The sequence below is a fragment of the Georgenia sp. Marseille-Q6866 genome, assembly GCF_965111665.1.
Map to the genome: position 1 here is coordinate 171,240 of NZ_CBCOOR010000003.1, position 56,037 is coordinate 227,276.

At 73.7% G+C, this 56,037-nt stretch carries 51 protein-coding genes, 1 tRNA gene and 3 pseudogenes (2 of these 55 running past the window's edge); 14 read left to right on the plus strand and 41 right to left on the minus strand.

What is annotated here, in order from left to right:
• From ACWPXV_RS04090 to ACWPXV_RS04140, 11 genes are all read right to left on the minus strand, one after another.
• Positions 1-19: the start of a F0F1 ATP synthase subunit epsilon gene (locus tag ACWPXV_RS04090; protein WP_454084026.1), read on the minus strand. The gene continues 272 nt to the left of window position 1, outside the view; the window shows 19 of its 291 coding nt (coding positions 1-19); its start codon is at positions 17-19; the stop codon falls past the left edge of the window.
• Between the two features lie 3 nt (positions 20-22).
• Complete coding sequence (gene atpD / locus ACWPXV_RS04095; protein WP_251303813.1) at positions 23-1,495, minus strand: F0F1 ATP synthase subunit beta; 1,473 nt, start codon at positions 1,493-1,495, stop codon at positions 23-25.
• Positions 1,496-1,540: 45 nt separating this feature from the next.
• A complete protein-coding gene (locus ACWPXV_RS04100) occupies positions 1,541-2,434 on the minus strand; it encodes a F0F1 ATP synthase subunit gamma (RefSeq protein ID WP_454084027.1) in 894 nt (297 codons plus the stop codon).
• A 2-nt stretch (positions 2,435-2,436) separates the two neighbouring features.
• On the minus strand, positions 2,437-4,071 hold the full coding sequence (atpA, locus tag ACWPXV_RS04105) for a F0F1 ATP synthase subunit alpha (RefSeq protein WP_454084028.1): 1,635 nt from the start codon (positions 4,069-4,071) through the stop codon (positions 2,437-2,439).
• 58 nt (positions 4,072-4,129) lie between these two features.
• Positions 4,130-4,945 carry a F0F1 ATP synthase subunit delta gene (locus ACWPXV_RS04110; protein WP_454084029.1) on the minus strand — a complete coding sequence of 272 codons (816 nt, stop codon included), beginning with the start codon at positions 4,943-4,945 and terminating at the stop codon, positions 4,130-4,132.
• Entirely contained in the window at positions 4,945-5,526 is a 582-nt protein-coding gene (locus ACWPXV_RS04115; protein WP_454084030.1) for a F0F1 ATP synthase subunit B, read from the minus strand. The genes ACWPXV_RS04110 and ACWPXV_RS04115 overlap by 1 nt, the downstream gene beginning before the upstream one ends.
• Positions 5,526-5,729: an ATP synthase F0 subunit C gene (gene atpE, locus ACWPXV_RS04120; protein WP_110851925.1), complete on the minus strand. Its 204-nt coding sequence runs from the start codon at positions 5,727-5,729 to the stop codon at positions 5,526-5,528. Before atpE ends, ACWPXV_RS04115 begins: the two co-directional genes overlap by 1 nt.
• A gap of 91 nt (positions 5,730-5,820) precedes the next feature.
• Positions 5,821-6,624 (minus strand): F0F1 ATP synthase subunit A, encoded by an 804-nt coding sequence (gene atpB / locus ACWPXV_RS04125; RefSeq protein ID WP_454084109.1) that lies wholly within the window; start codon positions 6,622-6,624, stop codon positions 5,821-5,823.
• Positions 6,625-6,974: 350 nt separating this feature from the next.
• The gene (locus tag ACWPXV_RS04130; RefSeq protein ID WP_454084031.1) at positions 6,975-7,409 is read right to left on the minus strand and encodes a hypothetical protein; all 435 of its coding nucleotides are present in this window, start codon (positions 7,407-7,409) and stop codon (positions 6,975-6,977) included.
• The gene (locus ACWPXV_RS04135; protein WP_454084032.1) at positions 7,406-8,518 is read right to left on the minus strand and encodes an MraY family glycosyltransferase; all 1,113 of its coding nucleotides are present in this window, start codon (positions 8,516-8,518) and stop codon (positions 7,406-7,408) included. The genes ACWPXV_RS04130 and ACWPXV_RS04135 overlap by 4 nt, the downstream gene beginning before the upstream one ends.
• Positions 8,515-9,207: an L-threonylcarbamoyladenylate synthase gene (locus tag ACWPXV_RS04140; RefSeq protein WP_454084033.1), complete on the minus strand. Its 693-nt coding sequence runs from the start codon at positions 9,205-9,207 to the stop codon at positions 8,515-8,517. Before ACWPXV_RS04140 ends, ACWPXV_RS04135 begins: the two co-directional genes overlap by 4 nt.
• Positions 9,208-9,258: 51 nt before the next feature.
• On the opposite strand from ACWPXV_RS04140, the gene ACWPXV_RS04145 reads away from it, so the two are divergent.
• Positions 9,259-9,621, plus strand: coding sequence for a VanZ family protein (locus ACWPXV_RS04145; protein WP_454084034.1), 363 nt, complete (start codon positions 9,259-9,261; stop codon positions 9,619-9,621).
• On the opposite strand, the gene prmC is transcribed toward ACWPXV_RS04145, so the two are convergent.
• From prmC to ACWPXV_RS04170, 5 genes and pseudogenes are all read right to left on the minus strand, one after another.
• Positions 9,581-10,435, minus strand: coding sequence for a peptide chain release factor N(5)-glutamine methyltransferase (gene prmC / locus ACWPXV_RS04150; protein WP_454084035.1), 855 nt, complete (start codon positions 10,433-10,435; stop codon positions 9,581-9,583). The genes ACWPXV_RS04145 and prmC overlap by 41 nt on opposite strands.
• Complete coding sequence (gene prfA / locus ACWPXV_RS04155) at positions 10,428-11,519, minus strand: peptide chain release factor 1 (protein ID WP_454084036.1); 1,092 nt, start codon at positions 11,517-11,519, stop codon at positions 10,428-10,430. Before prfA ends, prmC begins: the two co-directional genes overlap by 8 nt.
• A 145-nt stretch (positions 11,520-11,664) precedes the next feature.
• Positions 11,665-11,874, minus strand: coding sequence for a 50S ribosomal protein L31 (rpmE, locus tag ACWPXV_RS04160; RefSeq protein ID WP_251303824.1), 210 nt, complete (start codon positions 11,872-11,874; stop codon positions 11,665-11,667).
• Positions 11,875-12,006: 132 nt separating this feature from the next.
• Positions 12,007-13,686, minus strand: a complete 1,680-nt coding sequence (rho, locus tag ACWPXV_RS04165; protein WP_454084037.1) for a transcription termination factor Rho — start codon at positions 13,684-13,686, stop codon at positions 12,007-12,009.
• A gap of 211 nt (positions 13,687-13,897) precedes the next feature.
• Positions 13,898-14,278 (minus strand): annotated as a pseudogene (locus ACWPXV_RS04170) (hypothetical protein); the annotation flags it as partial.
• A gap of 42 nt (positions 14,279-14,320) precedes the next feature.
• Here ACWPXV_RS04170 and ACWPXV_RS04175 point away from each other — a divergent pair.
• Genes ACWPXV_RS04175 through ACWPXV_RS04190 form a run of 4 tightly spaced genes read left to right on the plus strand, consistent with a single transcriptional unit; the run spans position 14,321 to position 17,221 of the window.
• Positions 14,321-14,590, plus strand: coding sequence for a hypothetical protein (locus ACWPXV_RS04175; protein ID WP_454084038.1), 270 nt, complete (start codon positions 14,321-14,323; stop codon positions 14,588-14,590).
• Positions 14,587-14,895, plus strand: coding sequence for a hypothetical protein (locus ACWPXV_RS04180; protein WP_454084039.1), 309 nt, complete (start codon positions 14,587-14,589; stop codon positions 14,893-14,895). Before ACWPXV_RS04175 ends, ACWPXV_RS04180 begins: the two co-directional genes overlap by 4 nt.
• Entirely contained in the window at positions 14,892-16,616 is a 1,725-nt protein-coding gene (locus ACWPXV_RS04185) for a hypothetical protein (RefSeq protein ID WP_454084040.1), read from the plus strand. Before ACWPXV_RS04180 ends, ACWPXV_RS04185 begins: the two co-directional genes overlap by 4 nt.
• On the plus strand, positions 16,613-17,221 hold the full coding sequence (locus ACWPXV_RS04190; RefSeq protein WP_454084041.1) for a hypothetical protein: 609 nt from the start codon (positions 16,613-16,615) through the stop codon (positions 17,219-17,221). Before ACWPXV_RS04185 ends, ACWPXV_RS04190 begins: the two co-directional genes overlap by 4 nt.
• Positions 17,222-17,239: 18 nt before the next feature.
• On the opposite strand, the gene thrB is transcribed toward ACWPXV_RS04190, so the two are convergent.
• The 6 genes from thrB to ACWPXV_RS04220 form a co-directional block, all read right to left on the minus strand.
• Positions 17,240-18,136, minus strand: a complete 897-nt coding sequence (gene thrB / locus ACWPXV_RS04195; RefSeq protein WP_454084042.1) for a homoserine kinase — start codon at positions 18,134-18,136, stop codon at positions 17,240-17,242.
• 2 nt (positions 18,137-18,138) lie between these two features.
• The gene (gene thrC / locus ACWPXV_RS04200; RefSeq protein ID WP_454084043.1) at positions 18,139-19,215 is read right to left on the minus strand and encodes a threonine synthase; all 1,077 of its coding nucleotides are present in this window, start codon (positions 19,213-19,215) and stop codon (positions 18,139-18,141) included.
• The gene (locus ACWPXV_RS04205; RefSeq protein WP_454084044.1) at positions 19,215-20,516 is read right to left on the minus strand and encodes a homoserine dehydrogenase; all 1,302 of its coding nucleotides are present in this window, start codon (positions 20,514-20,516) and stop codon (positions 19,215-19,217) included. Before ACWPXV_RS04205 ends, thrC begins: the two co-directional genes overlap by 1 nt.
• A 172-nt stretch (positions 20,517-20,688) precedes the next feature.
• Entirely contained in the window at positions 20,689-22,059 is a 1,371-nt protein-coding gene (gene lysA / locus ACWPXV_RS04210; RefSeq protein ID WP_454084045.1) for a diaminopimelate decarboxylase, read from the minus strand.
• Positions 22,056-23,705, minus strand: coding sequence for an arginine--tRNA ligase (gene argS, locus ACWPXV_RS04215; protein ID WP_454084046.1), 1,650 nt, complete (start codon positions 23,703-23,705; stop codon positions 22,056-22,058). Before argS ends, lysA begins: the two co-directional genes overlap by 4 nt.
• A 42-nt stretch (positions 23,706-23,747) precedes the next feature.
• On the minus strand, positions 23,748-24,632 hold the full coding sequence (locus ACWPXV_RS04220) for a hypothetical protein (protein ID WP_454084047.1): 885 nt from the start codon (positions 24,630-24,632) through the stop codon (positions 23,748-23,750).
• Positions 24,633-24,794: 162 nt separating this feature from the next.
• On the opposite strand from ACWPXV_RS04220, the gene ACWPXV_RS04225 reads away from it, so the two are divergent.
• Positions 24,795-24,867, plus strand: a tRNA-Arg gene (locus ACWPXV_RS04225).
• Positions 24,868-24,896: 29 nt separating this feature from the next.
• Here ACWPXV_RS04225 and ACWPXV_RS04230 read toward each other — a convergent pair.
• The 6 genes from ACWPXV_RS04230 to ACWPXV_RS04255 all read right to left on the minus strand — a co-directional run bounded on the left by ACWPXV_RS04230 (position 24,897) and on the right by ACWPXV_RS04255 (position 31,443).
• Entirely contained in the window at positions 24,897-25,487 is a 591-nt protein-coding gene (locus tag ACWPXV_RS04230) for a TetR/AcrR family transcriptional regulator (protein ID WP_454084048.1), read from the minus strand.
• Between the two features lie 40 nt (positions 25,488-25,527).
• Positions 25,528-26,385, minus strand: a complete 858-nt coding sequence (locus ACWPXV_RS04235; protein WP_454084049.1) for a glycerophosphodiester phosphodiesterase — start codon at positions 26,383-26,385, stop codon at positions 25,528-25,530.
• Positions 26,370-27,713 carry a peptidoglycan DD-metalloendopeptidase family protein gene (locus tag ACWPXV_RS04240; RefSeq protein WP_454084050.1) on the minus strand — a complete coding sequence of 448 codons (1,344 nt, stop codon included), beginning with the start codon at positions 27,711-27,713 and terminating at the stop codon, positions 26,370-26,372. The genes ACWPXV_RS04235 and ACWPXV_RS04240 overlap by 16 nt, the downstream gene beginning before the upstream one ends.
• Positions 27,714-27,821: 108 nt before the next feature.
• Entirely contained in the window at positions 27,822-28,940 is a 1,119-nt protein-coding gene (locus ACWPXV_RS04245) for a M23 family metallopeptidase (protein ID WP_454084051.1), read from the minus strand.
• Between the two features lie 149 nt (positions 28,941-29,089).
• The gene (locus ACWPXV_RS04250) at positions 29,090-30,136 is read right to left on the minus strand and encodes a hemolysin family protein (protein WP_454084052.1); all 1,047 of its coding nucleotides are present in this window, start codon (positions 30,134-30,136) and stop codon (positions 29,090-29,092) included.
• A complete protein-coding gene (locus ACWPXV_RS04255; RefSeq protein ID WP_454084110.1) occupies positions 30,133-31,443 on the minus strand; it encodes a hemolysin family protein in 1,311 nt (436 codons plus the stop codon). Before ACWPXV_RS04255 ends, ACWPXV_RS04250 begins: the two co-directional genes overlap by 4 nt.
• Before the next feature lie 241 nt (positions 31,444-31,684).
• Between ACWPXV_RS04255 and ACWPXV_RS04260 the strand changes: the two genes are divergently transcribed.
• From ACWPXV_RS04260 to ACWPXV_RS04270, 3 genes and pseudogenes are all read left to right on the plus strand, one after another.
• A complete protein-coding gene (locus ACWPXV_RS04260; RefSeq protein ID WP_454084053.1) occupies positions 31,685-32,428 on the plus strand; it encodes a response regulator in 744 nt (247 codons plus the stop codon).
• A 38-nt stretch (positions 32,429-32,466) separates the two neighbouring features.
• Entirely contained in the window at positions 32,467-33,540 is a 1,074-nt protein-coding gene (locus tag ACWPXV_RS04265; RefSeq protein ID WP_454084054.1) for a sensor histidine kinase, read from the plus strand.
• 58 nt (positions 33,541-33,598) lie between these two features.
• A pseudogene (locus tag ACWPXV_RS04270) lies at positions 33,599-33,802 on the plus strand (hypothetical protein); the annotation flags it as partial.
• Positions 33,803-33,879: 77 nt separating this feature from the next.
• On the opposite strand, the gene ACWPXV_RS04275 reads toward ACWPXV_RS04270, so the two are convergent.
• Entirely contained in the window at positions 33,880-34,041 is a 162-nt protein-coding gene (locus ACWPXV_RS04275) for a hypothetical protein (protein WP_454084115.1), read from the minus strand.
• Positions 34,042-34,043: 2 nt separating this feature from the next.
• Here ACWPXV_RS04275 and ACWPXV_RS04280 point away from each other — a divergent pair.
• Both ACWPXV_RS04280 and ACWPXV_RS04285 read left to right on the plus strand, forming a co-directional pair.
• Positions 34,044-37,553: pseudogene (locus tag ACWPXV_RS04280) on the plus strand (multifunctional oxoglutarate decarboxylase/oxoglutarate dehydrogenase thiamine pyrophosphate-binding subunit/dihydrolipoyllysine-residue succinyltransferase subunit); the annotation flags it as partial.
• Between the two features lie 79 nt (positions 37,554-37,632).
• On the plus strand, positions 37,633-38,229 hold the full coding sequence (locus ACWPXV_RS04285; protein ID WP_454084055.1) for a GDSL-type esterase/lipase family protein: 597 nt from the start codon (positions 37,633-37,635) through the stop codon (positions 38,227-38,229).
• A 70-nt stretch (positions 38,230-38,299) separates the two neighbouring features.
• Here ACWPXV_RS04285 and ACWPXV_RS04290 read toward each other — a convergent pair whose 3' ends face one another.
• The 5 genes from ACWPXV_RS04290 to ACWPXV_RS04310 form a co-directional block, all read right to left on the minus strand.
• Positions 38,300-39,760 carry a peptidoglycan DD-metalloendopeptidase family protein gene (locus tag ACWPXV_RS04290; protein ID WP_454084056.1) on the minus strand — a complete coding sequence of 487 codons (1,461 nt, stop codon included), beginning with the start codon at positions 39,758-39,760 and terminating at the stop codon, positions 38,300-38,302.
• Position 39,761: 1 nt separating this feature from the next.
• The gene (gene ftsX, locus ACWPXV_RS04295; protein ID WP_454084057.1) at positions 39,762-40,676 is read right to left on the minus strand and encodes a permease-like cell division protein FtsX; all 915 of its coding nucleotides are present in this window, start codon (positions 40,674-40,676) and stop codon (positions 39,762-39,764) included.
• Between the two features lie 5 nt (positions 40,677-40,681).
• A complete protein-coding gene (ftsE, locus tag ACWPXV_RS04300; RefSeq protein WP_251838562.1) occupies positions 40,682-41,371 on the minus strand; it encodes a cell division ATP-binding protein FtsE in 690 nt (229 codons plus the stop codon).
• A gap of 142 nt (positions 41,372-41,513) precedes the next feature.
• Positions 41,514-42,149 (minus strand): response regulator, encoded by a 636-nt coding sequence (locus tag ACWPXV_RS04305; RefSeq protein WP_454084058.1) that lies wholly within the window; start codon positions 42,147-42,149, stop codon positions 41,514-41,516.
• Positions 42,146-43,342 carry a sensor histidine kinase gene (locus tag ACWPXV_RS04310; protein ID WP_454084059.1) on the minus strand — a complete coding sequence of 399 codons (1,197 nt, stop codon included), beginning with the start codon at positions 43,340-43,342 and terminating at the stop codon, positions 42,146-42,148. Before ACWPXV_RS04310 ends, ACWPXV_RS04305 begins: the two co-directional genes overlap by 4 nt.
• A gap of 179 nt (positions 43,343-43,521) precedes the next feature.
• Here ACWPXV_RS04310 and ACWPXV_RS04315 point away from each other — a divergent pair, with 179 nt between their 5' ends.
• Together ACWPXV_RS04315 and ACWPXV_RS04320 are read left to right on the plus strand one after the other, a co-directional pair.
• A complete protein-coding gene (locus ACWPXV_RS04315) occupies positions 43,522-44,589 on the plus strand; it encodes an ABC transporter permease (RefSeq protein ID WP_454084060.1) in 1,068 nt (355 codons plus the stop codon).
• Positions 44,586-45,278, plus strand: a complete 693-nt coding sequence (locus ACWPXV_RS04320) for an ABC transporter ATP-binding protein (protein ID WP_454084061.1) — start codon at positions 44,586-44,588, stop codon at positions 45,276-45,278. The genes ACWPXV_RS04315 and ACWPXV_RS04320 overlap by 4 nt, the downstream gene beginning before the upstream one ends.
• Before the next feature lie 19 nt (positions 45,279-45,297).
• Here the strand turns inward: ACWPXV_RS04320 and prfB are convergent, their stop codons facing one another.
• Together prfB and ACWPXV_RS04330 are read right to left on the minus strand one after the other, a co-directional pair.
• Positions 45,298-46,419: a peptide chain release factor 2 gene (gene prfB / locus ACWPXV_RS04325; protein WP_454084062.1), complete on the minus strand. Its 1,122-nt coding sequence runs from the start codon at positions 46,417-46,419 to the stop codon at positions 45,298-45,300.
• Between the two features lie 49 nt (positions 46,420-46,468).
• Complete coding sequence (locus ACWPXV_RS04330; RefSeq protein WP_454084063.1) at positions 46,469-47,068, minus strand: LysE/ArgO family amino acid transporter; 600 nt, start codon at positions 47,066-47,068, stop codon at positions 46,469-46,471.
• 70 nt (positions 47,069-47,138) lie between these two features.
• Between ACWPXV_RS04330 and ACWPXV_RS04335 the strand changes: the two genes are divergently transcribed.
• Entirely contained in the window at positions 47,139-48,017 is an 879-nt protein-coding gene (locus ACWPXV_RS04335) for a LysR family transcriptional regulator ArgP (protein WP_454084064.1), read from the plus strand.
• 13 nt (positions 48,018-48,030) lie between these two features.
• Here the strand turns inward: ACWPXV_RS04335 and ACWPXV_RS04340 are convergent, their stop codons facing one another.
• From ACWPXV_RS04340 to ACWPXV_RS04360, 5 genes are all read right to left on the minus strand, one after another.
• Positions 48,031-48,165: a hypothetical protein gene (locus ACWPXV_RS04340; RefSeq protein WP_286010672.1), complete on the minus strand. Its 135-nt coding sequence runs from the start codon at positions 48,163-48,165 to the stop codon at positions 48,031-48,033.
• The gene (locus tag ACWPXV_RS04345; protein WP_454084065.1) at positions 48,162-49,376 is read right to left on the minus strand and encodes a multidrug effflux MFS transporter; all 1,215 of its coding nucleotides are present in this window, start codon (positions 49,374-49,376) and stop codon (positions 48,162-48,164) included. The genes ACWPXV_RS04340 and ACWPXV_RS04345 overlap by 4 nt, the downstream gene beginning before the upstream one ends.
• 68 nt (positions 49,377-49,444) lie before the next feature.
• Positions 49,445-49,867, minus strand: a complete 423-nt coding sequence (locus ACWPXV_RS04350; protein ID WP_454084066.1) for an organic hydroperoxide resistance protein — start codon at positions 49,865-49,867, stop codon at positions 49,445-49,447.
• Between the two features lie 14 nt (positions 49,868-49,881).
• Complete coding sequence (locus tag ACWPXV_RS04355; RefSeq protein WP_454084067.1) at positions 49,882-53,145, minus strand: ATP-dependent helicase; 3,264 nt, start codon at positions 53,143-53,145, stop codon at positions 49,882-49,884.
• On the minus strand, positions 53,142-56,037 hold the 3' portion of the coding sequence (locus ACWPXV_RS04360) for an ATP-dependent helicase (protein WP_454084111.1). It continues 347 nt past the right edge of the window; the window shows 2,896 of its 3,243 coding nt (coding positions 348-3,243); the start codon falls outside the window, past its right edge; it ends in the stop codon at positions 53,142-53,144. Before ACWPXV_RS04360 ends, ACWPXV_RS04355 begins: the two co-directional genes overlap by 4 nt.

The following is a 56,037-nucleotide window of genomic DNA, read 5'->3' on the forward strand; positions in this document are numbered from 1 at the left end:
TCTGCACCGTGAGGGCCACGGGTCAGGACTCCTTCTGGATCTTCGACCAGTTGCGCTCGAGGTCCTCGATGCCACCGATGTTGAAGAAGGCCTGCTCGGGGACCTGGTCGTACTCGCCGTCGGCGATGCGACGGAAGGCCTCGACGGTCTCGGCGACCGGCACGGTCGAGCCCTCGACACCGGTGAACTTCACCGCGGTGTAGGTGTTCTGCGAGAGGAACTGCTCGATGCGGCGGGCCCGGTTGACGGTGACCTTGTCCTCCTCGGAGAGCTCGTCGACACCGAGGATCGCGATGATGTCCTGGAGCTCCTTGTTCTTCTGGAGGATGGACTTCACGCGGATGGCGACCTCGTAGTGCTCGCGGCCCACGAACTGCGCGTCCAGGATGCGGGAGGTCGAGGTGAGCGGATCCACGGCCGGGTAGAGACCACGCGAGGCGATGTCACGCGAGAGCTCGGTCGTGGCGTCCAGGTGGGCGAAGGTCGTCGCCGGGGCCGGGTCGGTGTAGTCATCGGCGGGGACGTAGATCGCCTGCAGCGAGGTGATCGAGTGACCGCGCGTGGAGGTGATGCGCTCCTGGAGGATGCCCATCTCGTCCGCGAGGTTCGGCTGGTAGCCCACCGCGGAGGGCATGCGGCCCAGCAGCGTGGAGACCTCGGAGCCGGCCTGCGTGAAGCGGAAGATGTTGTCGATGAAGAGCAGCACCTCCTGCTGCTGGACGTCGCGGAAGTACTCCGCCATCGTCAGCGCGGAGAGGGCCACCCGCAGACGCGTGCCCGGCGGCTCGTCCATCTGGCCGAAGACCAGCGCGGTCTTGTCGAAGACGCCGGCCTCCTCCATCTCCATGATGAGGTCGTTGCCCTCACGGGTGCGCTCACCGACGCCGGCGAACACCGACACACCACCGTGGTCCTGCGCCACGCGCTGGATCATCTCCTGGATGAGGACCGTCTTGCCGACGCCCGCACCACCGAAGAGACCGATCTTGCCACCCTGGACGTACGGGGTGAGGAGGTCGATGACCTTGATGCCCGTCTCGAACATCTGGGTCTTCGACTCGAGCTGGTCGAAGCTCGGGGGCTTGCGGTGGATGGGCCAGCGCTCGGTGACCTCGAGCGTCTCGCCCTCCTTGAGGTTGAGCGGCTGACCGGTCACGTCGAACACGTGGCCCTTGGTGATGTCGCCGACGGGCACGGTGATCGGGCTGCCGGTGTCGCGCACCTGCATGCCACGGACCAGGCCGTCGGTCGGCTTGAGGGCGACCGCACGGATGAGGTTGTCACCGAGGTGCTGGTTGACCTCGAAGGTCATCTCGAGCATGCCCTCGCCCTGACCGATGGTGGACTTGTCCACCGTCGCGACGAGCGCGTTGTAGATCGAGGGGATCTCGTCGGGGGCGAACTCGACGTCGATCGTCGGTCCGGTGACCCGGGCGATGCGGCCGACGCCGGGCGCGGCCTGCTCGGTGCTGGAGTCGGTCGTCGTGGCAGTCATGTCAGTTTCCTTCGATGCGGGCGGCAGTGGACTGGGTACGCACGTTCAGCTCGCTGCCAGTGCGTCGGCTCCCGAGACGATCTCGGTGAGCTCCTGAGTGATCTCGGCCTGTCGTGCGGAGTTCGCCAGCCGCGTGTACGTGGCGATGAGGTCCTCGGCGTTCTCGACGGCGGTGTGCATGGCCCGCTGCCGGCTCGCCAGCTCGGAGGCGGCCGCCTGCAGGAGGGCGTTGTAGATGCGGCTACGCACGTAGAGCGGCAGCAGCTGGTCGAGGACGGCGTCGGGGGACGGCTCGAACTCGTACAGCGGCAGCGGTTTGGCGCCGGCCTCGGCCACACCCTCGACGACCTCGAGCGGCAGCATCCGACGCACGAAGGGCTCCTGGCTGACCATGGAGACGAACTTCGTGAAGACGATGTGCAGCTCGCTCACGCCGCCGGCGTCCGCCGGGGCGAGGAAGGCCTCGAGGAGGGTCTCGGAGATGTCGCGGGCGAGCTGGGCGTCCGGCTTGTCCGACTGTCCCTCCCAGCTCTTGACGATCCGCTGGCCCCGGAAGGTGAAGTAGCCGATGCCGCGACGCCCGACGACGTAGAGGTCGATCTCCTTGCCCGCCTCCGTGAGCCGCTCGGTGAGCTGCTCGGCGGCGCGCAGGACGCTGGCGGTGTAGGAGCCGGCCATGCCGCGGTCGGCGGCCAGGACGAGCACCGCGACCCGGTTGGTGTCCGTGCGCTCACGCAGGATCGGGTGACCGACGTGCGCGTGCGCGGCGACCGCCGACGTCGCGCGGGTGAGCGCGACGGCGTACGGGCTCGCCTTGGTCGCCTGGTCGCGGGCGCGACCGATCCGCGAGGCGGCGATGAGCTCCATCGCGCGGAACATCTTCTTCAGCGTCTGCGTGGAGCGGATCCGCTGCTTGTAGACGCGCTGCTGGGCCCCCACGCTCAGCCCCGCTTCTCGGCGACGATCTGCTCCTGCTCGGTCTCGACCAGCGGGTCGGCCTCGGGGGCGGCCGGCTCGGAGGACAGCGTGCCGTCGCCGGCGAGGAAGCCCTTGCGGAACTCCTCGATGCCGGAGCGCATCGCGTCCTCGGTCTCCTTCTCGAGCTTGCCGGTCGTCGCGAGCGTCTGGAGGACGTCGGTCGAGCGGCGGAGGTGGTCGAGCATCTCCTTCTCGAAGCGGCGGACCTGGCTGGTCTCGACGTCGTCGAGGTAGCCGTTGGTGCCGGCCCAGATGGAGGCGATCTGGTCCTCGACCGGGTAGGGCGAGTACTGGGGCTGCTTGAGCAGCTCCATGAGCTTCTCGCCGCGGGTCAGCTGCTGACGCGTGGTCGGGTCGAGGTCCGAGGCGAACATCGCGAAGGCCGCCATGGAGCGGTACTGCGCGAGGGTGATCTTCAGCGTGCCGGAGACCTTCTTCATCGCCTTGACCTGCGCGTCACCACCGACGCGGGACACCGAGATGCCGACGTCGACGGCGGGGCGCTGGTCGGAGTTGAAGAGGTCCGACTGGAGGAAGATCTGGCCGTCGGTGATCGAGATGACGTTCGTCGGGATGTAGGCCGACACGTCGTTGGCCTTCGTCTCGATGATCGGCAGACCGGTCATCGAGCCCGCGCCCAGCTCGTCGGAGAGCTTCGCACAGCGCTCGAGCAGACGGGAGTGCAGGTAGAAGACGTCACCCGGGTAGGCCTCGCGGCCCGGCGGGCGGCGCAGGAGCAGCGACACGGCGCGGTAGGCCTCGGCCTGCTTTGACAGGTCGTCGAAGACGATGAGGACGTGCTTGCCCTGGTACATCCAGTGCTGGCCGATGGCCGAGCCGGTGTAGGGGGCGATGTACTTGAAGCCGGCCGGGTCGGACGCGGGGGCCGCGACGATCGTCGTGTACTCCAGCGCGCCGGCCGCCTCGAGGCGGCCACGCACGGAGGCGATGGTCGAGCCCTTCTGGCCGATGGCGACGTAGATGCAGCGGACCTGCTTGGTCGGGTCGCCGCTGTCCCAGTTCGCCTTCTGGTTGAGGATCGTGTCGACGGCGATGGCGGTCTTGCCGGTGCCACGGTCGCCGATGATGAGCTGACGCTGGCCGCGACCGATCGGGATCATCGAGTCGATGGCCTTCATGCCCGTCTGGAGCGGCTCGTGGACGCTCTTGCGGTGCATGACGCCGGGCGCCTGGAGCTCCAGGGCGCGCATGGCCTCGGCCTCGATCGGGCCGAGCCCGTCGATCGGCTTGCCGGTCGGGTCGACGACGCGGCCCAGGAAGTTGTCACCCACGGGGGTGGAGAGCACCTCGCCCGTGCGGTGCACGGCCTGGCCCTCCTCGATCCCGGTGAACTCACCGAGGACGATGACGCCGATCTCCCGGACGTCGAGGTTGAGGGCGAGGCCCAGGGTGCCGTCCTCGAAGCGGAGCAGCTCGTTCGCCATCGTGCCGGGCAGACCCTCGACACGCGCGATGCCGTCACCGGCGACGGTGACGCGCCCGACCTCCTCCCCCACGGCCTCGGTCGGCTGGTAGGAGTCGACGAAGCTGTCCAGCGCCGCCCTGATCTCCTCGGGCTTGATCGTCAGCTCGGCCATTGCGGTTCCTTCTCCTTGGCGACTGTGGTCGCGGTTCGTCAAGTGGTGCGGGGGTGGGTCAGCCGGCGAACCGGCGTCGGGCGTCCTGCAGGCGGGTGAGCGTGGTGCCGTCGATGACCTCGGAGCCCACCTGGATGCGCATCCCGCCCAGGACCTGCGGGTCGACGCCCACGTTGACCTGGACGGCGCTGCCGTAGGCGCGCTGGAGGATCTCGGCGAGCCGGGCCTCCTGCGCCTGGGTGAGCGGCGAGGCCGCCGTCACGTTCGCGACGACCCGGTCACGCCGGGCGGCGGCGAGCTCACCCACGCGCCGCAGCGCGCTGGCGAGCGAGCCGGCGCGCGGGGTGGTGACGAGACGCCGCACGATGAGGCGGGTCTCGGCACTGGCGCGCTCGGCGATGAGGGAGTCGATCAGGGCGGCTCGTCGCTCGGGAGCGAAGTCCCGGTTGGCGAGGGCCGCGCGCAGCTCCCGGTCGGAGGCGAGCAGCCGCTCGGTGCGGAAGAGCTCCTCCTCGACCTCGAGCAGCACGCCGCGCGACTGCGCGGCGGACAGCACCGAGGCGGTGGCGAGCTCCTCGACGGCAGCGCCGAGGTCCTCGTCCGCGGACCAGCGCGAGCGGACCATCCCGGCGAGCAGGTCGACCGCCTCGGGGGCGACCTTGCCGTCGAACAGGGCGCCGACGAGGCGCGCCTTGGCATCACCGGTCCGTGCCGGGTCCGTCAGCGCCCGCCGCAGCGAGCCGGAGGACGCCAGCGTGTCGGTCACCTCGAAGAGCTGGGTGCCGAGCTCACGCCCGCGCTCGCCCGCCTCGCGGAGGGCGACCTCCCACCGCTCGCTCGCCGCACGCAGTGCGGCCTGGCTGCTCGCTCGCATCACGCCTCCGTCGCCCCGCCGACCTTCTCCCCGCCGGGGACAAGCTCGGTCTGGGAGTCGAGCTCGTCGAGGAAGCGGTCGATGACACGCTGACGACGCTGCTCGTCGGCCAGGGACTCACCGACGATGCGCTCGGCGAGGGTGGTCGCCAGCGCACCGATGTCGGTGCGCAGGGACGCGGCGGCCTGCTGACGCTCCGCCTCGATCTGCCGGTGGGCGCTCTCGACGATCCGCTCGGCGTCCGTGCGGGCCTGGGCCCGGACGTCGGCCGCGATGACCTTCGCGTCCTCCTGCGCCTGCTCGCGGACACGGGCCGCCTCGACCCGCGCCTCGGTGAGCTCGCGCTCGATCTCCGAGCGCAGCTCCTCGGCCTCGGCCCGCGCGTTCTCGCCGGCCTTCAGACCACCCTCGATCTTCTCGGTGCGCTCGTCGAGGATGCGCGTGAAGACCGGGAGGATGAGCTTGACGAAGGCGAAGGCGATGATCGCGACGCAGACGAGCGACCAGATGATGTCGTAGTCCGCCGGGATCAGCGGGTTGGCATCCTCTCCCGCTGCCCGGACCAGGGCCGTTGCCATCATCAGAACACGAAGCCCGCGGCGAAGCCGATCAGGCCGAGCGCCTCGACGAGGGCCGCACCGATGAACATGTTGACGCGGAGGGGACCGGCAACCTCGGGCTGACGGGCCGTGGCCTCCTGGGTCTTGGCGACGAGAAGTCCCAGACCGATACCGGGGCCGATCGTGGCGAGGCCGTAACCGATGGTGGCGATGTCACCAGTGATTTCCACGGGGTGTTCCTTCCGTTGTTGTCCCAGGCCCATGCCCGGCACGTTGGGTGATGACCCGGCCCTCATGACCGGGTCGTCGATCAGGTCAGTGCGCTTCCTCGGAGAGCTGGATGTACACAGCGGTGAGGAGCGTGAAGATGAAGGCCTGGAGTGCCGCGATGAAGATCTCGAAGATCGTGAACGCGAAGCCGGCGGCCAGGGTGACCGACCCGAGGAGCTTGAGCCCGCCGGCCGCCTCGAAGAAGAGGAAGTGGGTGGCGCCGAAGCACAGCACGAGCAGCAGGTGGCCGACGAGCATGTTCGCGAGGAGTCGGATCGTCAGCGTGATCGGCCGCAGGATGAACGTCGAGAGGAACTCGATCGGCGTGAGGATGACGTAGAGGAACTTCGGCACGCCCGGCGGGAAGAGCGAGGACTTGAGGAAGCCGCCCGCACCCTGGGACCGCACGCCGGCGACGATGAAGCCGATGTAGGCGACGACCGCGAAGACGAGCGGCACGCCGATCACCGAGGAGCCCGCGATGTTGAGGAACGGGATGACGCCGGTGATGTTCATGGCGAAGACGCCGAAGAAGATCACGGTGAGCAGCGCCGTGGCGCGCCGACCGCTCTCCTTGCCGAGGACCTCCTCGGCGATGTTGACCCGCACGAAGTCGAGGGCCATCTCGATCGCGCCCTGGAAGCGTCCCGGCACGAGCCGGGCGCGACGGGCGGCGAGCCAGAAGACGGAGACGATAAGCAGCGTGGCGACGACGCGCACGAGCATGATGCGGTTGAACTCGAACGGAGTGCCCTCGAAGAGGAACGCGCCGGGGAAGAACTCGCCCTGCAGCGTCGGGGCGTGGAAGCCCTCGCCCTCACCGGCGGCGCTCGTGACGCCCACGGCCAGGGGGAGGAGAGTCGCGGCGGCAGACAGGGCGGACCCCCAAGAGTCGGTCGGGATGTGCGGTGAAGGACCGCGTTGTCAGGATCGGCTCAAGCCTAACGTATGCGCAGGACCGCCCAGGACCCCGCACGGGCGGCCGGGAGGCCCGAGGACCTTCGTCCCGCGACCCCGCCGGCGGGGTCGCCGGGGTGCCGCAGCACCGTGCGCCCGGTCACCGTGCAGGTCACGCCGGGTACGCCGCGGCACACCCGCACTCTCCCGGTGTCACCGGCGGTCGCGCGGCCCCTCTGGGCACGCGCGAGCCCGCGTCACCCGGGCCCCCGCACCGTGAGCAAGGCCACAGCGCGAACGCCTCAGACGCCGTCGTCCGGGCGGGCGGAGGGGTCGACGTTCGGCACGCGCGCCTTGAGCGCCGCCGACATCTCGATCCCCACGGAGCCGAGGATGGCGAGCACCAGGGTGGCGAAGAAGACCATCGGGTCGTAGAAGTCGCGTCCCCGCACGATGAGGAGGACGACGAAGACGACGACGACCTTCGCCAGCCAGCTCCCCACGAGCGCGGCGCTGGCCACGTACAGGGGCCGGTCCGCCGTCGCCACCATGACGACCGCCGTCGTGAGCGTGAAGAAGGCGACGAGGCCCGTGCCGAGCACCCCTCCCCACAGTCCCGGCATGCCCGCCACGAGGTAGCCGACGACGCAGCTGCCGACGCCGAGGACCACGAGAAGGATGGCCATCTGGCGCAGCGCGGTGCGGAACATCGTGCGCAGGGGGGACGGGGAGGTCATGCGGACTCCTTGGCGTGGCGGGAACGGCGCAGCCCGGGGAGCTTGCCGATGGTGACGAGCAGGGCGAGGACGACGGCGACGCCGCTGGCGACCAGCACCGTGCCGCCGTCGAGGACGACGAGCGCGGCGGCACTGAACGAGAAGACCGCGGTCCACAGGTACATGACGAGGACGGCACGGCGGTGGCTGTGGCCCCACGAGAGGAGGCGGTGGTGCAGGTGCATGCGGTCGGGCTTGAAGGGTGACTGCCCGGCGCGCAGCCGGCGCAGGACCGCGAGCGTCATGTCGAGCAGCGGCAGCAGGAGGACCGCCACCGGCAGGAGGATCGGGACGAAGGCGGGCAGCAGCTGGCCCACGGTGGCGCCGCCGGGGTCGATCTGGCCGGTCACGGTGATCGCCGCGGCCGCGACGGTGAGGCCGAGGAACATCGAGCCGGAGTCACCCATGAAGATGCGCGCGGGGTGGAAGTTGTGCGGGAGGAAGCCCAGACACGTGCCGACGACGGCGGCGATGAGCACCGTCGCGAGGTTCGAGTAGTCCCCCGGGGTCTCCGTCCGGGTGAGGAGGTAGGTGTAGCCGAAGAAGGCCAGCCCCCCGATCGCCATCATCCCCGCGGCGAGGCCGTCGAGGCCGTCGACGAAGTTCACGGCGTTCATCGCGACGACGACGACGAGGATGGTCGCGACGAGGGACAGCCGCGCCGAGCCGATGGTGAGACCGAAGACCGGGAAGGTGATGAGCTGGACGCCCTGCCACGCGATGAGGCCCGCGGCGAGCACCTGGCCCGCGAGCTTGGTCATCCAGTCGAGGTCCCAGATGTCGTCGGCGACGCCGAGGAGGCAGACGAGCGCCGCGCCGCCGAGGATCGCCCACGGCTGCCCGGAGTCGAGGACGCCGTCGAGGAAGGGGACGCGGGAGGCGAGGAGCAGCGCCACCGCGAAGCCGGCGAGCATCGCCAGCCCGCCCAGCCGGGGGGTGGGCACCGTGTGGACGTCGCGGGCGCGGACCGGGGTCAGCGCGTTCGTCAGCCGGGCCACCCGCAGCGCCACGGGGGTGGCGATGAAGGTGACGACGGCCGCGACGAGCATCACGAGCAGGTAGACCCTCACGGCCCGACGGCACCGTCCTTCGCGCCGTCGCCGTCGGAGGCGGGCCGCTCGACGTCGGTGATCTCCGGGACGACGGCGGTGAGCTCGTCCAGGCTCAGCGCCCCGGCGCGCACGATGCGCAGCGTGGGGCCGGTCGCGTCGATGATCGTCGAGGCCACTCCCCCGCGGGAGGGCCCGCCGTCGAGGTAGACCTCGACACGGTCACCGAGCGCGGTGGCGGCCTCGAGGACGGTCGTCGCCGCGGGGCGGCCGTGACGGTTGGCGCTGGAGACGGCGAGCGGCCCGGTCCGGGTGAGGAGGGCCAGGGCGATCTCGTCGTCGGGCATGCGCAGGGCGACGGTGCCGCCGGTGTCGCCGAGGTCCCACGCGAGGGTGGGCTGGGCGCGGCAGATGACGGTGAGCGGTCCGGGCCAGAAGGTCTCGAGGAGGGTGTGGACGGCGGCCGGTACGTCGGTGGCCAGCCCCGCGACCGTGGCGGCCGCGGGGACGAGGACGGGCGGCGGGCTCTGGCGTCCGCGGCCCTTGGCGGCGAGGAGGGCCGCGACGGCGCCGGGGTCGAAGGCGGCCGCGCCGATGCCGTACACGGTGTCGGTCGGCAGGACCACGAGGCCACCGGCGGAGAGGGCGGTGGCCGCGGCGTCGATGCCCTCGTCGCGGGTCTCGGGCTGGGTGCAGTCGTACACGCTCACGTACCGGATCCTCCCACGGGCACCGGCGCAGGGATGACATCCTCACCGGTCATGACCCACGTCCGGCGGGCCGTCCTCGCCCTCGCGATCCTCGTCCACCTCGCGGCGCTGTACGTCCCGCGGGTGCCGGGCGACGGTCCGGACCTCTTCCCGGGCGCGGACAAGGTCGCGCACGTCGGTGTCTTCGCGCTCGTCGTCGTCGCGGCGCTGTGGGCCGGGCTGCCGGCGCGGTGGGTGGTGCCGCTGGCGCTCGCGCACGCGGTGGTGAGCGAGGTCGTCCAGCACGTCCTGCTGCCGGGGCGCTCGGGCGACCCGTGGGACGCGCTCGCCGACGTCGTCGGCGTGGCCCTGGGGTGGGCCGCGGCCGCGCTGGTCACACGCGCCGGGCGACGACCATCCGGTCCCGGCCGGTGAGGTCCCGCACGGTGCGGACGTCGGTGAACGCGCCTGTCGCGGCGCACGCCTCGCGAGCCGCGGCGGCCTGGACCTCGGCGTGCTCCATGACGACGGTCCCGCCCGGGCGCAGCAGACGTGCCGCCGAGCGCAGGACGGCGCGCGGCACCTCCAGGCCGTCGGCCCCGCCGCCGTAGAGGGCGAGGTCGGGGTCGTGGTCGCGGACCTCGGGGTCCTGCGGGACGGCGTCCGGCGGCACGTAGGGCGGGTTGGAGACGACGACGTCGACCGTGCCGTCCAGCTCGGGCAGCGCCGTCGCGGCGTCGCCGGGGACGAGCGTGACGTGCGGCGCGAGGTCGGCGACGTTCCGGGCGGCGACGGCGAACGCCTCCGGGCTCAGCTCGACCGCCCAGACGGTGGACGCCGGCACCTCCGTGGCGACGGCGAGCGCGATCGCCCCGGAGCCGGTGCACAGGTCGACGACGCGTGGGGCGCTCACCTGCCGGGCGGCGGCGATGGCCTCCTCGGCGACGAGCTCGGTCTCGGGCCGCACGACGAAGGCACCGGGCTCGCTGACGAGGCGCAGGTGGCGGAAGAACATCTCCCCGGTGAGGTGCTGGAGCGGCTCGCGGCGCCGGCGGCGGTCGACGAGGACGGCGAAGGCGGCGAGCTGGTCCCCGCTCGGCCGTCCCGCGGTCACCAGCGGACCGCCGAGGACGTGCTCGGCGAGGAACCGCGCGTCGACGCCGGGCGAGGGCACCCCGGCCTCGGCGAGCAGCGCCTGTGCGCCGCGGACGGCCTCGCGCCAGGAGACGCCGACGGCGGCCTCAGGCATGGGCGGCGGCAGCGAGCCGCTCGGCGGCGTCCAGCTCGACGGCGGAGGCGATGACGGCCGCGAGGTCGCCGTCGAGCACGTGGTCGAGGTTGTAGGCCTTGAAGCCGGTGCGGTGGTCGGCGATCCGGTTCTCGGGGTAGTTGTACGTGCGGATCCGCTCGGAGCGGTCGACCGTGCGCACCTGGGAGCGGCGCGTGGCGGAGGCGGCCGCGTCGGCCTCCTGCTGGCGGGCGGCGAGGAGCCGCGCACGCAGGACGCGCATCGCCTGCTCGCGGTTCTGCAGCTGGGACTTCTCGTTCTGCATCGACACGACGATCCCGGTGGGGACGTGGGTGATGCGGACGGCGGAGTCGGTCGTGTTGACGCTCTGCCCACCGGGCCCGGAGGAGCGGTAGACGTCGATGCGGAGGTCGTTCTGGTCGATCTCGACCTCGCCGGGGTCGTCCACCTCGGGCAGCACGAGCACGCCGGCCGCGGAGGTGTGGATGCGGCCCTGGGACTCGGTGACGGGCACGCGCTGGACGCGGTGGACACCGCCCTCGTACTTGAGGCTGGCCCACACGCCGTCGGCGGGGTCGTCGAGGGTGCCGCGGGACTTCACCGCGACGGCGACGTCCTTGTAGCCGCCAAGGTCGGACTCGGTGGCGCTGATGAGCTGGGTGGACCAGCCGCGACGCTCGGCGTAGCGCAGGTACATGCGCAGGAGGTCGCCGGCGAAGAGCGCGGACTCCTCCCCGCCCTCCCCCGCCTTGATCTCGAGGATGACGTCGCGGCCGTCGTCGGGGTCCTGCGGGACGAGGACGGCGCGCAGGTGCTCGGCGGCGTCGTCGGCGGCCTTGCGGAGGGCCGGGAGCTCGGCGGCGAAGGACTCGTCCACCTCGGCGAGCTCGGCCGCGGCCTCGGCGTCGTCGGTGGCGGCGCGCCAGGCGGTGTAGGCGGACACGACGCGGCTGAGCTCGGCGTAGCGCCGCCCCAGCCGCTTGGCCTTGCCGGCGTCCGCGTGGACGCCGGGGTCCGCCAGGGCCGCCTCGATCTCGGCGTGCTCGGCCAGCATCGGCTCGACGGCCGTGAAGTCCTCACTCATGCCGACCCCCACCACCCCTTCGCATATGTCGGAAAAACGCGGTCCCACCCGCCCTGACACCGTACCGATCCCGCATATGCGGAGGGCGCGGGGGTGGGCAGACGACAGCGCCGGTGGGACTGTTCCCACCGGCGCTGGACGACGACTACTTGCGCTTGCCGTACCGCTGCTCGAAGCGCGCGACTCGACCACCGGTGTCGAGGATCTTCTGCTTGCCCGTGTAGAACGGGTGGCAGGCGCTGCAGACGTCAGCGTGGATCTCGCCGCTGGTGGCGGTGGAGCGGGTCTCGAACGTGTTCCCACAGGTGCACGTCACCATGGTGGTGACGTACTCGGGGTGGATGCCCTGCTTCATGTGTGTCTCCTTGGTGTGCTTCGCTCCCGGGTCGGCCCGCGCGGTACGTGCCGTGAACCGGAAGTCGACGTTCCATCGTGCCAGAACGCCGCGGCGTGCAGAAATCTTCCCACGGCCAGGGGGCCGGTGGGGTCAGTCGTTGCCCATCCCGGGTGTGGTCTTCTGCACGGTGAGCAGGAACTCGGCGTTCGAGCGCGTCTCGCGCATCTTGCCGAGGAGCAGCTCGACCGCCTGCTGCTGGTCCAGGGCGCTCATGACGCGCCGCAGCTTCCACACGATCTTGAGCTCCTCGGGCGACAGGAGCAGCTCCTCGCGGCGGGTGCCGGACGCGTTGACGTCCACCGCCGGGAAGATCCGCTTGTCGGCCAGGGACCGCGACAGGCGCAGCTCCATGTTCCCGGTGCCCTTGAACTCCTCGAAGATGACCTCGTCCATCTTCGAGCCGGTCTCCACGAGCGCGGAGGCGACGATGGTGAGCGAGCCGCCGTTCTCGATGTTGCGGGCCGCGCCGAAGAAGCGCTTGGGCGGGTACAGCGCCGAGGCGTCCACGCCGCCGGACAGGATGCGGCCGGAGGCGGGGGCGGCGAGGTTGTAGGCGCGCGACAGGCGGGTGATCGAGTCGAGGAGCACGACGACGTCCTGCCCCAGCTCGACGAGACGCTTGGCGCGCTCGATGGCGAGCTCCGCGACGATCGTGTGGTCCGAGGCCGGCCGGTCGAAGGTCGAGGCGATGACCTCACCCTTGACCGTGCGCTGCATGTCGGTGACCTCTTCGGGCCGCTCGTCCACGAGCACCACCATGAGGTGGACCTCGGGGTTGTTCGTCGTGATCGCGTTGGCCATCTGCTGCATGACGATCGTCTTGCCCGCCTTGGGCGGGGCGACGATGAGGCCGCGCTGGCCCTTGCCGATCGGGGCGACGAGGTCGACGATCCGGCCGGTCATCGCGGAGGAGACCGTCTCCAGGCGCAGCGGCTCCTGGGGGTAGAGCGGCGTCAGCTTGGAGAACTCCGGACGCTGGCGCGCGCGGTCGGCCGGGGCACCGTTGACGGAGTCGAGGCGGACCAGCGCGTTGAACTTCTGGCGCTGCTGCTCGTCCTGCGGCTGACGGACGGCGCCGGTGACGGCGTCCCCGCGGCGCAGGCCGTGCTTCTTCACCTGGTTGAGCGAGACGTAGACGTCGTTGGGCCCGGGCAGGTAGCCGCTCGTTCGGACGAAGGCGTAGTTGTCGAGGATGTCGAGGATGCCCGCCACGGGGAGCAGGACGTCGTCCTCGGTGACCTCGAGCTCGTCGAAGCCGGGCATGTCGGTCGTGCCGGGCCGTCGCTTGCGGTTGCGGTCCCGGTTGCGACGGCGGTTGCGACCGGTACGGTCGGTCTCCGGCTCGACGGCGCGGCGCTGGTCGGCGCGGCGCGCGTCCTCCCGGCGGTCGTCGACCTCGTCGCGCGGCGCGGGCAGCTCGATCGCCTCGAGGGCCTTGACGGCGCGCTCGCGGTCGACGGGCTCACGCTGCTGGCGCGCCGGGGGCTGCTCCTGCTGGTCCGCCTGCGCACGCTCGCGCCGCTCGGACCGCGCACGGTCACGCTGCTCAGCCTGCGCACGGTCACGCTGCTCGGCCTGCGCACGCTCGCGCTGCTCCGTCGGCGCACCGTCACGCTGCTCAGCCTGCGCACCGTCACGCTGGTCCGACTGCGCACGCTCGCGCTGCTCGGCCTGCGCACGCTCGCGGCGGGGCGGGCGCTGCCGCTCGCCGTCGCTGTCCGCGGCCTCGGCCACGGGGAGCGCGGTCTGCTCGGCGGTGTCGCCGCCCACGCGGGGCTGGCCGGCCTCGGCGGAGACACGCCGGCTGCGCCCGCGACGGGCGCGGCGGCGGGTGCGTCGGTGGAGGGGCGGCGGGGGCCTCGGCGGCCGGCGCCGCGGAGGGGGCCGGGGCGGCGGGCGCGGCGGCACCGGCGCCGCTCGAGCCCCCGCGGGCCTCGCGGATGGCGGCGACGAGGTCGCTCTTGCGCATCCGGGTGGTCCCCTTGAGTCCCATGCCGGCGGCGAGCGACTGCAGCTCGGCCAGCTTCATGGTGCTCAGCGAGCCACCGCCGGCGGGGGCCGTGGTGGCGTCAAGCTGTTCTGTCACGAGGTTCCTTCCCTCGGGCCCCAGGACCTGAGGCCGGGTAAGCCCGGACGACGTCCGGGGGTGATCACTCCGCACGACCATGACCGCAGACCGCGGCAGGAGATCGGGGGGAGGGTGCCACGGCCCAGGGGCTGGACACCCACATGGGATCACAGCCCGACGGCGCCGAGGCGCGTCCAGTGTAGCAGTCGGGCCTCCGCGGCAGGCGGGGACTGCTCGGCCCCCGGGACCGGGGAGTTCTGCCCATTGCCCCGCTCCCGCAGCACCGGCGATCATTCAGGCGACACGTCATGACAACCGATCCGGAGGGGGCAGCCAGTGGAGGTCGACGCCGAGGAGGTCAACCGGATCGTCGCGGCCCTGAGGGGCATCACCCTGACACCCCGTGCCGGCGCGGTCGCCGACACCGCCGTCGCGGGGCAGGAGCTCTCCGCCGTGCTGACGACGACGGAGGCGACCTGGGCCGCCGAGCTCACCACGCAGGACGCCGCGCTCGCCGCGCTGGCCGACTTCCTCGTCGCCGCGCTGGAGACCTTCACCGCCGTCGACGAGTCCCTCGCGACCGCCGCGGCCGGGGAGGGCTCGTGACGGGCCCGCGCGAGGCGGTCGAGCTCGCCCGCCGGCTCAACGCCGCAGCGGTCGCACCGGCCGCGACCCGGCAGGTCGCCGCCGTCGTGCGGACCGCCGGGGCCGCGTCCGTGCTGGGCCTGGGCGACGAGATGCTCACCCGTCCCGACGGCTCCCGGCTGCTCGCGGGCGGCATCCGCGCACGCCTCGCCGCCGGTGACGACGACGCCGGGGTCCGCGCGTGGCTGCGCGCCGTCGCCGACGCCCAGGAGGTCGTCGGCACGGCGTCCGTCCCGGTGGCAGACGCCGAGAGGGGCACCCGATGACCATCGCCGAGATCCTCGAGGGCCTCGACGACGCCGAGGCCGCCCGCGGCGACGCGCTCGACGCCCTCCAGGCCGATGCCGGGACGCTGATCGACACCCTCGACCACGCCGTCGGGCTCGCGCAGACGGCCGCCGAGCGCGGGTGCGCGGCCGTGTCCGCCACGCTCGACGCCGATCCCGCTGCGCTGCGCGAGGTCGTCGCCGGCTTCCGCTCCGACGCGGTCAGCTGTGCGTCCGCCGCCGACTCCCTGTCCGCGGTCTCCTCCGTCGCGCTGCCCGCCGGCCTCGTCGGCGTCACCGGCACGGCCGTCGGTGAGACGATCTCCGCGACACTCACCAGCCTCCGCCAGGAGGCGGAGGGCCAGGAGCTCGTCGCCCAGCACCTGTCCACCTACGCGGACGCCCTCGACGAGCTCGTCCAGGCCCAGACCGCCGAGCAGACCCGGGCCGAGGGCGGCAGGTCGACCCTCGCCGGCATCCAGGTGCCCGACTTCGGCGCCATGCACGGCATCTTCGGCTGGGACTCCCCCTTCCACGACGACTTCGACACGGCGCGGGAGATCGCCGGCTCGGCGCTGGAGGCGCTGCGCGAGGTGTTCTCCGCCGTCGTCGACTACCGCACCGCCCTCAGCGCCCTCCAGGACATGGTGGGGCCGACGGAGGTGGCGCTCGGGGACGCCAACGGCTACGCCCGCGTGGGCGGGGTCATCGCCGGCGGCGCCCCGGTGCCCGCGGGCTTCACCCCGCTCGACCTCATGACCTCCCACTACAGCTCGAGCCCCGACCAGCCCGACGCCTCGATCCTCTCCGACACCGAGTGGGCCCACTTCACCGAGCGGTGGAACTCCCTGTCGGACAAGGAGCGCGAGGAGCTGCTCGCGGCAATGTCGGGCGGCGCGGACGGTCGCGTCCCCGCGCTCGTCATGTCCGCGCTCGCCACCGGTGCGCCCCTGGCGGCCGTGCTCGCGCTGGCGAGCCGCCTCAAGGCGCTGGCCGCCACCCCGGAGGGCCGGGAAGTCATCTCCGAGGTCGCCGGCCTCGACCTCGCCGGTGCCGCGGGCGCCGCGGAGCCCGGCGTCCCCGGCAGCGGCAACGTCCTCGACGTCGGCGGGGAGGAGTACGACCAGGAGGGCCCCACGTGCGCGTCCACCGACCTGCTCCTCCTCGCCAGCCAGACCGACCCCTTCCTCGCGCTCATCATCGCGACCGGTGAGCCGGTCGACGGGTACTGGCCCGAGGTCCTCGAGAACGTCGCGCCCGCGGACCTCCAGGGCCTGACCCCGGCGGAGCGGTTCCGGCTGCTCCAGGTCGAGGCGCGCAACTACATCAACCAGGGCGACCCCGACCTCCAGTGGAGCCTGGGCGACGACCCGATGGACGAGCCCGGCAGCGTCCGCACTGGCACGGAGGCCGTCACGGGCACCACGCTCACCCCCGACGACGCGGAGTCGCTGGCCGAGATGACCCGCACCGTCGACGCCGGGCAGCCCGTCGCCATCTCCGTCACCGTCGGCGACTCCGGCGACCCGGACAACAACGGTGGCCACCAGGTGCTCGTCGTCGGGCACGAGAACGGCAGCTACCAGGTCTACGAGCCGAACACCGGGGTGTGGACCGTCAGCGCCGAGGACATGGCCGCCGGTGTCCTGCCGCCCGAGGTGGTCGAGAGCATCTTCGGCGACGACCGCTTCTTCGTCCACGACGGCTACTACCTCCCGTGAGCGCCCGTCGCCGCGCCGCCGCGGCCCTTCTCCTCGCCGTACTCGTCGGTGGCTGCGACAGCGCTCCGTCCCCCTCCCCCGACCCGACCGCGTCCCCGTCGCCGACGGCGGGTGCGGACGTCGACGCCGCCCGTCTCGCGGCCGTCGAGGCGGCGGTGCCGGTGGACGCGCTCGAGGTCCGCGAGGGCGGCGAGCGCTCCTGCGCGCCGGACGCGCAGTGCCTGCCCGGGACGGTCCGTTCGACGCTCTACGGCAGCGAGGAGCTGCGCGAGCGGAGCTGGGAGGCCACCGCGGGCTGGCTGCGGGAGGCCGTCGGGCCGTGGGCGGACGACGGCTGGCAGATCGTCTACTCGGTCTGCGCGCCGACCCGCGCGGGCACGGCGCTGGTCAAGGAGCTCGACGCCGACGGCGGCCCTTTCGTCGCGCTCGCCCGGCTCGACACCCGCGACGGCGCACGGACGGTGGAGGTCACGGTCCCGCTCGCCGAGGAGAGCGCCGACCCGTGGGAGACCACGCGCACGATGCTGCCCGACGCCGCGTGCTGGAACGGCGCGGCCCCCGACGCGCTCGTCGAGCAGTCGACCCCGCCCCGCACGAGCCCCTGAGCCCGGCGGCGCGCCGCGTCAGGCGGTGACGAGCCGGGCGCCGCGGGTGACGGCGGGCGTGAGGACCCGCCAGCCGTGACGGGTGAAGGCCGCGACGTGGGCGTCGTCGGCGCGGGTGAGCGTGAGGACGCTGGGTCCGGCCCCGGAGACGACCGCCGGCAGCCCGAGCTCGCGCAGCGTGTCGATGACGCGCAGCGACTCCTCCATGACGACGGCGCGCTGACGCTGGTGGAGGCGGTCCTCGGTGGCGGGCAGAAGGAGGTCGGGACGCTCGGCGAGCGCGAGGACGAGCAGCGCGGCCCGCCCGGCGTTGAAGGCGCCGTCCTCGTGGGGCACCTGCCGCGGCAGCACCGAGCGGGCGGTGCCGGTGAGCAGCTCCCCCGGCGGGACGAGGACGGTGGGACGCACGTGCTCCCCCACCCGCAGGCGGGCAGCGCGCGGGCGGCCGTCCTGCGACCACGCGACGGTGGCGCCGCCGAGGATCGCGGGCGCCGCGTTGTCCGGGTGCCCCTCGAACTCGGTGGCGAGCGCGAGGATCGTGTCGTCGTCGAGCGCCTCGGGCTCCGCGACGAGCCCGCGGGCGGCGACGAGCCCACCGACGACGGCGGCCGCCGAGGAGCCCAGCCCGCGCCCGTGCGGGATGCGGTTGTGGCAGTGCAGCTCGAGGCCTGCCTGCGGGGCGCCGGCGTGGTCGAGCGCCGCGCGGATGGCGCGCACGACGAGGTGGTTCTCCCCCTCCGGCAGCGAGCCGGCGCCGCTGCCGGCGACGGTGACGTGGGTGAGACCGGTCGTCGCGCGCACGGCGATGTCGTCGACGACGTCGATCGCCAGGCCCAGCGCGTCGAAGCCGGGTCCGAGGTTGGCGCTGGTGGCGGGGACCTGCACCCGCACCGTGTCGTGCGCGAGCCGGCCCATCGTCACGCGAGCCCGAGCGCTGCCGCGGTGGCGGCGGCCTGCGGCGCGACGACCTCGGGGTCGATGTCCGCGTTGCCGAGGGCGGTGGCGGTGTCCTTGAGACCGTTGCCGGTCACCGTGCACACGATCGTCGCGCCGGCGGGGACGAGGCCCCGCTCGGCGGCCTGGAGCAGCCCGGCGACGCTCGCCGCGGACGCGGGCTCGACGAAGACGCCGACCTCGCGGGCGAGCAGCGCCTGCGCGTCGAGGATCTGCGCGTCGCTCACAGCGTCGATCCAGCCGCCGGACTCGTCGCGCGCGGCCTCCGCCAGCGTCCAGGACGCCGGGTTGCCGATGCGGATCGCCGTCGCGACAGTCTCGGGGTGCTCGACGGGCGCGCCCTTGACGAGGGGCGCGGCGCCCTCGGCCTGGACGCCCCACATCTGCGGGGTACGGGTGGCCCGGGCCGGCAGGCCGGGGGCGTCGGTCGCGTACTCGCGGTAGCCCATCCAGTAGGCGGAGATGTTGCCCGCGTTGCCGACGGGCAGGACGTGGATGTCCGGGGCGTCCCCGAGGGCGTCGACGACCTCGAAGGCCGCCGTCTTCTGGCCCTGCAGCCGGAAGGGGTTGACGGAGTTGACGAGCGCGACGGGGTAGTCCTCGGCGAGCGAGCGGACGATCGTGAGGCAGTCGTCGAAGTTGCCGTCCACGGCGACGAGCTCGGCGCCGTGGACGATCGCCTGCGCGAGCTTGCCGGCGGCGATCTTCCCGGCGGGCAGGACGACGGCGCAGCGCAAGCCGGCGCGCACCGCGTAGGCGGCGGCGGAGGCAGAGGTGTTGCCGGTGGAGGCGCACACGACCATCTCGGTGTCCGTCGCGGCCACCTTCGACATCGCCATCGTCATGCCGCGGTCCTTGAAGGAGCCGGTGGGATTGGCGCCCTCGACCTTGACGTGGACCTGCGCGCCGACGCGCTCGCTGAGCACGGGCGCCGCGACGAGCGGCGTCCCGCCCTCGCCGAGGGTGACGACGGGGTCACCCGGCTCGATCGGCAGCCGGTCGGCGTACTCGGTGATCACGCCTCGCCACTGGTGCGCCATCAGACGTCCTCCACCCTGGTCACGGCCAGCACGCGCTTGACCGACGGAATACGGGCGACGGCGTCCGCCGTCGCTGCCAGCGCAGCCTCGCTGGCGCGGTGCGTGACGACGACGAGCACGGCGGCGCCGTCGGCGGCGTGCACCTGCTCCTGCGTCACGGTCATGATCGACAGGCCCTTCTCACCGAAGGTGCCCGCGATCTGGGCGAGCACGCCGGGCACGTCGGCGACCTCGAGGCGCAGCTGGAACTGGGTCGTCACCTCGTCGCCGCCGAGCAGCGGGAGGTCGGCGTAGCGGGACTCGGCCGGGCCGCGCCCGCCGGAGACGCGGTTGCGCCCGGCCGCGACGACGTCGCCGAGCACGGCGGACGCCGTCGGCGCCCCGCCGGCACCCTGCCCGTAGAACATGAGCCGGCCGGCGGCCTCGGTGTCGACGACGACGGCGTTGTAGGCGCCGTGGACCGCGGCCAGCGGGTGCTCGAGCGGCAGCAGCGCGGGGTGGACCCGCACCGAGATGCCCTCCCCGGCCGCGGTGGTGCGCCGCTCGGCGACGGCGAGCAGCTTGATGACGTGGTGGCCGCGGGTGGCGGCCTCGACGTCGGCGGCGGTGACGTAGCGGATCCCCTCGACGGGGACGTCGTCGATGCTCACCCGGGTGTGGAAGGCGAGGGAGGCGAGGATGGCGATCTTCGCGGCGGCGTCGTGGCCGTCGATGTCCGCGGTGGGGTCGGCCTCCGCGTAGCCCAGGGCCTGCGCGTCGGCGAGCGCCTCTCCGAAGCCGACGCCGCGGGAGGTCATCTCGTCGAGGATGAAGTTCGTCGTGCCGTTGACGATGCCGACGACGCGGCGCACGTGGTCCCCGGCGAAGGACTCACGCACCCCGCGCACGACGGGGACGGCGCCGGCGACGGCGGCCTCGAAGTACAGGTCGACCCCGCGCTCCTCGGCGGCCTCGTAGAGCTCGGGGCCGTGGGCGGCGAGCAGGGCCTTGTTCGCGGTGACGACTCCCGCGCCGGCCTCGATCGCCTCGAGGACGAGGCTGCGGGCGGGCTCGATGCCACCCATGAGCTCGATGACGAGGTCCGCGTCGCGGACGAGGCCGGACGCGTCGGTGGTGAGCAGCCGGGTGTCGACGACGTCGGCACGGGGCACGGTGGTGTCCCGCACCGCGATGCCCACGACCTCGAGCCGGGCCCCGGTCCGCGCGGTGAGGTCGTCGGCCTGCTCGGTCAGCAGCCGCACCACCTCGGTCCCCACGGTCCCGCACCCGAGCACGGCGACGCGCAGCGCCCGCTCACTCATCGACTACTCCTCTTCCTCGGTGCCGCGGTCAGGATACGGGCGACGCAGGCAGCGCCCGCCCACCCGTCCACGTGCTGTCAGCCCCCGCGCCACACCCCTTCGCCGACAGCCGGATTCCTCCGGCGGAGGATCCGGCTGTCGGCGCACCACGGGGTGCGGCGGGGGACGTGCGTCAGCCGACGTCGAGGGCGAGGAGGTCGTCCTCGGTCTCGGGCCGCACGACGTAGCGCGCCTGCCCGTCGCGCACGGCGAGCACGCCCGGGCGCGGGAGCAGGTTGTAGTTCGAGGCCATCGAGCGCCCGTAGGCACCGGTGGCGGGCACGGCGAGGAGGTCACCGGACGTGACGTCGTCCGGCAGCAGGACGTCACGCACGACGATGTCCCCGCTCTCGCAGTGCTTGCCCACGACTCGGGAGGCGACGGCGGGTGCCTCGCTGCGGCGGCTCGCGACGGCGGCGGTGTAGGCGGCGTCGTAGAGGGCGGTGCGGATGTTGTCGCTCATCCCGCCGTCCACGGAGACGTAGCGGCGCTCGGTGCCGTCCTCCGTCGTCACCGGCTTGACCGTGCCGACCCGGTACAGGGTGAGCCCGGCCGGGCCGACGACGGCGCGCCCCGGCTCGACCGACACCCGCGGGGGCGGGGTGGCGAGCTCGGCGGACAGGCGGCGCACGACGTCGGCGAGCGCGGGGGCGATCTGCGCGGGCGTGGGCGGGAGGTCGGCGCCGGTGTAGGAGATGCCGTAGCCGCCGCCGAGGTCGACCTCGGGCATGAGAGTGCCGGTCTCGGCGGCCACCTCGGCGCGCAGGCGCAGGAGCGCGCCGGCGGCGACCTCGAAGCCGGACAGGTCGAGGATCTGGGAGCCGATGTGGGAGTGCAGGCCCAGGAGCGTGAGCTCGGGGCGGGCGAGGACGGCGTCGACGGCGGCGCGGGCGGCGCCGCTCGTGAGGGACAGCCCGAACTTCTGGTCCTCGTGGGCGGTGGCGATGAAGTCGTGGCCGCCGGCGTGGACGCCGGTGGTCACCCGCACCATGACGGGCGCGGGCAGGTCGAGCTCGCCGGCGAGGTCGGCGAGGTGCTCGATCTCGCCGAGGGAGTCGACGACGACGCGTCCCACCCCGGCGCGCAGCGCCCGCTCGAGCTCGGCGTCGGACTTGTTGTTGCCGTGCAGCGCGATCCTGTCTCCCGGCACGCCGGCGCGCAGCGCCACGGCGAGCTCGCCGCCGGTGGACACGTCCACGTGCATGCCCTCCTCGGCCACCCAGCGGTCCACGGCCACGGAGGCGAAGGCCTTGCTCGCGTAGTAGACGTCCGCGCCGGCGAGATCGGCGAAGGCCTCGGTGAAGGCGGTGACGAAGGCGCGGGCGCGCCCGCGCAGGTCCGCCTCGTCGAGGACGTAGACGGGGGTGCGGTGCTCAGCCGCGATGTCACGCACGTCCAGGCCGCCGACCTCGAGGCTGCCGTCGGCGGTGCGGCGGACGGAGCCCGACCACGGGGTGCGCGGGTCAGCGGCCGACGGCTCGGGCGCCGTCGTCGGGGCGTTCACATGCGCTCCGGGGCGGAGACACCGAGGAGGCGCAGGCCGTTGGCGATGACCTGGCCAGTGGCGTCGTTGAGCCACAGCCGCGTGCGGTGGACGTCCTCGACGGGGTCGTCGCCGCGCGGGGAGACCCGGCTCTGGTCGTACCAGCGGTGGTAGGCCGCGGCGAGGTCCTCGAGGTAGCGGGCCACGCGGTGCGGCTCGCGCAGCCGGGCGGCGCGGGCGACGAGCTCGGGGAAGCCGGCGAGGTGCCCGAGGAGGACGCTGTCCGCCTCGCTGCCGATGAGCGTGGGGTCGAAGGCGTCCTCGCGGCGGACGCCGTGCTGCTCCGCGTTGCGGCTGACGTTGCGGATGCGGGCGTGCGCGTACTGGACGTAGTAGACGGGGTTGTCCATGTTCTTCTCGCGCAGCTTCTCCCCGTCCAGGCTCAGCGGGGAGTCCGCGGGGAAGCGCGCGAGGGTGTAGCGGACCGGGTCGGTGCCGATCCACTCGATGAGGTCGCTCAGCTCGATGATGTTGCCGGCGCGCTTGCTCAGCCGCGCCCCGGCGACGGACACGAGCTGGCCGATGAGGACCTCGATGTTGACCTCGGGGTCGTCGCCCGCGCAGGCGGCGATCGCCTTGAGCCGGTTGACGTAGCCGTGGTGGTCGGCGCCGAGGAGGTAGATCTTCTCGGGGAAGCCGCGGTCCTTCTTCGACAGGTAGTACGCGGCGTCCGCGGCGAAGTACGTCGGGGTGCCGTCGGCGCGGATGAGGACGCGGTCCTTGTCGTCACCGAAGTCGGTGGTGCGCAGCCAGACGGCGCCGTCGGCGTCGAAGACGTGCCCCTGCTCGCGCAGGCGGGCGACGGCGGTCTCGACGGCGCCGCTGCCGTGGAGCTCGCGCTCGGAGAAGTAGACGTCGAAGTGCACCTCGAACTCGGCGAGGACCTCCTGGATCTCGCCCAGCTGGAGCCGGTAGCCGGTCTCCCGGGCGACGGCGACGGCCTCGTCCTCGGGCAGCTCGAGGAGGTCGGGGCGCTGGGCGAGGACCTTCTGGGCGAGCTGGGTGACGTACTCGCCGCGGTACCCGTCCTCGGGGACCTCGGTGCCGGCGGCCCGGGCGAGGACCGAGGCACCGAACTTGTCCATCTGGGCACCGGCGTCGTTGATGTAGTACTCCGGCGTCACGTCGGCGCCGGAGGCGCGGAGCAGCCGGACGAGGGCGTCGCCGAGCGCCGCCCACCGGGTGTGGCCGATGTGGAGGGGGCCGGTGGGGTTGGCCGAGACGAACTCGAGGTTGACGGCGTGGCCGGCGAGCGCCTCGTTGCGGCCGTAGGCCTCCCCCGTCTCGACGATCGAGCGTGCGAGCTCACCGGCGGCACCGGCCTCGAGGCGGATGTTGAGGAAGCCGGGACCCGCCACCGAGGCCTCCGCCACCCCCGCCGCGCCGCCGAGGCGCTCGGCGAGCAGCTCGGCGAGGGCACGGGGGTTGGTGCCGGCCTTCTTCGCCAGCTGCATCGCGACGTTGGTCGCCCAGTCCCCGTGCTCCCGCTGTCGCGGCCGCTCGACCTTGACCTCGCCGATCTCCTCGGCGGAGAGGGCCAGGGTGCCGTCGGCGACGGCGTCGAGGAGGCAGGAGCGGATGAGCGCGGCGAGTTCGGTCGGAGTCACCGAACCAGGGTACAAGCGCCGCGATCCCCTCCGGCGCGCGGGCTACAGCGGCAGGCTGGCGTAGAACTGGCTCACGTAGTCGGCGCTGCCGGTGATCTGCAGGACGTGGCCGCGGTCGGTCGTCCAGATGTAGCGGCCGCGCTCGTCCTCGAGGAAGAAGGCCCAGAAGGTTCCGGTCTCGTTGGTGTAGGTGTCACCGGTGTCGACCTGCTCGCCGTCGACGGCCTCGACCATCTCGGCGGCGAAGGCGTCGGCGGCCTCGTTGTCGGGCCACAGGGTCGCCCGCATCTCGATGGTCTCGTCGCCGCTCTCGTAGGTGCCGCGGTAGGCCTCGACCGCGCCGTTGACACGGTCGTCGGGGGTGAAGCCCTCCTCGGAGAGCTCGAAGGTGAGGTCGCCGACGGAGACGGTCTCGTCGAGGTCGGCGAGCAGCTCGGAGGCGGGCTCCTCGGTGGGCTCCTCCGTCGTGGCGCTCGGCTCCGGCTCGTCGGTCGGCTCCTCGGTCGTGGCCGGCTCCGTGGGCTCCTCGGTCTCCCCCGGCGTGGTCGTCGCCTCCGCCGTCGGGGTCGGTGAGGTCGCGGGTGCCGGGTCTTCGTCGTCCCCGCCCAGGAGTAGCGCCGCGGCGATGCCGCCGGCCACGAGGAGGACGACGACGGCGATGACGGTGGGCAGCACCCAGCGAGGGCGCCCGCCCTCGGGCTCGGGCTCCGGCTCCGGCTCGGTGGTGCTCGCGTCGGAGTAGATCGTGCGGCCGGGGTCGGGTGCCTGGCCGTAGCTCGCGGCCGAGTAGGCGGCGGTCGTGTCCGCGGGCGGGGTGTGCGGCGCGTCGTAGGGCGAGCGCGCGAAGCCGTCGCCCTCGTCGGGGGTGCGGGGGGCGTCGTCGTCGGACGGTTCGGGCGTCGGGCCCGTGGGCGGCTGCTGGCTCATGTCGTCTCCTTCACGTCCGGCGCGGGAACGCCTGGGAAGTGCGGCGTCCACCCTAGGACCTCATCCTCCCCCTGTCTCCCCACACCCGCCGGACGTGGCGGGCGCCACGTCCGGCCGATGTCAGGATGGCCCGCCGCCCCTGATAGCATCGCCGAGCGTCGTGCCCCTGTAGCTCAGTGGATAGAGCGTCTGCCTCCGGAGCAGAAGGTCGCTGGTTCGAGTCCAGTCGGGGGCACTCATGCTGCCCGGACGCGGGCGCCCGGCTCAGGCCGGGGCCCACCACCGCGGCAGGGCCGACATGATCTCCCGCGAGCGGGCGGCGGAGTCGGTCGTCTCCTGTGCCGCCCACACCCCGACCGCCGCCGCGCACGCGGCGCCGACCATCTGGGCCGCCGTCATCTCGTCGATGTCGATGACCCTGCCCCGCTCGGCGAGCCGGCGGTGGGCGTCCAGGGCCCGCTCGGCCAGGGCGTCGGCGACGATGCGCTGGAACTGGTGGTCGCCGTCGCTGGCGAAGAGGCGACGGTACGTGGGCCGGTTGCCGGCGATGTGGTCGAGCATCCCCGCCAGGGCGGCGCCGTAGGTCTCGGCGACCCCGCCCATGCCCTCCGGCAGGCTCGCGACGTCCACCGAGGCGAGGTCGTTGATGAGGGACGAGTACATGTAGCCGGCGAACTCGGCGACCGACGAGAAGTGCTTGTAGAAGGTCGTCCGGTGGATGCCGGCCACCCGGCACAGCTCGGAGACGTTGATCTCGCTGATCGACTGGTCCTCGAGGAGGGTGGTCATGGCACGCTCCAGGAGCGCCAGCGTGCGCCGCGTGCGCGGGTCGGTGTGCGACTCGTGGAGGGTCATCGCCACATTGTGCACCACCCCGCCGTCCGGCAGGGGCTGTTCACACGTGGGCCGGCAAGCCTGTGGAACGGTCACCGTGGGCACCGTCGTCCCACTGCCCGCGGGCGCGCAGCACCGCGCGCAGCACCGTGGGCCGGTCGGTGACGAGGCCGTCGACACCGAGGTCGAGGAGCCGGTGCATGGTGGGGGCGTCGTCGATGGTCCACACGTGGACCTCCAGGCCCAGGCGGTGCGCGCGCTGGACGAAGGCGGGGGTGACGACCGGGACGCCGCGGTGGCGCACGGGCACCTGCACGCACGCGGCACGGTCCGTCGTCGTGCCCGACGGCGTGGGGACGCCGCGCGCGGGGGCGCCGAGCGTTGCGGCGACGACGAGGCGGGCGGTCTCCTGCCGGGCCAGGCTCGTGGCGACGCGCCCCTGGGTGGCCCGGCGCACGACCTGCACCCGGCGGTCGGAGAAGGAGGCGAGGCACACGCGGTCGCCCGCTCCCGCCTCGGCGATCGTGCGGAGCGCCGGGCCGACGACGCCGTCCTCCTTGAGGTCGATGTTGAGGCGCAGGCCCGGGAAGTCCCGCAGCGCCTCGTCGAGCCGGACGAGGGAGCCGCCGGAGCGGTCGCGCAGCCGCGACGCCTGCTCCCACGTGAGCGCGGAGAGGGGACCGTGGCCGTCGGTCGTCCGGTCGAGCGTGGGGTCGTGGTGGAGAACGACGACGCCGTCCGCGGTGCAGCGGACGTCGGTCTCGAAGTAGCGGTAGCCGAGGGCCTCGACGTGCTCGAGGGCGGCGCGGGAGTTCTCCGGCGCCTCCGCCCCTCCCCCGCGGTGCGCGAGCGCGGCTGGGCCGCGCCGGTCGAGGTAGGGGGTCCCTCCGGCGCGGCCGCCGCTCAGGAGGCCGTGCACTGGCTCGGGGCGACCAGGGTGAGGCCGAGCGAGGCGAGGAAGGGCAGGGGGTCGACGGTCGTGCCGTAGGCGCGGGTCGGGAAGGGGTTGCGCGGGCGGGGCTCGGAGGCCTCCGTGGGCTCCTCCGACGGCTCCTCGCTGGGCTCCTCCGACGGCTCCGGGCTCGGGGTCTCGCTCGGCTCGGGGCTGGGCGTCTTGCTCGGCTCCGGGCTGGGCGTCGCGCTCGGGTCGTCCGGGTCGGGGGTGGCGCTCGGGTCATCGGGGTCCGGCGTCGCGCTCGGGTCATCGGGGTCCGGCGTCGCGCTCGGGTCGTCCGGGTCCGGCGTCGCGTCCGGGTCGTCCGGGTCCGGCGTCGCGTCCGGGTCGTCCGGGTCCGGCGTCGCGTCCGGGTCGTCGGGGTCCGGCGTCGCGTCCGGGTCGTCGGGGTCCGGCGTCGCGTCCGGGTCGTCGGGGTCCGGCGTCGCGTCCGGGTCGTCGGGGTCCGGCGTCGCGCCCGGGTCGTCCGGGTCCGGCGTCTTGTCGTCGCCCGGGCTCGGGACGGCACCGAGGACCATGGCGGTGGACGTCCGGGTGACCGGGGTCTTCGTCAGCCCGAGGCCCGCGTCGGAGGTGTGGATCTCGAAGTGGAGGTGCGGGCCGGTGGAGTTGCCGTTGCTCCCCACCTCCGCGATGACCTCACCGGCGCGCACGTGCTGCCCGGGCTCGACGAAGACGCCGTCGGGGTACATGTGGACGTACCAGCTGTAGAAGGTCGTGTCCCGCACCGTGTGCTCGATGATGACGAGCTCGCTGGACCGGCCCAGCCGCCCGGCGCCCGTGTAGACGACCGTGCCGTCGGTGACGGCGTGGATGGGCGTGCCGAGCGGGGCGGCGAAGTCCACGCCCATGTGGAGCGAGTAGCTGCCGAAGATCGGGTGGGTGCGGTAGCCGTAGGGCGAGGTCACCCGGTAGGTGCCCGGGGCCACCGGATAGCTCGCGCACAGCGGGGAGTCGGTGAAGGGGTCGGTGTGGGCCTTGAGGGTGGCCACCGACTCGGCGACGAGCGTGACGCCGCCACCGAGGCCGAACTCCTCCGTCGGCGCCAGGGGCTTCACGGACCCCACCGGCTCGGCCTCGAGGGTGAGGTCCGCCGTGACGAACGCGCCGCCCGGCACCTTCGTGGGGCTCGGCACCGCCGTCCCGGCGGTCGTCAGGGCCGTGGTGCCGACGAGGAGGGCGGCGCAGCCGACCAGTCCCGCGCGGCGGAGGCGTGCCAGCCCGCCGGGACGCGGACCGGTCGCAGGAGCGTCGGCGACAGGCGCCGGCAATCCCCCTGCAGTCAGTGACATCCACGTCCCCTTGCGATCACGGCCGCGCAGGCACGCGGCCGGCCCAGCGTAACCGAGGTCACACGCCCGGGTCCATCCGCCCATCGGGCAGACCGAAGGGCAGCGTCGTCAGCAGTCGGCGGAGACCATGACGGCGTCGTGGTCGGCGAGGAAGGCGCCGGGGTCCGTCGTCGTCCCGGACTCGTCGAGGTGGATCTCGAGGTGGAGGTGAGGGCCGGTGGAGTTGCCGTTGTTGCCGACCTCGCCGATGACCTCACCGCCGCGGACCTGCTGGCCCTCGGTGACGAAGACGCCGTCCTCGTACATGTGGACGTACCAGCTGAAGAAGGTTTGACCGTCGATCTCGTGCTCGACGATGACGAGCATGCTCGAGCGCCCGTCCAGGCCCTCACCCGCGTGGACGACGACGCCGTCGGCGACCGCGTGGATGGGCGTGCCGAGCGGGGCGGCGAAGTCGAGACCCTCGTGCTTGGTCCACGTGCCCTGGATCGGGTGCACGCGGTTCCCGTACAGGGAGCTCTGCGTGTAGGTGCCGACGGCGAGCGGCATGGCCATGCGCTCGGCCCCGAGCGCGGCGCCGGCGCCGTTGGCCCCGCTGCCGGTGAGGGCGCTGCAGATCGCGGCGTCGCGGTCGACGCTGCGCGAGCTCTGGACGAGCGCGCGGGCGGAGGCGCTGGAGTCGGCGAGGAGGGCGGCGGTGCTGCCGGCGGCGTCGGAGTCGAGCTGGGAGGCCGCGGCGTCGAGGGCGTCGAGGACGGTCTCGCCGGCCGGGACGGTGGCCACGGTGGGCAGCTCCTCGGCGGCCCCGTGGTCGGTGCCCACGAAGCCGGCGAGCGGGGCGACGATCGTCGCGGCACCGAGCGCACCGAGGACGGCCGCGCGCGGCATCCAGCGGGGGGCGTGCACGCGGACCGGGCGGCGCGCGGAGGCCTGGTGCGCGGCGCGCAGCTCGGCGCGGCTGCGGTACTGCGGGCGGGCGGGGGCGGTCGTGCTGCCCTGCGCGGCCGCGGGGACGGTCGGGCTGCCCTCCGGGGCCGTGACGGCGGCCGTGGCCTCCTGCGAGGCGGTCGCCACGTGCCGGGCCTGGCCCACGCGGCCGACGGTGCCGTCGAGCGGGACGATGGCGACGAGCGAGCCGGTGAGCGCGGACGCCGCACGGGCGGCCGTCTCTCGGACGGCGAGCTGGCCGGCGCGGCGCTCCGCCTCCCGTAGCTGCCGTCGCGTCATCGGTGCCGTGGAGGGCATCGAGGCGCGCGCGGGCATAGGGAACCTTTCGGTGGATGGAGGGGCGCCGGGCAGACCCGGCGTGTCACGAAACAGTAACGACACCCGTGGCGCCGAGTCCACAAACGCGTCGGACCCTGTGCACGAGTGGTTCAGGAGGCGGCGCTGTGGCGCTGCATCGAGTCAGACACCTCGCCGACGAGCTCCTCGAGGATGTCCTCGAGGAAGACGACACCGACCGTCGGGCCACCCGGCAGCCCGACCCCGGCGAGGTGGGTCCCGGTGCGCTGCATGACCGCCAGGACGTCCTCGATCTCGTCTGTTGGCGCCACTCTGGGCAGCGCGCGCACCCGCCAGCGCGGGACCGGCTGGGCGCGCAGCGGGCCCTCGGCGTAGAGGACGTCCTTGATGTGGAGGTACCCGTCGACGGCACCCTCGAGGTTGCGCACCGGGAAGCGGGAGAAACCCGTCCGCGCGACCGCCGCCTCGAAGGCCTCGGGGGTCGTTCCGTCCTCGAGGGTGACGAGGTTCTCATCGGCGACCATGACCTCGGCGGCGTTCTTCTCGGAGAACTCCAGTGCCCCGGAGAGCAGCCCGAGCTCGTCCTGGAGCACGCCCTCCCGCTGCGAGCGCTCGATGATCGCGGCGACCTCCTCGGCGGTGAAGGCCGAGGTGACCTCGCTCTTCGGCTCGACACCGAAGAGCCGCAGGACGAGGTTGGCGAGCTCGTTGAGCGCGCGGATGAGCGGGGACAGGACGCGGGAGAGGAGGACGAGCGGCGGCCCGAACCACATCGCCGCCTTCTCCGGGCTGGTGACCGCGAGGTTCTTCGGCACCATCTCCCCGACGACGACGTGGAGGTAGATGACGAGCGCGAGCGCCACGGCGAAGCCGACGACGTGCGCGGACGCCGCGGGCAGCCCGAGGTCCATGAGCGGGCCCTCGACGAGGCGGGCGATGGCCGGCTCGGCCACCGCACCGATCCCCGTCGAGCAGACGGTGATGCCGAGCTGGGCGCAGGCCATCATGAGCGTCGCGTGCTCCATGGCCCACAGCACCGTGCGGGCGCGGCGGGAGGTCTCGGCGAGCGGCTCGACCCGGCTGCGCCGCGCGGACATGATCGCGAACTCGGCGCCGACGAAGAAGGCGTTGGCGACGAGGAGGACGAGGCCGACGAGCAGGGCGGTTCCCGAGCTCATGCGTCCACCTCCGTCCCACGGGCGCGCAGGCGCTCGATGCGCCGGCCGTCCATGAGCTCCACGCGCAGGACGACGCCGGGCAGCTCGACCTCGTCACCGACCTCGGCGATGCGCCCGAGCCGGGCCATGACGAGGCCGCCGAGCGTCTCGTAGGGCCCGTCGTCGGGGACGACGAGGTGGGCGAGGTGCGCGAGCTCGTCGGGGCGCATGACGCCGGGGACGACCCAGCTGCCGTCGGCCGTCTCGTGGGCGCCGGCGCGGCGGCGGTCGTGCTCGTCGGACACCTCGCCGACGATCTCCTCGACGACGTCCTCGAGCGTGACGATGCCGGACGTGCCGCCGTACTCGTCGACGACGACCGCCATCTGCATGCCGTCGTCGCGCAGGGAGACGAGCAGCGCGGCGAGGCCGAGGGTCTCGGGGACGCGCGGCGCCGGGATCATGAGGCTGCCGGCCGTCACCGGGACGTCGCCGCGGCGGTCGTGGGGCACGGCGATGGCGCGGCGCAGGTTGACCAGGCCGACGACGTCGTCGTCGTCGTCACCGAGGACGGGGAAGCGGGAGTGGCCGGTGCGGCGGGCGGTGGAGACGACGTCGGCCGCCGTCGCCGTGCGCGGCAGCGCCGTCATCCGCACGCGGTCGGTCATGACGTCGACGGCGGTGAGCGCCCCGATCCCGATGGAGCGGGTGAGGAGCGTCGCCGTGCCGATGTCGAGCGTGCCCTGCTCCGCCGAGCGGCGCACGAGCGCGGTGAGCTCGCTGGCGGAGCGGCCGCCGGCGAGCTCCTCGACCGGCTCGACGCCGAAGCGGCGCAGGATCGCGTTCGCGTTGCCGTTGAGGAGGGAGATGACCGGGCGCAGCACGCGGGTGAAGCCCCGCTGCAGCGGGGCGACGACGCCCGCCGTCGCGAAGGGGTCGGCGAGGGCGAGGTTCTTGGGGACGAGCTCCCCGAAGAGCATGGAGAAGCCGTTGACGAGCACGAGGGAGACGACGACGGCGGTGGCGCCGGCGGCCGCGGTGGCCAGGCCGGTGGAGCCGAGCGGGCCGCCCAGCAGCGTGACGAGGGCCGACTGCGCCGTGTAGCCGAGCAGGACGGTGGTGAGCGTGATGCCCACCTGCGCGCCGGAGAGCTCGGTCGACAGGTGCTGCAGGGCGCGCTGCACGCCGAGGGCGCGCTTGTCGCCGGCGGCCACGCGCCGGTCGACGGTGGCCGGGTCCATCGCGACGAGGGAGAACTCGGCCGCGACGAAGACGGCGGTGCCGGCGGTGAGCGCGACGCCCAGGAGGACGAGCAGCCACTCGGTCAGCACCGGCACGCCCCTGGATGGGTGGGGAGGCCGCCGGGACTCGGGGGCTCGGCGTCCGCGTCACCCTCCGGATGTCGGGGTTCGGCGTCCGCCTCGGGACTGGCAGGCTCCGCGTCCGGTCCCGCGGCGGTGCCGGGGACCTCCAGCGGGCTGGTCTGTTGCTGCGCCATAGTGCGGACACGATACCGGCAGCGGGTGCGCACGGGGGTACTGCGGGGCACCGGTGTGCCAGAGTGCACTCATGGCCCACACCGGTCCCCCCACCACCGACGCCACCCGGGTGCTCGTCGTCGAGGACGAGCCGGACATCGCGGCGCAGATCGCCCACCGGCTGGCCGCCGAGGGCTGGCGCGTCGAGATCGCCGGGGACGGCCCCGGCGGGGTGGCCGCGGCGCGGACCTTCCTGCCCGACGTCGTCGTCCTCGACGTCATGCTGCCCGGGCTCGACGGCCTCGAGGTGTGCCGCCGGATCCAGGCCGAGCGCGAGGTGCCCGTCCTCATGCTCACCGCGCGCGACGACGAGACCGACATCCTCGTGGGCCTCGGCGTCGGGGCCGACGACTACATGACCAAGCCCTTCTCCATGCGCGAGCTGCTCGCCCGCCTCAAGGCGCTGGTCCGCCGGGCCGAGCGTGCCCGCCGCACCGCCGTGGAGGACAGCGGTGAGCCCGGTGAGGCGCCGCTCGTCCTCGGTGACCTCGAGATCGACCGCAACCAGCGCCGGGTGCGCCGTGGCGGCTCCGAGGCCCACCTCACCCCGACCGAGTTCGACCTCCTCGTGTGCCTCGCCGCGAGCCCCCGCACGGTGTTCTCCCGCGAGAAGCTGCTCGCGGAGGTGTGGGACTGGGCCGACGCGTCCGGTACCCGCACGGTCGACTCCCACGTCAAGGCGCTACGCCGCAAGCTCGGCGCCGACCTCGTGCGCACCGTCCACGGCGTCGGCTACGCGCTGGAACCGACCGGGGACGCCGCGGAGGCACGGTGAGCGGCCCGGGCGCGCGGCACGCCCGAGGGGGCCTGCGGATGTCGCGCCCCCTCGACCGCTTCGGCTCCCTCAAGATCAAGCTCGGTGTGCTCGTGGCGGTCACCGTCACCGCGGCCGCCTTCCTCACCTGGCTGGGGCTGCGCCACGAGCTGGGCCCCACCCGGACCTTCCCGCTCGCCATCGTCTCGGCGCTCGTCGTCACCCAGGTGCTGGCCCACGGCATGACCTCCCCGCTGCGGGAGATGACGGCCGCGGCGCGCGCGATGGCGCGTGGTGACTACTCGCGCCGGGTCACCGAGTCGAGCAACGACGAGGTCGGCGAGCTCGCGCGCGCCTTCAACCAGATGGCCGAGGACCTCGCGTCCGTCGACACCGCCCACCGGGAGATCGTCGCCAACGTGTCCCACGAGCTGCGCACCCCGGTGGCCGCGCTGCAGGCCCAGCTGGAGAACCTCGCCGACGGCGTCGTGCCCGCCTCCCCCGAGGCGCTGGAGGGGGCGCTGCGCCAGACCCAGCGGCTGGGCCGGCTCGTCGGCTACCTCCTCGACCTGTCCCGGGTGGAGGCGGGCGTCGTGGGGCTGGAGCTCGAGGACGTCGCCGTGCGGACACTCGTGGACGAGGCCGTCGCGGAGGCGGCCGCCGCGGCCAGCGCCGCGGGCCGGGACGTGCGCTGGGAGGTGACCGTGGAGCCGGCCGAGCTGCGGCTGCGGGTGGACCCCGTCCGGATCTCCCAGGTGCTCGCCAACCTGCTCGACAACGCCGTCCGGCACACGCCGTCGGGCACGCTCGTGTCGGTGCGGGCGTCCTCGGCGGCGCTGCGCGGGGAGGTCGTCATCGACGTCGTCGACTCCGGTGCCGGCATCCCGCCCGCCGACCGGGAGCGGGTCTTCGAGCGGTTCCAGCGGGGCAACAGCCCCGCGCTCACCGGGCGTGCGAGCACGGGCGGCACCGGGCTGGGGCTGGCGATCTCCCGGTGGGCGGTGGCGATCCACGGCGGCACGATCGAGGTCGCCGACTCCCAGGCCGGCGAGGGCGCCACCGTCCGGCTGCGGCTGCCCACCCGCGGCCCCCGGCTGCCACGGTCCGCGGGGACGATGCAGGGCCCCGCCTGACACTGCCTTGACCGCCGGTTGGGACTGAGGTCCGAGGTGCGCAGGCAGGACGGCTGATATGGCCCGATCGCCGCTCCCGGCTCCGTCCGGCGCGTCCGCATCGCCTAGGCTTGGAGGGCACTTTCTCCTCCATCCACACACGTCTCGGAAGAGGGCGATCCCCGAAGTGTCCACTCAGGAGCACCCTGACCCCGCTGCCGCTGCGTTCGGCACGAATGAATGGCTCATCGAGGAGCTGTTCGAGCAGTACAAGAAGGACCCCGAGCTCGTCGACCCGGCGTGGTGGGACTTCTTCAAGGACTACCAGCCCGGCAACGGCGCCGCCGAGGGCCGGGCCGCTCAGCAGCCCTCGACCCAGCCCTCCGCACCGCAGCAGCCCGCCTCCGCCGGCACGAGCGACCGCGAGGACGCGCCCGCCGCCGACCCGAGCCCGGCACCGGAGGCCCGCTCGACGAGCAGCGCCGCCGAGGCCCGGCCCTCGTCCGTGCCCGGCTCGGACACGACGGCCGGCAACCCGGCGCCCGCCCCGCAGGCCCGCAAGGTCGCCGAGACCGTGGCCCAGGAGCCCGCCCCGAGGCGTCCGCCCAGCCCGCCGTCGCCGGCTACACCTCCACCCCGCCTCCCGGCAGCGCGTCGAGGCCCCCACCGACGGCACGGTGAAGCTGCGAGGCCCCGCCGCGCGCGTCGTCAAGAACATGGAGGCGAGCCTCGAGGTGCCGACCGCGACGAGCGTGCGCGCCGTCCCGGCCAAGCTCCTCGTCGACAACCGCATCGTCATCAACAACCACCTCGCCCGCGGGCGGGGCGGCAAGATCTCCTTCACCCACCTCATCGGCTACGCCGTCGTCGAGGCCCTGGGCAAGCTGCCGGAGATGAACGCCTCCTACGCGGAGATCGACGGCAAGCCGGCGATGAACCAGCCGGCGAACGTCAACTTCGGCCTCGCCATCGACCTGCCCAAGCCCGACGGCACGCGCCAGCTCCTCGTCCCGTCGGTCAAGGCCGCGGACGCGATGGACTTCGGCCAGTTCCGGATCGCCTACGAGGACCTCGTCCGCAAGGCGCGGAACAACAAGCTCACCGTCGACGACTTCGCCGGCACGACGATCACGCTCACCAACCCCGGCACGATCGGCACCGTCCACTCGATGCCGCGGCTCATGGTCGGGCAGGGCACGATCGTCGGCGTCGGGGCGCTGGACTACCCGGCCGAGTACAAGGGCGCCTCCGAGGAGACCCTCGCCCGCGCCGGCGTCTCCAAGATCCTCACGCTGACCTCCACCTACGACCACCGGATCATCCAGGGCGCGGCGTCCGGGGAGTTCCTCCGCATCCTCGAGGAGAAGCTGCTCGGCCAGGACGGGTTCTACGACCGCGTCTTCGCCTCCCTGCGCGTGCCCTACGAGCCGGTCCGCTGGCAGCGCGACGTCCACGTCGACCCGGAGACCGAGATGGGCAAGCCCGCCCGGATCGCCGAGGTCATCCACTCCTACCGCTCGCGCGGCCACCTCATGGCCGACACCGACCCGCTGACCTACCGTCAGCGTCGTCACCCCGACCTCGACATCACCAACCACGGGCTGTCGCTGTGGGACCTGGACCGCACCTTCCCCACGGGTAGCTTCGCGGGCACCAGCCGGCTGCCGTTCCGCGACATCCTCGGCATCCTGCGCGACACGTACTGCCGCACCATCGGCATCGAGTACATGCACCTGCAGGACCCGGTCGAGCGGCGCTGGATGCAGGCACGGCTCGAGACGCCGTACCAGAAGCCCTCCCCCGAGGAGCAGCTGCAGATCCTGCGCAAGCTCGGGCAGGCGGAGGCCTTCGAGACCTTCCTCCAGACGAAGTACGTCGGGCAGAAGCGCTTCAGCCTCGAGGGCGGTGAGTCGCTCATCCCGATGCTCGACACCATCCTCACCGGCGCCGCGCGCGACGGCCTGGACGAGGTCGCCATCGGCATGGCCCACCGCGGCCGCCTCAACGTGCTGGCGAACATCGCGGGCAAGTCCTACGCCCAGGTCTTCTCCGAGTTCGAGGGCAACCAGGACCCGCGGACCATCCAGGGCTCCGGGGACGTCAAGTACCACCTCGGCACGGTCGGTGAGTTCACCGCGCACACCGGGGAGCAGACGCGGGTGTACCTCGCGGCCAACCCCTCCCACCTCGAGGCCGTCAACGGCGTCCTCGAGGGGGTGACGCGCGCCAAGCAGGACCGCATCGACCTCGGCCAGCAGGGCTTCTCCGTGCTGCCGATTCTCATCCACGGCGACGCGGCCTTTGCCGGCCAGGGCGTGGTGACCGAGACCCTCCAGCTCTCGCAGCTGCGCGGCTACCGCACCGGCGGCACCGTGCACATCCTGGTGAACAATCAGATCGGCTTCACCACCGGTCCGGCGAGCTCCCGCTCCACCCACTACCCCACCGACGTCGCCAAGGGTCTGCAGATCCCGATCTTCCACGTCAACGGGGACGACCCCGAGGCCGTGGCCCGGGTCGCGGAGCTGGCCTACGCCTACCGGCAGGAGTTCCGCAAGGACGTCATCATCGACCTCGTGTGCTACCGCCGCCGCGGGCACAACGAGGGCGACGACCCCTCGATGACCCAGCCGGTCATGTACTCCCTCATCGAGAACAAGCGCAGCACCCGCAAGCTCTTCACCGAGGCGCTCGTCGGCCGCGGGGACATCACCCCGGAGCAGGCGGAGCAGGCGCTGCACGAGTACCAGTCCGAGCTCGAGAAGGCCTTCACCGAGACCCGCGAGGTGGGCTGGCGACCGCCCGTCCGCGAGGACGAGCAGGTCGCCGGGCTCGAGCTGCCCGAGTCGCAACAGGTCGACGCCGGCACGATGGTCGGCTGGCAGACCGCCGTGCCCGAGCCCGTCCTCGGCCGTATCGGCACGGCGCACGTGCGCCCGCCGGAGGGCTTCTCGGTCCACCCCAAGCTCGCCAAGCTCCTCGAGCGGCGCGAGGTCATGTCCCGCGAGGGGGAGATCGACTGGGGCTTCGGGGAGATCCTCGCCTTCGGCTCCCTCCTCATGGAGGGCACGCCGGTGCGCCTCGCCGGGCAGGACTCCCGCCGCGGCACCTTCGTCCAGCGCCACGCGGTCTTCCACGACGCCAAGAGCGGGTCCGAGTGGACCCCGCTCATGTACCTCACCGGGGACCAGGCGAAGTTCTGGGTGTACGACTCCTCGCTGTCGGAGTACGCCGCGATGGCCTTCGAGTACGGCTACTCGGTGGAGCGGCCCGACGCGCTCGTCCTGTGGGAGGCCCAGTTCGGTGACTTCGTCAACGGCGCCCAGATCGTCGTCGACGAGTTCATCTCCTCCTCCGAGCAGAAGTGGGGCCAGCGGTCCTCCCTCGTCCTCCTCCTGCCCCACGGCTACGAGGGCCAGGGCCCGGACCACTCCTCCGGCCGCATCGAGCGCTTCCTCCAGCTGTGCGCGGAGGAGAACATGATCGTGGCGCAGCCGAGCACGCCGGCCAACCACTTCCACATGCTGCGCCGCCAGGCCTACAACCGGCCGCGGGTGCCCCTCATCGCCTTCACCCCGAAGCAGCTGCTGCGCCTGCGCGCGGCGGCGTCCCCGCTGGAGGACTTCACCAGCGGGACCTTCCGGACGGTGATCGGCGACCAGGGCGGCGTCCAGGGCGACGTCAGCCGCGTGCTCCTGTGCTCCGGCCGGGTCTACTACGACCTCGCCGCGCACCGGGAGAAGACGGGCGCGACGTCCACGGCGATCATCCGGCTCGAGCAGCTCTACCCGCTCGACCAGGACGCCGTGCGTGCCGAGCTCGACCGCTACCCGGGCGCCGAGGTCGTGTGGGTGCAGGACGAGCCGGCCAACCAGGGCGCGTGGACCTTCCTGTCCGACCACCTCTCCAGCGAGGCCCTCGGCGGGCGCGAGCTGCGCCTCGTGTCCCGCCCGGCGGCCGCCTCGCCGGCCACGGGTGCGGGCCGTGTCCACAAGGAGCAGCAGGCCACCCTCCTCGAGTCGGCCTTCGGCTGACCGGAGCGGCGCGACGCGGGCCGGCCCCCTCGGGGCCGGCCCGCGGTAGGTTCAGGGCACTGTCGAGAAGGGAGCCAGGGTGAGCGAGAGGGACGTGCGGATCTGCGTCGTCGGCGACGAGCTGTCCGCGGGGATGGGCGACGCCCGCGGGCTCGGCTGGGTGGGGCGCGTCGTCGCCCGCACGGACAGCGAGGACCCGCTCTTCGTCACCTCCCTGGCGGTGCCGGACGAGACGTCCACCGCCCTGTCGGGACGCTGGGAGAGCGAGTGCCAGCGGCGCTTCGCCCCGGGCAGCGACAACCGGCTCGTCGTCGCCCTCGGCTCGGCTGACCTCACCGCGGGCCTGTCCCTGGCGCGCAGCCGCCTCAACCTCGCCAACATCCTCGACAGTGCCCGCTCCCAGCAGGTCGAGATCTTCGTCGTCGGGCCCCCGCCCCGTCCCGGGGTGGACGCCGACGCGCTGGGCGCGCTCTCGGACGCCTACGCGGACGTCTCCACCCGCCGTCAGGTCCGCTACGTCGAGACCTTCGCGCCGCTGCGCACCCACGACCAGTGGCTGGCCGACGTCGCCGCCGGCGACGGCGTGCACCCGGGCCAGGCCGGCTACGGCCTCCTCGCGTGGCTCGTGCTCCACAACGGCTGGCACGACTGGCTGGGCCTCCCCCACCCGAGCTGACCACCCCTCCTTGCGCCGAGAGCCGGATTCCTCCGCGGAGGAATCCGGCTCTCGGCGTATGTAGAGGGTGCTAGTTGCTGCGGATCCAGCCGGGGAGGTTCATCGGGTCGATCGTCGAGCCGTTCTTCCACACCTCGAAGTGGACGTGGCAGCCGGTGACGTTGCCGGTCATGCCGGTGTAGCCGACGACGTCGCCCTTGTCGACCCACTGGCCGGCGCGCACGTTGAAGCGGCTGAGGTGGTTCGTCACGGTGACGTAGCCGCTGCCGTTCATCGTCCCGTGGTCGATGATGACCTGGTTGCCGTGCGAGGCGTTGCCAGGCGCGGGGATGGTCGCCTTGACCGTGCCGCTCGCCGCGGCGACCTGCGGGTTGCCGCACGCGGAGCGGACGTCGACGCCGGCGTGGAACCACTCGTAGCCCGCGAGCGGGTGCATGCGCATGCCGTATGGGGAGGTGACGTACAGCGGGTTGGGCACCGGCGGGATCATCGAGCCGGAGCTGCTGCCACCCCCGCTGTTGGAGGAACCACCGCCGCCGCCCGAGGACGAGCCGCCGCCGCTGGAGCCACCGCTGGACCCGCCGCTGCTCTGCGCGGCAGCCGCGCGGCGCTCCCGCTCCCGGCGCTCCTGCTCGCGCCGTTCGGCCTCCCGCTGCTCGACGGTGCCCGCCCGGTCCGCCTCGATGCCGGCGATGATGCCCGCGAGGCGGTCGTCGTCGGCCTCCTTCTGGGCGAGGTCCTCGTTGAGCCGGCCCTGCAGCGCCTCGAGCTCGGCGGCCAGGGCGGTCTGCTGCTCCTGGATCTCGACGATCTCCCGGCGGTGCGCGTCGGCGGCGGCCCGTGCCTCGTCGGCGGCGGCCACGGCCTCCTCGGCCTGCGCGTGGAGCTCGTCGATGCGGTCGCGCACGGCCTGCTGGCGCAGCTCGCGGTTGCGGTTGACGGCGGTGATGGTCTCGAGGTCGGTGATGACCTTCGTCTGGGTGCGCACCGCGGTGTCGACGATCGCCGTCTGGCGGATGAACTCCTCGCTGGACTCCGCGTTGAGGACCACCGACAGCCCGCTGAGGGAGGCCCCGCCGCGGTAGGTGCTGCGGGCGAGCTCACCGATGGACGAGCGGGTCGACTCGATCTGCGCGTCTCCCTCGGCGAGCTGCTCGCCGAGGTCCCCGAGCTCGCTCTCCGCGAGGGTGAGGCGGTCGGCCACCGCCTGCTCCTCGCGCTCGGCGGCCGCGAGCGCGTCCTGCGCCTCGGCCAGCGCGGCCTCGGCCAGCGGGAGGCGCGCGTTGGCGTCCTCGAGGGCGAGGTAGGCGGTGGCGAGGTCGGCGTTGGTGCCCTCCAGCCGGGACTCCAGCGCCTCCCGCTCGCGGGCGAGCTCCTCGCGCTCCTCCCGCTGCTGGCGCAGCTGGCGGTCGTACTCGCGGATCTCGTCGTCGTAGTCGGCGACGGCGGAGGTGCCGCCGGCGAGGAGCACGACGGCGAGCGCCGCGGACAGCAGCACGCGGAGACGGCGGGGACTACGGGAGCTCGTCATGTCAGACCCTCGTGTAGCGGCTCAGGGACACCAGCGAGCTGATGCCGGCGAGCAGGATGGCGGCGGCGACCAGGAGTGGCGCGATGAGCAGGACGTCGCCGGTGTCGACGAACTGCACCCACTGGAACTCCGTGGCCAGCCACCCCTCGACGAGGTAGCGCGCGGCGAGCCAGAGCCCGCCGACGGCGAGTGCCGCACCGGCAAGCGCGGCGAGCGCGCCCTCGAGCATGAAGGGCAGCTGGATGAACAGGTTGGACGCGCCCACGAGCCGCATGATCGACGTCTCGCGCCGTCGGCTCATCGCCGACAGCCGGATCGTCGTCGTGATGAGGAGGACCGCGGTGACGATCATGACGCCGGCGAGGGCGACGGCGAGGAGCGTGGCGCGGTCGAGGATGAGGAAGAGCGGCTCGAGGAGCGCGCGCTGGTCGACGACGTCCTCGACGCCGGGCCGGCCGGTGAGCTCGTCGGCGACCACCTGGTACTGCTCGGGGTCGACGAGCTTGATCCGGAAGGAGACCTGCATCTGCTCGGGGGTGAGGGACTGGGTCCACACCGTGTCGGGCATCTGCTCCTGGAAGGCCGCGTAGGCCTCCTCCTTGGTCTCGAAGAAGACCTCGTCGACGTAGGGGGCGAGCGCCTCGGAGGCGAGAAGCTCCTCGATGTCGGCGAGCTGGTCCTCGCTCACCTCACCGGTGGCGCAGGTGGGCACCGCGGAGTCCTGCGGGCACATGAAGACGGAGACCTCGACGCGGTCGTACCAGTCGTCCTTCATGTTGCCGATCTGCATCTGCAGCAGCGCGGCGGCGCCGACGAAGACGAGGGAGATGAAGGTGACGAGGACGACGGAGATCGTCATCGACACGTTGCGCCGCAGCCCGGAGGCGAGCTGGGAGAGGACGAAGCGAAGTCTCATGGTCCCTACCTCGCCGCACCGTAGACGCCGCGCGACTGGTCGCGCACCGTCCGGCCGTCCTCGAGCTCGATGACGCGCTTGCGCATCTGGTCGACGATCTCGTCGTCGTGGGTGGCCATGACCACCGTGGTGCCGATCCGGTTGATCCGGTCGAGCAGCCGCATGATCCCGATCGACGTCGTCGGGTCGAGGTTGCCGGTGGGCTCGTCGGCCAGCAGGATCGCGGGCCGGTTGACGAAGGCACGGGCGATGGCCACGCGCTGCTGCTCACCACCGGACAGCTCGTGCGGCATGCGCTTCTCCTTGCCCTCCAGGCCCACGGTCTCCAGGACCTCGGGGACCGTGGTGAGCACGTGGTGGCGGGGCTTGCCGATGACCTGCAGGGCGATGGCGACGTTGTCGAACACGGTCTTGTTCGGCAGCAGCCGGAAGTCCTGGAAGACCATGCCGATCTGGCGGCGCAGCTGGGGCACGCGCCACTGGGACACCGTGGACAGGTCCCGGCCCAGGGCGAAGACCTGCCCGGACGTGGCGCGCTCCTCGCGCAGGACGAGCCGCAGGAAGGTCGACTTCCCGGAGCCGGACTGGCCGACGAGGAAGACGAACTCGCCGCGCTCGATCTCCAGGGTCACCTGGTCCAGCGCGGGTCGCGCGCCCCTGGCGTACACCTTGGAGACGTTCTCGAATCGAATCATGCTCTGGAGCCAGTCTCGGAAGTGGGGGAAGGCGGAACTCTGGCCTTCTCGAGAGTAGGCACGCGTCTCCCCCGCTCCCCGGCCGACACGCCGACGGCGGCGGCGCGGGCCCACGCCGTGCGACCGGGTCCACCGGTCGGTGCTACCGGCGGATGTACCCCTGCTCGGTGGCGGCCGCGACGGCGGCGGTCCGGGAGCCGACGTCCAGCTTGGCGTAGATGTGCGCCAGGTGTGACTTCACGGTCGCCGGGCTGAGGTAGAGCTCGGAGCCGACCTGCTGGTTGCTCAGGCCGCGCGCGACCAGCTGGAGGATCTCGACCTCCCGCGGACTGAGCGACTCACCCCGGCCGCGCACCCGGTCCATCAGCCGAGCGGCGATGGCAGGTGCCAGTGCGGACCTGCCGCCGGCCGCGGCCCGGACCGCGGCCGTCAGCTCCTCCGGCGGGGCGTCCTTGAGGAGGTAGCCGGTCGCGCCGGCCTCCACCGCCGCGAGGATGTCGACGTCCGTCTCGTAGGTGGTGAGGACCAGCACGCGCGGACCCCCGGCACGGGCGGTGATCGCGGCTGTGGCCTCCGAGCCGTGCATGCCCGCGCCGAACTGGAGGTCCATGAGGACGACGTCGACGGCGGTCGTCTCGCTCAGCTCGACGGCCTCCTCCGCGGTGGCGGCCTCCGCGACGACGACGAGGTCCGGTTCGGTCTCGAGCACCGCCCGCAGCCCCGCGCGGACCACCGGGTGGTCGTCGGCGAGCAGCAGCCGGATGCGCGGCGCACTCACGGCTCCACGCCCTCACCGCCGAGCGGCAGGCGGACGGCGACCACGGTTCCCCGCCCGGGCGCCGACTCCACCGTCAATGTGCCGTGGAGCGCGTCCGCCCGGGCGCGCATCGTGGTCAGGCCGAAGCCGCCGTCCGCGGCAGGGTGGACGTCCTGCGCGTCGAAGCCCACGCCGTCGTCGGCAACCTCCAGGCGAACCTCGTGGCCGACGACGCCGAGCGTGACGCGCGCGCGGGTCGCGGCGGCGTGCTGGACGACGTTCGCCAGGGCCGACTGAGCGACCCGCAGCAGGGCGACCTCATGGCTCGTCGGCAGCTCGTCCGGTGCCGCGGCGGCGACCACGGCGGTGGCCACGCCGGCGTCGGTCGTGGCGGCGGCGAGCCGCTCAAGCGCGGCCGGCAGCGCTCCGGCGTCGAGTCCCGGCGGCGTCTCGTCACGCACGAAGCGACGTGCCTCGGCGAGGTTGTCCACGGCCGCCTCCCGGGCCCGGACGACGTGGCCGGCCGCGACGTCCGGCCGGTCGGGCAGCGCCCGTTCCGCGGCGCGCAGGAACAGCTGGATGCTCGACAGTCCCTGGGCGAGCGTGTCGTGGATCTCCCGGGCGAGGCGCTCGCGCTCGGTGAGCATCCCGGCGGCGCGCTCGGCGGCGGCCAGCTCGGCCCGGGTCTCGGTGAGCTCGACGATGAGCCGGCGCCGCGCGTCGCTCTCCCGGTACAGCGCCTGGTAGCCGAGTACGGTCGCCACGGCCACCGCCGCCCCCAGGACCGGGCCCACGACCATCGGCGCGGTGAGCGTGTGCTGGTGCCAGCCGAAGCCGGCGACGGCCGCGGCTGTCGTCGCCACGACGGCCAGCAGGCCGAGCCGCAAGGGCAGCAGGTGCAGCTGGAGGAAGAAGAGCGGGAAGGCGAGCCACACGGCGTCGGCGGAGAAGGCGAGCAGGACCAGCCAGCACACCGCGACGGCGGCAAGCCACAGCGCGGCCGCCCGCGGCGAGCGACGCACCCGTGGCACCAGCGAGCCGGCGCCGTAGACGGCGGCCATGACGCTGGCCGACGCGACCACGGCGCCGGCGCTCGGCACCCCGGACTGCCCGGTGACGGCACGCAGCACCGCGAGCCCGAGCATGGCGAGCACCAGCAGGTGCAGGCACAGCCGCAGCACCCGCAGCACGGGGGTCAGCGCGTCGGGGTTCACAGGACACCCAGCGTAGGCGCGGCACCGCCCGGCGGCATCGGCCGAAAGGTGTAGCGGCGCATGGATCGGCCGGCCACCGGAACGCAGCCCATCGCCCGATGCCCGGCAGGGCCCCTCGCCCGGAGGCTGGGAGCAGCGCCGGGGAACCACCCGGCACCGAGACGTGAGGAGGCCCGATCGTGTTCCTGGCCTGGAGAGACCTGCGATTCGCCAAGGGGAGGTTCGTGCTCATGGGGGCGGTGGTCGTCCTCATCACCGTGCTCGTCGGGCTGGTCTCCGGACTGACCGCCGGGCTGGCGCGGCAGAGCACCTCGGCGATCATCGACCTGCCCGCCGACCACCTGGCCTTCGCCGCCCCGGCCGACGGCGAGGGCATCGCCTTCACCGCCTCCAGCGTCGAGGAGCCCACCTGGCAGGCCTGGGCGGCGCAGCCCGGCGTCAGCCGGGCCGAGCCGCTCGCCGTCACGACCACCCGAGCGCAGGCCGGGGACGCCACCGCCAGTGTCTCGAGCTTCGGCGTGCTGCCGGGCTCCGGCCTGGCGCCCGCCGAGGTCGCGGCCGGCACCGTCGTCCTGTCGTCCACGGCCGCCGAGGACCTGGGCGCTGGCGAGGGGGACACGATCACCCTCACCGGCACCGCTCTCACGGTGGCTGCCGTGGCGGGGGACGACTCCTTCAGCCACACCCCCGTCGTGTGGGCGGCACTCGACGACGTCCAGCAGCCCGGCCACGACGGCGCGCCGGTGGCCACCGTGGTCGCGCTGACGACCACCGACACGGCCGGCCTCGCCGCCGCCGACGCCGAGCTCGGCACCGAGACGGTCAGCCGCGCCGACTCGCTCAGCGCGATCGGCTCCTACACCTCGGAGAACGGCTCGCTGCACCTCATGCGGGGCTTCCTCTTCGCCATCTCCGCGCTGGTGATCGGGGCGTTCTTCACGGTGTGGACCATCCAGCGCTCCGGGGACGTGGCGGTGCTCAAGGCGCTCGGTGCCTCGACCGGCTACCTGCTGCGTGACGCCCTCGGCCAGGCCGCAGTCCTGCTTGCCCTGGGCACCGGCCTGGGCACGGCGATCGTCGCCGGGATCGGCCTGGCGATCGGCGGCGCCGTGCCCTTCGTCCTCAGCGCGTCGACGACGCTGCTGCCCGCCCTCGTCCTCATCGCCCTCGGTGTCCTGGGCGCCGGCCTCGCCGTGCGCCGGATCACCTCCGTCGACCCCCTGACCGCACTTGGGAGCGCCCGATGACCCTCGACCTGTCCCACATCACCCTCACCTACCCCGACGGCTCGTCGCGGCTGACCGCCCTCGACGACGTCACCGTGAGCGTCCCGGCCGGCACCGTGACCGCGCTCGTCGGCCCCTCGGGCTCCGGCAAGTCGAGCCTGCTGGCTGTCGCCGCCACGCTCATCATCCCCGACTCCGGGCGCGTCGTCGTCGCTGGCAGCGACACCACGGGCCTGAGCCGCAAGGAGCTGACCGCCCTGCGCCGGACCAGCATCGGCACGATCTTCCAGCAGCCGAACCTGCTGCCGTCGCTGACGGCGGTCGAGCAGCTGCAGGTGGTCGCCCACCTCGCCGGGACGCCCGCCGCCTCGGCACGTGCCCGCGGACTGGAGCTGCTCGACGCCGTCGGGCTGGCCGACCGCGCCGACCACCGCCCGCACCAGCTGTCCGGCGGTCAGCGGCAGCGCGTGAACATCGCCCGGGCCCTGATGAACGAGCCCACGGTGCTGCTGGTCGACGAGCCGACGAGCGCCCTGGACCACGAGCGCGGCGCGGCCGTGCTGGGCCTCCTCACCACCCTCACCCGGGAACGGCGGACCGCGACGGTGGTCGTCACCCACGACAGGTCCCAGCTGGGCGGCGTGGACGCCGTCGTGGAGATCCACGACGGCGCGGTCACCGCACGCAGCGAGCTGGCCACGACGGGCTGAGCTCGCGAGCGCGGTGAGCTCAGGCGGCGTCGCCCTCGTGCTGCTTGCGCCAGCGGATGCCGGCCTCGATGAAGTCGTCGATCTCGCCGTCGAACACGGCCGAGGGGTTGCCCTGCTCGTGCTCGGTGCGCAGGTCCTTGACCATCTGGTAGGGCTGCAGGACGTAGGAGCGCATCTGGTCGCCCCAGCTCGCCTTGACGTCGCCGGCGAGCGCCTTCTTCGCGGCGCTCTCCTCCTGCTGGCGCACGAGGAGCAGACGCGACTGCAGGACGCGCAGCGCGGCGGCGCGGTTCTGGATCTGGGACTTCTCGTTCTGCATCGAGACGACGATCCCGGTGGGGATGTGGGTCATGCGCACCGCGGAGTCGGTCGTGTTGACCGACTGGCCGCCCGGGCCGGAGGAGCGGAAGACGTCGACCTTGATCTCCGACTCGGGGATCTCGACGTGGTCGGTCTGCTCGATGAGCGGGATGACCTCGACGGCGGCGAAGGAGGTCTGGCGCCGGCCCTGGTTGTCGAAGGGGGAGATCCGCACGAGGCGGTGCGTGCCGGCCTCGACGGAGAGGTGGCCGAAGGCGTAGGGCGCCTTGACCTCGAAGGTCACGCTCTTGAGCCCGGCCTCCTCGGCGTAGGACGTGTCGAGCACCTTGGTCGGGTAGCCGTGCCGCTCCGCCCAGCGCAGGTACATGCGCATGAGCATCTCGGCGAAGTCGGCGGCGTCGACGCCACCGGCACCCGCACGGATCGTCACGACGGCCTCGCGCTGGTCGTACTCGCCGGACAGGAGCGTGCGCACCTCGAGGTCCTCGAGGTCCTTGCGGATGGCGGTGAGCTCGGCCTCGGCGTCGTGGAGGAAGGCGTCGGCGTCCGCGCCGTCCTCCTCCTCCCCGAGCTCGACGAGCGCCTCGAGGTCCTCGATGCGCTGGCCCATCCGCTCGACCCGGCTGAGCTCGGCCTGCGCGTGGGAGAGCTGGCTGGTCACCGCCTGGGCGGCCTCCTGGTCGTCCCACAGGTCGGGGGCGCCGGCCTTCTCGGAGAGCTCGGCGATCTGCGCGCGCAGGGCGACCGGGTCCGTCACCGCGCTGATCGCGCGGAAGGTGGAGCGCAGGTGCTGGATCTCGTTCGGGAAGTCGATGGCCACGGTCACCCAGGCTACGCGATGGCGCGCGCCGGGGAGGCACCGCTCCCGCTCAGCCGACGACGAGCCCCACGGCGAGGGCGATCATGACGACGCCGATGACGGCGTCGAGCACCCGCCAGGTTCCCGGGCGGCGCAGCGCGGGCGCAGCGGCGTGGGCCCCGAGGCCGAGGGCGGTGAACCAGGTGACGCTGCCGGCGACGGCCCCGGCCGCGAACCACCACCGCCCCACCTCGCCGTGCTGGTTCCCGATCGAGCCGAGCAGGAGAACGGTGTCGAGGTACACGTGCGGGTTGAGGTAGGTGAGGGCGAGGGCGGTGAGGGCCACCTGACGGCGGGTGGCCGGGCCTGCCTCGCGCGCCTCGAGCGCCTGCGGGCGGCGGGCGTCGAGCAGCGAGCGCAGCCCGTAGGCGGCGAGGTAGGCCGCGCCGGCCCACCGCAGCACCGTGAGGAGCACCGGGTTGCCGGCGACGACCGAGCCCACGCCGCTGACCCCGACCGTGATGAGCAGCGCGTCGGACAGCGCGCAGATGGCGACGACGAGGCCGACGTGGCTGCGGGTCAGGCCTTGGCGCAGGACGAAGGCGTTCTGCGCGCCGATGGCGACGATGAGGGACAGACCCGTGAGGAGTCCGGCGAGAAGGGGCGTCACGAGGACGAGGCTAGGAGCCGTCAGTCCTGAAGCCAAACAACAGTTTCTTGCCCTGCATTAGCATTGCTTCATGCACCTGCGCCCGGAGCAGCTCGCGGCCCTCGTCGCCATCGTCGACGAGGGCAGCTTCGATGCCGCCGCCCACCACCTGTCCGTCACGCCGTCCGCGGTCAGCCAGCGCATCCGCGCGCTCGAGAGCCAGGTCGGGCAGGTGCTCCTCCTGCGCACGACGCCGAGCCGCGTCACCGAGGCCGGCGCCGCCGTCCTCCGCACGGCCCGGCAGCAGCAGCTTCTGGAACGCGAGCTGCGTGCCGAGCTGTCCGCCACCGGTGGTGCGGGGACGGCGCCCCTCCCCGTGGCGGTCAACGCCGACTCCCTCGCCACCTGGTTCGTGCGGGTCCTCGCCGAGTGCGCCTCGTGGCCCGACGTCAGCCTGCGGCTCCACGTCGAGGACCAGGGCCACTCCGCCACCCTCCTCCGGACCGGGGCCGTCCTGGGTGCGGTGACGTCGGAGCCCGTCGCGGTGCAGGGCTGTTCGGTCGAGCCCCTCGGCACGATGCGCTACGTCCCCGTGGCCGCCCCGGAGCTGGCCGCGCGGTGGACACGCGGTCGCGCCGTCGAGTGGGCGGGCATGCCCGTCGTGCGGTTCAACGCCAAGGACGACCTCCAGCAGCGGGTGCTCGCGGCCCGTGGCGTCACGGCATCACCACCGACGCACGTCGTCCCGTCCTCGGAGGGCTTCCTCGCGGCCGTCCGTGCCGGGCTCGGCTGGGGTGTCGTGCCGGAGGAGCAGCTGGGGGACGACGTCGAGCGCGGACGCCTGGTCCGCCTCCCCGGGCGCGACCGGGTCGACGTCCCGCTGTACTGGCAGCGCTGGCGCCTGCGCTCGGAGCGGATCGACCGGGTCACCGCCGCGGTTCGCTCGGCGGCCGCGACCCTCCACCCCTGAGCAGGTCCGCCGCTCAGAAGGTGTAGGCGATGACGACCATCGCGATGAGGACGACCGCGATGACGGCCGTCGTCACCCGCCACCACAGGGGCTGGACGGGCCGGTGCCGGTCGCCGTCGTCACGGAGCTCCGGGGGCAGGTCGCTCATCGCCGTTCCTTCCGTCGGTAGGCGGGGGTGCCGATGACCAGCACGATGAAGGCCAGCACCATGACCCCGATGATCACCGTAGCCATCGCGACAGCGTCCTCGCCGAGGACGCCGACGAGCGGGCTCACGACGCCGGCGAGACCGGCCTGGGCGGCACCGATGAGCGCGGCCGCGGAGCCTGCCCGCTCGCCGTGGCGGCTGAGCGCGAGGGCGCTCGCGTTGGGCGGCACCACGGAGTTGACGGCGAGGAGCAGCCAGAGCGGGACGACGATCCCCACGAGCCCCGCGATGTCGCGGAAGGCGATGACGTAGAGGGCGACGGCGAGTGCGAGCGCGATCGGCACCGCCACCCGCATGATGTGGAGCGGGTCGAAGCGCTGGACGATGGCGGCGTTGACCTGCGCGCCCAGGACGAGGCCGATGCCGTTGAGGGCGAAGAGGAGCGCGAACTGGGTCTCCCCGAGCCCGTACTGCTCCTGGAAGACGAAGGGCGAGCCGGCGACGTAGCTCATGAGGGCGCCCAGGCCGAGGCCCGGGAGGATCGCGAGCGCGACGAACTGCCGGTCGCGCAGCAGCACCCGGTAGCCGCGCAGGGCCCCGCCGACCCCCTCGCTGCGGCGCCGCTCCGGGGGCAGGGACTCGGGCAGGAAGCGCCACATGAAGAACATAAGTGCCACGCCCAGCGCGGCGAGCACGCCGAAGACGGCGCGCCAGCCGGCGATGTCGGCGACGAGGCTGCCGGCCGTCGGGGCGAGCAGCGGCGCGATGCCGATGACGAGCATGAGCCGGGAGAGGATCGCCGAGGCGGTGGCCCCGCTGTAGCGGTCGCGGATGACCGCCATCGCCGTCGTCGTCGCGGCAGCGTTCCCGATGCCCTGGATGACGCGCAGGACGAGCAGCGGGACGATGCCGGCCGCGAAGATGCACAGCACCGAGGCGATGACGTGGAGCAGGACGCCGATCATCACCGGGCGGCGCCGGCCGTAGCGGTCGGACAGCGGGCCGGCGAGGAGCTGGCCGAACGCACCGCCGATGAGGACGCCGGTGATGGTGCCCTGGACGAGGGCAGGCGTCGTGTCGAGCTCGGTCGCCACCACGGGCAGCGACGGGAGGTACATGTCGGTGGTGACCGCGGGCAGCGCGGCCATGACGCCGACGAGGAGGATGAACTTCGCACTGGGCCGCGGGGACCGCGGGGCGAGGTTGGTCACCGGACAATCGTGCACCACCGCCGGGGCTCGCCCGAGCCGAGGTCCGCCCCGGCGGTGTGAGTCGTGACTCAGTCGTCCGAGACGGTGACGGTGACCTCGATGTTGCCCCGGGTGGCGTGGGAGTAGGGACAGACCTCGTGGGCCTTGTCGGCGAGCTGCTGGGCCTGCTCGTGCGGGACGTCCGGGAGCACGACCTCGAGGGTGACGGCGAGGCCGAAGCCGCCGCCCTCGCGCTTGCCGACGTCGACGCGCCCGCCGACGGTCGAGCCCTGGACGTCGACCCCGATCTGGCGGGCGACGCCCTGCAGGGCGGAGTGGAAGCAGGCGGCGAAGCCCGCGGCGAAGAGGAGCTCGGGGTTGGCGCCGTTCCCGGACCCGCCCATCTCCTTGGGGACGGCCATGTCGAGGTCGAGCCGGCCGTCGGGGGTGCTCACGTGGCCGTCGCGGCCGGCGCCGGTGGACAGTGCTTCAGCGGTGTAGAGGGCTTCCATCGCCCCACCATCGGTCAGCTGCGGCCGGCGCGCACGCCGGTGGACCGGTCGCCCGTCAGCTGGGCCAGGGCCGCGCCGAGGCGGCGATCGATCTCCTCCTCCGTCAGCCGACCGGCCTCCAGGGTGCGGTCGGCGCCGACGTAGTAGAACGCCGCGCCGATCTCCTCCAGCGGCCGGCCGGTCCGCCGCGACCAGGCGAGGCGGTAGAGGGCGAGCTGGAGCTCTCGGGCCGCGAGGGTGTGGGCGTCCCGGGGCGGCGCACCGGTCTTCCAGTCGACGACCTGCAGGCCCTGCTCGTCGTCGAAGACGGCGTCGATCCGGCAGCGGACCACCGTGCCCGCCACCGCCGTCTCGAGGTCGACCTCCACCGCGACGGGGCGGCGGGTGGCCCACGCCGAGGTGGTGAAGGTGCGCTTGAGCGCCTCGAGGTCTGGTGCGGCGCCCGCCCGCGGCTCCTCCGGCTCCTCGGTGCCGAAGAGGGCGTCGGCCCCCTCGACGTCGAGCAGGCTGGGCGCCCCGTAGTACTCCTCGACCCAGGCGTGGAAGAGGTTGCCGACGCTGGCATGCTCACTCGGCGCGCTCGGCATGGGCCGGCGGCGCTCGAGGGCGAAGGCGTGCGGGTCCTGCGCGAGCCCGACGACCCCGGAGGCGGACAGGTGCGTGCCGAGGGAGACCTCGAGCCCGGCGGCGCGGGACTCCTCGCGCTCACGGAGGAGGAGCTCGGCGTCGCGCGCCCAGCGGGCGACGTCACCCGAGCGTTCGGCCGGGAGCCCGGTGGCGGTGCGGACGGCGACGGCGGCCGCCTCGAGCCGCTCGCGCCGCTCGCCGAGCGGGTCGAGGGGCCACGTGGCGGCCACCACGCGCTCGAGGCTCGGGTTGACGGCGTCCTCGGCCGGCTCACCGGCCCAGCCGAGCGGTGCCTCCTCGAGGAGCCCGGCGTCCCGCGGCTCGGTGAGGAAGCGCGAGGGCGGCAGCGGCGTCTTGCCGGTGCGGAACCACGAGCCGGTGAGGAGCAGAGTGTGCCGGGCCCGGGTGACGGCGACGTACGCGAGGCGCCGCTCCTCCCCGACGGCGTGCCGGCCGCCGTCGCGCCGGAGCTGGGCGAGGGCGTCGCGGACGTCGGCGTGGGTGGGCGCCGGGGGGATGTCGAGGGCGGGCAGGCTCTCGGCGTCCCCGCGCAGCGGGTAGGGCAGCGCGGTGCGGTCGGTGAGCCAGCCGGCGGAGCTCACCGCGCCGTCGGCCGACGGGCGCCCCTTGTAGCTGGGGAACTGGGACTCGACCATCCCCGGCACGGCGACGACGTCCCACTCCAGGCCCTTGGCGGCGTGGACGGTGAGCACCTGGACGGCCCCGGGCTCGGGCTCCGCGTCGACCGGCTCGAGGCCGCGCTCGCGCTCCTCGGCGGCGTCGAGCCAGCCGAGGAAGGTGCCCAGGCCCCCTCCCCCGGTGTCCGCGGCGAAGGAGGCGGCGACGTCGACGAAGGCGTCGAGGTTGCCGCGTGCGTGCGCGGGCACGCGGCCGGCGCGCGCGGCGACCTCGATGTCCAGGCCCATGAGCGTGATCGTGTGTGCGACGACCTCGGGCAGGGAGAGGTAGCTGAGCGAGCGGACCTGGCGCAGGAGGGCCCCCAGGCGGTGGACCCGCCGCAGCCCGTCGGTGGTCATCACGGCGCCCGACGGCGCCCGCCACCCCGGGGCGGGGGGCTCGTCGACGGCCTCGACGACGCTCGCCTCCCCCTTGGCGCCGGTGGCCGCGGCGAGGGAGCGCGCCCAGGCGCCGAGGACGTGGAGGTCGGCGGCGCCGAGCCCGGCGCCGGTGAGCAGCCGCATGGCGGAGTCGCCGCGCGAGGCGTCGTGGGCGGCCTCGAGGGCGGCACGGACGTCGACGACCTCCGGCGCGGCGAGCAGCCCGCCGAGGCCGAGGACCTCGACCGGGACGCCGCGGGCGCGCAGCGCCTCGACGACACCGGTGAACTGGGAGCGGGTGCGGCACAGGACCGCGGCCGTCTGCTCCGGGGCCCAGCGCTCGACGAAGAAGTCGGCGATGCCGGCGACCTCGTCCTCCACCGACTCGGCGTAGCCGGCGAGCACCCGGCCCTCCCCCGCCCCCGGGCGGGCGACGAGCTCGGGCACCTCCACCGGGGCCGGGCCGGAGTCGTCCGGCAGCCGCAGCGGCCCGGACACCCGGTTGGCGACGGCGAGGATGCGGGCGTCGTTGCGCCACGAGGTGCGCAGGTAGCGGGTGGGGGTGTGCTCCTGTCCCGCGCGGCCCAGGCTGGGGAACTGGGCGGGGAAGTCCGCGAGCGCCGCGGCGGCGGCCCCTCGCCAGCCGTAGATCGCCTGGTTCGGGTCACCGACGGCGGTGACCGCGTGACCGCCGCCGAAGACCGAGGACAGCAGCCGCAGCTGGGCCACCGAGGTGTCCTGGTACTCGTCGAGCAGGACGAGGGGGTACTGCTCGCGCAGCGCCTGCCCGACGGCGGGCACGGTCTCGGCGATGCGCGCCGCCATGGCCACCTGGTCGGCGAAGTCCATGACGCCGTGCTCCCGCTTGGCCCGGGCGTAGGCGTCGACGAGGTCGAGGACCGCCAGCCGCTCCCGCAGGGAACCGACGGTCCTGCGGGTGTCGGCGTAGGGCTCCTTCGTGCGGCCCGAGGGCGTGGCGTCGGTGAGCGAGCCGGTGAGCTGCTCGAGCTGCTCGCGGGCGTCGTCGGTGGACAGGAGGTGCTCGGCGAGCGCCCCGGACAGGGAGAGCACCGCCTCGGTGACGGAGCCGGGCGTGGCGTCGACGTCGAGGGCGTCGTGCCAGCCCTGGACGACGCCGTCGGCGAGCTGCCAGGCGCCGGCCTCGGTGACGAGCCGGGCGTCGGGGTCCATGCCGATCCGCAGCGCGTGCTCCTTGGCGATGTCTGCGGCGAAGGAGTTGTAGGTGGCGATGGTGGGGCGGTCGACGTCCATGCGGGCGTCCTCGACGGCGAGCAGACCCGCGCGCCGCAGCTGGCGCAGGCGCAGCCGGACGCGGTCGGAGAGCTCGGCGGCGGCCTTGCGGGTGAAGGTGAGGCCGAGGACCTCGTCCGCGCGCACCTGTCCGTTCGCGACGAGGTAGACGACGCGCGCGGACATCGTCTCGGTCTTGCCCGACCCTGCGCCGGCGACGACGAGCTGCGGCGCGAGCGGGGCCTCGATGACGGCCTGCTGCTCCTCGGTGGGCACGTGCTGGCCGAGCGCGCGGGCGATGTCCGCGGGGCTGTGCCGGACGGGGGTGAGGATCTCGGTCACTGGGTCACCTGTCGTCCCTCGCTCTGGATGGGGCAGCTGCGCCGCACCGGGCAGTGGCTGCAGCCGGGGTTGACGCGCGCCTCGAAGGACGCACCGGCCATGGTGTCGGCGACCCGGGCGACGAGCGTGTGCGCCCAGGCCGGGTCCTCGGCCTCCCGCGGCGGGACCTGGCGCCGCTCGGTGGCACCGGCCTTGCCCGTGCCGAGGTAGACGAGCCGCGCCCCGGCCGACTCCCCTGCGCCGGGGAGCCCACCGGCCTCGACGGCGACCTGGTAGGTGGCCAGCTGCGCGTTCGTGCGGGCCTCATCCTCGCTCACCGGGTTCTTGGAGGTCTTGAGGTCGACGACGCGGACGACCTCGCCGTCGCCGTCGCCGGCCGGGCCGAGGCGCTCGACGCGGTCGATGCGCCCGACCAGCCGGGCCCGCCCGACGTCCGCGGTGAAGGCGGTCTCGACGTCGACCTCCCCCGGGACGCCGGCCACGTAGTGCGCCAGGCGCTCGACCATGAGCTCGGCCTCCGCCCGCGAGCGCCGCCCGACCCAGCCCTCGCCCAGGCCGAGGGAGGACCAGCGGGCCTCGAGTGCCTCGCGCAGCTCCTCGAGGGTGCCGTGCGGGTGCTCGGCGGCGATGTCGTGGACGAGGTTGCCCAGCGACTGGTCCAGGGAGTCCTCCCGCCGGCCGCCCGCGGTCTGCAGGGCCCAGCGCAGCGGGCAGCGGTCGGCGGTCTCCACGGTGGAGGGGGTGACGGGCACCTGCTGGTCGGGGCCGTGGAGCGGCGCGGTGCTGCTTGCCGTGGCCAGGCCGTGCCACTCCTCGGGGTCCGCGCCGGACACCTCCTGCGCGGCGAGGTGGGCGAGGAGCGCGGCCGCCGCCTCGTACCGGTCCGGCCGGGCAGCGCCGCGCGCCTGGGCGAGGAGCTCGGAGTCGAGGGCGGCGCGCAGCTCGGCGACGAGCCCGCGCAGGTCGAGAGCGGGCGGGACAGGGCCGGCGGCCTCCTCGGCGGAGTCGGCGCCGAGGAGCTCGAGGAAGGAGGAGGGGCGGTCGTCGAGGTCGAGGCCGGCGGTGGCGACGAGCCGGCGGGTGGCCCGCGAGACGGCGACGGCGAGCATGCGCAGCTCGTCGTCGAGGACGTCCCGGCGTGCCTGGCTGCGGGCCACGGGCGTGCCCGGCTCGCGCCGGCCGGAGGCGATGTCGGCGAGCTCGCCCGCCCCGAGCAGCGTGTCCCGCAGGCGCAGGTCGGGCCACACGTCCTCCTGGAGCCCGGCGAGGACGACGACCTCCCACTGCCCGCCCCCGGTGCCGGCCGGGGTGAGGATCGAGACCGTCTCGCGGCGCTGGCCCTGGGCGGCGAGGGTGTCGGCGGCGATGTCCTGGGCGAGCACCTCGGCGACGAAGCCGGCGGGCCCCGCCCCGGCGTGCCGCTCGTCGAACTGCTCGGCGGCGCGGAAGAGCGCCATGAGGGCGTCGAGGTCGGCGTCGGCGCGCTCCCCGGTGGCACCGCCGGCGAGCGCGCGCCGGCGCCACGGCTCGGCGAGCCCGGCGGCGTCCCACAGCGCCCACAGCACCTCGGTGGCACCGCCGCCGCGCTCGTGGGCCGCGCGCCCGGCCGCCAGCACCCGGCTCACGCGGACCGGGCCGGCGCGGTGGGGCCCGGGCAGGGTGGCGGCACGCACCGGCTCGGCGAGGACCTCGAGGAGGAGCTCGTCGGTGGCGGCCCGCACCGCGACCGGGGCGCTGCCCTCGGGCAGCTCCGCCGCGACCGCGCCGCGCAGCGCGCGCCGCAGGCCGCGCAGCGACACCGAGTCCATCCCGCCGAGCGGGGAGCACAGAAGCGCCACCGCGGCCTCCGCGTCCAGCGTGCCGGTGATCGCACGCAGCGCGGTGAGGAGCGGACGCACGGCGGGCTCCTCGCGCAGCGCCTGGCGCGCGCCCTCCTGCGCGACCGGGACCCCGGCCTCGCGCAGCTGGCGGCGCAGCCCGGCGACCTGGCCCGTGGAGCGCACGACGACGACCATCTGCGACCACGGCGTGCCGTGGTGCAGGTGCTCCTCGCGCAGCCGCCGGGCGACGTGCGCCGCCTGCTGGCTGGGGCTGCGCAGGACGGCGGTCTCGACGCCGCGGGGCGCCTCGTCCGGGCGGGGCTCGGGCTCGCGGACCTCGGCGTGCGGGGCGGCGCGGTGGCGCGCACCGCCGACGACGGAGATCTCGCTCGTCACCCGCCGCGTGACCTCCCGCAGCGCGGGCGTGCCGCGCCACACCGTGCCGAGGACCTCACGCTCGGCGTCGAAGCCGCCGATCGCCTCGCGCGTGACGGCCCGGCCCACAAGTGCCGGTGTCCCGCCGCGGAAGCCCTGGACACCGGCATCCGGGTCACCGAGCAGGACGAGCTCGGCGCCGTCGTCGGCCAACGCGTGGAGCAGACGCGCCGTGGCGAGCGTGGCGTCCTGGTAGTCGTCCACGACGACGGTGCCCCAGCGGGGCGGGGCGAGGTCGGGCAGGTCCTCGCGCCAGGTACGCAGGGCGTGCGTGGCGACGTCGACGACGGCGGCGACGTCGTAGCGGGCGCCGCGGTCGGCGGGGGTCTCCCCGAGCACGGTGACGTCGGTGTACTCACCGAGGACGACGGCGGCCGACTCCCACTCGGGCCGGCCCGCGCGGCGGCCCAGCTCCGCGAGCTCCTCCGGGCTCAGGCCCAGCTCGACGGCGCGGGTGAGGAGGTCGCGCAGCTGGTTGCGGAAGGCGGGCTGGGCGCGGGTCTCCGGCCCGATGCCGGCGGGCCAGCGCGGGTCGCGGCCCAGGCCGTCGGCGTGCCCGGCGAGCAGCTCGGCGAGGGCGGCGTCCTGCTGCGGCCCGGTGACGAGGGTGGGGGCCGGCTGGCGCAGCGCCGTGGCG

Bases quoted from the DNA above. Each gene is read 5' to 3' on its own strand.
- thrC (WP_454084043.1), bottom strand. From the start codon at position 19,215: ATGGCGCACCAGTGGCGAGGCGTGATCACCGAGTACGCCGACCGGCTG.
- ACWPXV_RS04265 (WP_454084054.1), top strand. From the start codon at position 32,467: ATGTCGCGCCCCCTCGACCGCTTCGGCTCCCTCAAGATCAAGCTCGGT.
- ACWPXV_RS04205 (WP_454084044.1), bottom strand. From the start codon at position 20,516: ATGAGTGAGCGGGCGCTGCGCGTCGCCGTGCTCGGGTGCGGGACCGTG.
- ACWPXV_RS04250 (WP_454084052.1), bottom strand. From the start codon at position 30,136: ATGAGCTCGGGAACCGCCCTGCTCGTCGGCCTCGTCCTCCTCGTCGCC.
- ACWPXV_RS04320 (WP_454084061.1), top strand. From the start codon at position 44,586: ATGACCCTCGACCTGTCCCACATCACCCTCACCTACCCCGACGGCTCG.
- ACWPXV_RS04185 (WP_454084040.1), top strand. From the start codon at position 14,892: ATGACCATCGCCGAGATCCTCGAGGGCCTCGACGACGCCGAGGCCGCC.
- ACWPXV_RS04350 (WP_454084066.1), bottom strand. From the start codon at position 49,867: ATGGAAGCCCTCTACACCGCTGAAGCACTGTCCACCGGCGCCGGCCGC.
- ftsE (WP_251838562.1), bottom strand. From the start codon at position 41,371: ATGATTCGATTCGAGAACGTCTCCAAGGTGTACGCCAGGGGCGCGCGA.
- ACWPXV_RS04130 (WP_454084031.1), bottom strand. From the start codon at position 7,409: ATGACCTCCCCGTCCCCCCTGCGCACGATGTTCCGCACCGCGCTGCGC.
- prmC (WP_454084035.1), bottom strand. From the start codon at position 10,435: ATGCCTGAGGCCGCCGTCGGCGTCTCCTGGCGCGAGGCCGTCCGCGGC.
- prfA (WP_454084036.1), bottom strand. From the start codon at position 11,519: ATGAGTGAGGACTTCACGGCCGTCGAGCCGATGCTGGCCGAGCACGCC.
- ACWPXV_RS04290 (WP_454084056.1), bottom strand. From the start codon at position 39,760: ATGACGAGCTCCCGTAGTCCCCGCCGTCTCCGCGTGCTGCTGTCCGCG.
- ACWPXV_RS04220 (WP_454084047.1), bottom strand. From the start codon at position 24,632: ATGAGCCAGCAGCCGCCCACGGGCCCGACGCCCGAACCGTCCGACGAC.
- ACWPXV_RS04335 (WP_454084064.1), top strand. From the start codon at position 47,139: ATGCACCTGCGCCCGGAGCAGCTCGCGGCCCTCGTCGCCATCGTCGAC.
- ACWPXV_RS04340 (WP_286010672.1), bottom strand. From the start codon at position 48,165: ATGAGCGACCTGCCCCCGGAGCTCCGTGACGACGGCGACCGGCACCGG.
- ACWPXV_RS04260 (WP_454084053.1), top strand. From the start codon at position 31,685: ATGGCCCACACCGGTCCCCCCACCACCGACGCCACCCGGGTGCTCGTC.
- ACWPXV_RS04145 (WP_454084034.1), top strand. From the start codon at position 9,259: ATGACCCACGTCCGGCGGGCCGTCCTCGCCCTCGCGATCCTCGTCCAC.
- ACWPXV_RS04115 (WP_454084030.1), bottom strand. From the start codon at position 5,526: ATGATGGCAACGGCCCTGGTCCGGGCAGCGGGAGAGGATGCCAACCCG.
- atpD (WP_251303813.1), bottom strand. From the start codon at position 1,495: ATGACTGCCACGACGACCGACTCCAGCACCGAGCAGGCCGCGCCCGGC.
- ACWPXV_RS04240 (WP_454084050.1), bottom strand. From the start codon at position 27,713: ATGTCACTGACTGCAGGGGGATTGCCGGCGCCTGTCGCCGACGCTCCT.
- ACWPXV_RS04230 (WP_454084048.1), bottom strand. From the start codon at position 25,487: ATGACCCTCCACGAGTCGCACACCGACCCGCGCACGCGGCGCACGCTG.
- atpA (WP_454084028.1), bottom strand. From the start codon at position 4,071: ATGGCCGAGCTGACGATCAAGCCCGAGGAGATCAGGGCGGCGCTGGAC.
- ACWPXV_RS04245 (WP_454084051.1), bottom strand. From the start codon at position 28,940: ATGACGCGACGGCAGCTACGGGAGGCGGAGCGCCGCGCCGGCCAGCTC.
- ACWPXV_RS04110 (WP_454084029.1), bottom strand. From the start codon at position 4,945: ATGCGAGCGAGCAGCCAGGCCGCACTGCGTGCGGCGAGCGAGCGGTGG.
- ftsX (WP_454084057.1), bottom strand. From the start codon at position 40,676: ATGAGACTTCGCTTCGTCCTCTCCCAGCTCGCCTCCGGGCTGCGGCGC.
- rpmE (WP_251303824.1), bottom strand. From the start codon at position 11,874: ATGAAGCAGGGCATCCACCCCGAGTACGTCACCACCATGGTGACGTGC.
- thrB (WP_454084042.1), bottom strand. From the start codon at position 18,136: ATGGGCCGGCTCGCGCACGACACGGTGCGGGTGCAGGTCCCCGCCACC.